The organism is Candidatus Nomurabacteria bacterium, from assembly GCA_016699085.1.
Taxonomy (GTDB): Bacteria; Patescibacteriota; Minisyncoccia; order Phycocordibacterales; family UBA9973; genus CAZLWF01.
In genome coordinates, this window is sequence record CP064958.1 from 115,343 (window position 1) to 173,013 (window position 57,671).

At 39.3% G+C, this 57,671-nt stretch carries 55 protein-coding genes and 2 rRNA genes (1 of these 57 cut by a window edge); 4 read left to right on the forward strand and 53 right to left on the reverse strand.

Going from position 1 to position 57,671, the window contains the following annotated elements:
• From IPF86_00580 to IPF86_00635, 12 genes are all read right to left on the reverse strand, one after another.
• Nucleotides 1-192 carry the beginning of a twin-arginine translocase subunit TatC gene (locus IPF86_00580; GenBank protein QQR50404.1) on the reverse strand. The gene continues 543 nt to the left of window position 1, outside the view, so only the first 192 of its 735 coding nucleotides appear in the window; its start codon is at nucleotides 190-192; its stop codon lies beyond the left edge, outside the window.
• 4 nt (nucleotides 193-196) lie between these two features.
• On the reverse strand, nucleotides 197-1,063 hold the full coding sequence (locus tag IPF86_00585) for a glucosaminidase domain-containing protein (protein QQR50405.1): 867 nt from the start codon (nucleotides 1,061-1,063) through the stop codon (nucleotides 197-199).
• A 6-nt stretch (nucleotides 1,064-1,069) separates the two neighbouring features.
• Nucleotides 1,070-3,919 (reverse strand): hypothetical protein, encoded by a 2,850-nt coding sequence (locus IPF86_00590; GenBank protein QQR50406.1) that lies wholly within the window; start codon nucleotides 3,917-3,919, stop codon nucleotides 1,070-1,072.
• Between the two features lie 4 nt (nucleotides 3,920-3,923).
• Nucleotides 3,924-4,637 (reverse strand): twin-arginine translocation signal domain-containing protein, encoded by a 714-nt coding sequence (locus tag IPF86_00595; protein ID QQR50407.1) that lies wholly within the window; start codon nucleotides 4,635-4,637, stop codon nucleotides 3,924-3,926.
• A gap of 73 nt (nucleotides 4,638-4,710) precedes the next feature.
• Nucleotides 4,711-5,592 carry a M48 family metallopeptidase gene (locus IPF86_00600; GenBank protein QQR50408.1) on the reverse strand — a complete coding sequence of 294 codons (882 nt, stop codon included), beginning with the start codon at nucleotides 5,590-5,592 and terminating at the stop codon, nucleotides 4,711-4,713.
• 69 nt (nucleotides 5,593-5,661) lie between these two features.
• A complete protein-coding gene (locus IPF86_00605) occupies nucleotides 5,662-5,865 on the reverse strand; it encodes a hypothetical protein (protein ID QQR50409.1) in 204 nt (67 codons plus the stop codon).
• Nucleotides 5,866-5,884: 19 nt separating this feature from the next.
• A complete protein-coding gene (locus tag IPF86_00610; protein ID QQR50410.1) occupies nucleotides 5,885-7,066 on the reverse strand; it encodes a hypothetical protein in 1,182 nt (393 codons plus the stop codon).
• A 38-nt stretch (nucleotides 7,067-7,104) separates the two neighbouring features.
• Complete coding sequence (locus IPF86_00615) at nucleotides 7,105-7,602, reverse strand: hypothetical protein (GenBank protein QQR50411.1); 498 nt, start codon at nucleotides 7,600-7,602, stop codon at nucleotides 7,105-7,107.
• A gap of 2 nt (nucleotides 7,603-7,604) precedes the next feature.
• On the reverse strand, nucleotides 7,605-8,192 hold the full coding sequence (locus tag IPF86_00620) for a hypothetical protein (protein QQR50412.1): 588 nt from the start codon (nucleotides 8,190-8,192) through the stop codon (nucleotides 7,605-7,607).
• 153 nt (nucleotides 8,193-8,345) lie between these two features.
• Nucleotides 8,346-9,092 (reverse strand): slipin family protein, encoded by a 747-nt coding sequence (locus IPF86_00625; GenBank protein QQR50413.1) that lies wholly within the window; start codon nucleotides 9,090-9,092, stop codon nucleotides 8,346-8,348.
• Nucleotides 9,093-9,132: 40 nt separating this feature from the next.
• Nucleotides 9,133-9,693: a hypothetical protein gene (locus tag IPF86_00630; protein ID QQR50414.1), complete on the reverse strand. Its 561-nt coding sequence runs from the start codon at nucleotides 9,691-9,693 to the stop codon at nucleotides 9,133-9,135.
• A 35-nt stretch (nucleotides 9,694-9,728) separates the two neighbouring features.
• Nucleotides 9,729-10,286: a LemA family protein gene (locus tag IPF86_00635; GenBank protein ID QQR50415.1), complete on the reverse strand. Its 558-nt coding sequence runs from the start codon at nucleotides 10,284-10,286 to the stop codon at nucleotides 9,729-9,731.
• Between the two features lie 124 nt (nucleotides 10,287-10,410).
• Here IPF86_00635 and IPF86_00640 point away from each other — a divergent pair, with 124 nt between their 5' ends.
• A complete protein-coding gene (locus IPF86_00640) occupies nucleotides 10,411-10,824 on the forward strand; it encodes a hypothetical protein (GenBank protein ID QQR50416.1) in 414 nt (137 codons plus the stop codon).
• Between the two features lie 48 nt (nucleotides 10,825-10,872).
• Here the strand turns inward: IPF86_00640 and secF are convergent, their stop codons facing one another.
• The 20 genes from secF to IPF86_00740 form a co-directional block, all read right to left on the reverse strand.
• Nucleotides 10,873-11,796 carry a protein translocase subunit SecF gene (secF, locus tag IPF86_00645; GenBank protein ID QQR50417.1) on the reverse strand — a complete coding sequence of 308 codons (924 nt, stop codon included), beginning with the start codon at nucleotides 11,794-11,796 and terminating at the stop codon, nucleotides 10,873-10,875.
• A gap of 12 nt (nucleotides 11,797-11,808) precedes the next feature.
• Nucleotides 11,809-13,227 carry a protein translocase subunit SecD gene (secD, locus tag IPF86_00650; GenBank protein ID QQR50418.1) on the reverse strand — a complete coding sequence of 473 codons (1,419 nt, stop codon included), beginning with the start codon at nucleotides 13,225-13,227 and terminating at the stop codon, nucleotides 11,809-11,811.
• Between the two features lie 42 nt (nucleotides 13,228-13,269).
• Nucleotides 13,270-13,581: a hypothetical protein gene (locus IPF86_00655; GenBank protein QQR50419.1), complete on the reverse strand. Its 312-nt coding sequence runs from the start codon at nucleotides 13,579-13,581 to the stop codon at nucleotides 13,270-13,272.
• 5 nt (nucleotides 13,582-13,586) lie between these two features.
• Nucleotides 13,587-14,312 (reverse strand): thioredoxin domain-containing protein, encoded by a 726-nt coding sequence (locus tag IPF86_00660; protein QQR50420.1) that lies wholly within the window; start codon nucleotides 14,310-14,312, stop codon nucleotides 13,587-13,589.
• A gap of 58 nt (nucleotides 14,313-14,370) precedes the next feature.
• A complete protein-coding gene (locus IPF86_00665) occupies nucleotides 14,371-14,958 on the reverse strand; it encodes a phosphatase PAP2 family protein (GenBank protein ID QQR50421.1) in 588 nt (195 codons plus the stop codon).
• On the reverse strand, nucleotides 14,942-15,766 hold the full coding sequence (locus IPF86_00670) for a bifunctional 5,10-methylenetetrahydrofolate dehydrogenase/5,10-methenyltetrahydrofolate cyclohydrolase (protein QQR50422.1): 825 nt from the start codon (nucleotides 15,764-15,766) through the stop codon (nucleotides 14,942-14,944). The genes IPF86_00665 and IPF86_00670 overlap by 17 nt, the downstream gene beginning before the upstream one ends.
• A complete protein-coding gene (locus tag IPF86_00675) occupies nucleotides 15,766-16,671 on the reverse strand; it encodes an NAD-dependent epimerase/dehydratase family protein (protein ID QQR50423.1) in 906 nt (301 codons plus the stop codon). Before IPF86_00675 ends, IPF86_00670 begins: the two co-directional genes overlap by 1 nt.
• 35 nt (nucleotides 16,672-16,706) lie before the next feature.
• Nucleotides 16,707-17,831 carry a rod shape-determining protein RodA gene (gene rodA / locus IPF86_00680; GenBank protein QQR50424.1) on the reverse strand — a complete coding sequence of 375 codons (1,125 nt, stop codon included), beginning with the start codon at nucleotides 17,829-17,831 and terminating at the stop codon, nucleotides 16,707-16,709.
• Nucleotides 17,832-17,836: 5 nt separating this feature from the next.
• The gene (locus tag IPF86_00685; GenBank protein QQR50425.1) at nucleotides 17,837-18,616 is read right to left on the reverse strand and encodes a hypothetical protein; all 780 of its coding nucleotides are present in this window, start codon (nucleotides 18,614-18,616) and stop codon (nucleotides 17,837-17,839) included.
• 97 nt (nucleotides 18,617-18,713) lie between these two features.
• Nucleotides 18,714-19,091 carry a hypothetical protein gene (locus tag IPF86_00690; GenBank protein QQR50426.1) on the reverse strand — a complete coding sequence of 126 codons (378 nt, stop codon included), beginning with the start codon at nucleotides 19,089-19,091 and terminating at the stop codon, nucleotides 18,714-18,716.
• A 67-nt stretch (nucleotides 19,092-19,158) separates the two neighbouring features.
• Nucleotides 19,159-19,264 (reverse strand): 5S ribosomal RNA (gene rrf / locus IPF86_00695).
• A gap of 152 nt (nucleotides 19,265-19,416) precedes the next feature.
• Nucleotides 19,417-23,443 (reverse strand): 23S ribosomal RNA (locus tag IPF86_00700).
• Between the two features lie 410 nt (nucleotides 23,444-23,853).
• The gene (locus IPF86_00705) at nucleotides 23,854-24,693 is read right to left on the reverse strand and encodes a hypothetical protein (GenBank protein QQR50427.1); all 840 of its coding nucleotides are present in this window, start codon (nucleotides 24,691-24,693) and stop codon (nucleotides 23,854-23,856) included.
• Between the two features lie 100 nt (nucleotides 24,694-24,793).
• Nucleotides 24,794-25,483, reverse strand: a complete 690-nt coding sequence (locus IPF86_00710; protein ID QQR50428.1) for a hypothetical protein — start codon at nucleotides 25,481-25,483, stop codon at nucleotides 24,794-24,796.
• Between the two features lie 114 nt (nucleotides 25,484-25,597).
• Nucleotides 25,598-26,269 carry a hypothetical protein gene (locus IPF86_00715; GenBank protein ID QQR50429.1) on the reverse strand — a complete coding sequence of 224 codons (672 nt, stop codon included), beginning with the start codon at nucleotides 26,267-26,269 and terminating at the stop codon, nucleotides 25,598-25,600.
• Nucleotides 26,270-26,359: 90 nt separating this feature from the next.
• Nucleotides 26,360-26,977 (reverse strand): hypothetical protein, encoded by a 618-nt coding sequence (locus IPF86_00720; protein ID QQR50430.1) that lies wholly within the window; start codon nucleotides 26,975-26,977, stop codon nucleotides 26,360-26,362.
• A gap of 103 nt (nucleotides 26,978-27,080) precedes the next feature.
• Nucleotides 27,081-27,473, reverse strand: coding sequence for a 50S ribosomal protein L7/L12 (gene rplL, locus IPF86_00725; protein ID QQR50431.1), 393 nt, complete (start codon nucleotides 27,471-27,473; stop codon nucleotides 27,081-27,083).
• A gap of 11 nt (nucleotides 27,474-27,484) precedes the next feature.
• Nucleotides 27,485-27,973, reverse strand: coding sequence for a 50S ribosomal protein L10 (locus tag IPF86_00730; protein QQR50432.1), 489 nt, complete (start codon nucleotides 27,971-27,973; stop codon nucleotides 27,485-27,487).
• Between the two features lie 183 nt (nucleotides 27,974-28,156).
• Complete coding sequence (locus tag IPF86_00735) at nucleotides 28,157-28,312, reverse strand: hypothetical protein (protein ID QQR50433.1); 156 nt, start codon at nucleotides 28,310-28,312, stop codon at nucleotides 28,157-28,159.
• A gap of 6 nt (nucleotides 28,313-28,318) precedes the next feature.
• The gene (locus IPF86_00740; protein QQR50434.1) at nucleotides 28,319-29,887 is read right to left on the reverse strand and encodes an efflux RND transporter periplasmic adaptor subunit; all 1,569 of its coding nucleotides are present in this window, start codon (nucleotides 29,885-29,887) and stop codon (nucleotides 28,319-28,321) included.
• Nucleotides 29,888-29,959: 72 nt separating this feature from the next.
• Here IPF86_00740 and IPF86_00745 point away from each other — a divergent pair, with 72 nt between their 5' ends.
• Nucleotides 29,960-31,237, forward strand: a complete 1,278-nt coding sequence (locus IPF86_00745) for an exopolysaccharide biosynthesis polyprenyl glycosylphosphotransferase (GenBank protein ID QQR50435.1) — start codon at nucleotides 29,960-29,962, stop codon at nucleotides 31,235-31,237.
• On the opposite strand, the gene IPF86_00750 is transcribed toward IPF86_00745, so the two are convergent.
• Genes IPF86_00750 through IPF86_00760 form a run of 3 tightly spaced genes read right to left on the reverse strand, consistent with a single transcriptional unit; the run spans nucleotide 31,234 to nucleotide 35,341 of the window.
• A complete protein-coding gene (locus IPF86_00750; protein ID QQR50693.1) occupies nucleotides 31,234-33,183 on the reverse strand; it encodes an N-acetylneuraminate synthase family protein in 1,950 nt (649 codons plus the stop codon). The genes IPF86_00745 and IPF86_00750 overlap by 4 nt on opposite strands.
• A gap of 30 nt (nucleotides 33,184-33,213) precedes the next feature.
• A complete protein-coding gene (locus tag IPF86_00755) occupies nucleotides 33,214-33,963 on the reverse strand; it encodes an acylneuraminate cytidylyltransferase family protein (GenBank protein QQR50436.1) in 750 nt (249 codons plus the stop codon).
• Complete coding sequence (locus IPF86_00760) at nucleotides 33,956-35,341, reverse strand: CDP-glycerol glycerophosphotransferase family protein (protein QQR50437.1); 1,386 nt, start codon at nucleotides 35,339-35,341, stop codon at nucleotides 33,956-33,958. The genes IPF86_00755 and IPF86_00760 overlap by 8 nt, the downstream gene beginning before the upstream one ends.
• A gap of 80 nt (nucleotides 35,342-35,421) precedes the next feature.
• Between IPF86_00760 and IPF86_00765 the strand changes: the two genes are divergently transcribed.
• The gene (locus tag IPF86_00765) at nucleotides 35,422-36,405 is read left to right on the forward strand and encodes a hypothetical protein (GenBank protein QQR50438.1); all 984 of its coding nucleotides are present in this window, start codon (nucleotides 35,422-35,424) and stop codon (nucleotides 36,403-36,405) included.
• Between the two features lie 45 nt (nucleotides 36,406-36,450).
• Here the strand turns inward: IPF86_00765 and IPF86_00770 are convergent, their stop codons facing one another.
• Both IPF86_00770 and IPF86_00775 read right to left on the reverse strand, forming a co-directional pair.
• Entirely contained in the window at nucleotides 36,451-37,203 is a 753-nt protein-coding gene (locus IPF86_00770) for a methyltransferase domain-containing protein (protein QQR50439.1), read from the reverse strand.
• Between the two features lie 7 nt (nucleotides 37,204-37,210).
• Nucleotides 37,211-38,059, reverse strand: a complete 849-nt coding sequence (locus IPF86_00775; protein ID QQR50440.1) for a sulfotransferase — start codon at nucleotides 38,057-38,059, stop codon at nucleotides 37,211-37,213.
• 65 nt (nucleotides 38,060-38,124) lie between these two features.
• Between IPF86_00775 and IPF86_00780 the strand changes: the two genes are divergently transcribed.
• On the forward strand, nucleotides 38,125-39,000 hold the full coding sequence (locus tag IPF86_00780) for a hypothetical protein (GenBank protein QQR50441.1): 876 nt from the start codon (nucleotides 38,125-38,127) through the stop codon (nucleotides 38,998-39,000).
• Nucleotides 39,001-39,004: 4 nt separating this feature from the next.
• Here the strand turns inward: IPF86_00780 and IPF86_00785 are convergent, their stop codons facing one another.
• The 16 genes from IPF86_00785 to IPF86_00860 form a co-directional block, all read right to left on the reverse strand.
• Nucleotides 39,005-40,429 carry an oligosaccharide flippase family protein gene (locus tag IPF86_00785; GenBank protein QQR50442.1) on the reverse strand — a complete coding sequence of 475 codons (1,425 nt, stop codon included), beginning with the start codon at nucleotides 40,427-40,429 and terminating at the stop codon, nucleotides 39,005-39,007.
• Entirely contained in the window at nucleotides 40,426-41,571 is a 1,146-nt protein-coding gene (locus tag IPF86_00790) for a glycosyltransferase (GenBank protein ID QQR50443.1), read from the reverse strand. The genes IPF86_00785 and IPF86_00790 overlap by 4 nt, the downstream gene beginning before the upstream one ends.
• A 1-nt stretch (nucleotide 41,572) precedes the next feature.
• Nucleotides 41,573-42,373 (reverse strand): glycosyltransferase family 2 protein, encoded by an 801-nt coding sequence (locus IPF86_00795; protein ID QQR50444.1) that lies wholly within the window; start codon nucleotides 42,371-42,373, stop codon nucleotides 41,573-41,575.
• 5 nt (nucleotides 42,374-42,378) lie between these two features.
• A complete protein-coding gene (locus IPF86_00800) occupies nucleotides 42,379-42,930 on the reverse strand; it encodes a class I SAM-dependent methyltransferase (protein QQR50445.1) in 552 nt (183 codons plus the stop codon).
• On the reverse strand, nucleotides 42,927-43,700 hold the full coding sequence (locus tag IPF86_00805; protein ID QQR50446.1) for a polysaccharide deacetylase family protein: 774 nt from the start codon (nucleotides 43,698-43,700) through the stop codon (nucleotides 42,927-42,929). The genes IPF86_00800 and IPF86_00805 overlap by 4 nt, the downstream gene beginning before the upstream one ends.
• A complete protein-coding gene (locus IPF86_00810) occupies nucleotides 43,697-44,263 on the reverse strand; it encodes a hypothetical protein (protein QQR50447.1) in 567 nt (188 codons plus the stop codon). Before IPF86_00810 ends, IPF86_00805 begins: the two co-directional genes overlap by 4 nt.
• Complete coding sequence (locus IPF86_00815; GenBank protein QQR50448.1) at nucleotides 44,260-44,994, reverse strand: class I SAM-dependent methyltransferase; 735 nt, start codon at nucleotides 44,992-44,994, stop codon at nucleotides 44,260-44,262. The genes IPF86_00810 and IPF86_00815 overlap by 4 nt, the downstream gene beginning before the upstream one ends.
• A complete protein-coding gene (locus IPF86_00820) occupies nucleotides 44,984-45,622 on the reverse strand; it encodes a class I SAM-dependent methyltransferase (protein ID QQR50449.1) in 639 nt (212 codons plus the stop codon). The genes IPF86_00815 and IPF86_00820 overlap by 11 nt, the downstream gene beginning before the upstream one ends.
• Nucleotides 45,619-46,674, reverse strand: a complete 1,056-nt coding sequence (locus IPF86_00825; GenBank protein QQR50450.1) for a glycosyltransferase family 4 protein — start codon at nucleotides 46,672-46,674, stop codon at nucleotides 45,619-45,621. The genes IPF86_00820 and IPF86_00825 overlap by 4 nt, the downstream gene beginning before the upstream one ends.
• The gene (locus IPF86_00830) at nucleotides 46,671-47,768 is read right to left on the reverse strand and encodes a glycosyltransferase family 4 protein (GenBank protein ID QQR50451.1); all 1,098 of its coding nucleotides are present in this window, start codon (nucleotides 47,766-47,768) and stop codon (nucleotides 46,671-46,673) included. Before IPF86_00830 ends, IPF86_00825 begins: the two co-directional genes overlap by 4 nt.
• Nucleotides 47,765-48,763, reverse strand: a complete 999-nt coding sequence (locus tag IPF86_00835) for a hypothetical protein (protein ID QQR50452.1) — start codon at nucleotides 48,761-48,763, stop codon at nucleotides 47,765-47,767. The genes IPF86_00830 and IPF86_00835 overlap by 4 nt, the downstream gene beginning before the upstream one ends.
• A gap of 46 nt (nucleotides 48,764-48,809) precedes the next feature.
• Nucleotides 48,810-49,970 (reverse strand): glycosyltransferase family 4 protein, encoded by a 1,161-nt coding sequence (locus IPF86_00840; GenBank protein ID QQR50453.1) that lies wholly within the window; start codon nucleotides 49,968-49,970, stop codon nucleotides 48,810-48,812.
• A complete protein-coding gene (locus IPF86_00845) occupies nucleotides 49,954-51,072 on the reverse strand; it encodes a glycosyltransferase (protein ID QQR50454.1) in 1,119 nt (372 codons plus the stop codon). Before IPF86_00845 ends, IPF86_00840 begins: the two co-directional genes overlap by 17 nt.
• A 17-nt stretch (nucleotides 51,073-51,089) precedes the next feature.
• Nucleotides 51,090-53,180 carry an O-antigen ligase family protein gene (locus tag IPF86_00850; GenBank protein QQR50455.1) on the reverse strand — a complete coding sequence of 697 codons (2,091 nt, stop codon included), beginning with the start codon at nucleotides 53,178-53,180 and terminating at the stop codon, nucleotides 51,090-51,092.
• 21 nt (nucleotides 53,181-53,201) lie between these two features.
• Nucleotides 53,202-55,277, reverse strand: coding sequence for an O-antigen ligase family protein (locus IPF86_00855; protein QQR50456.1), 2,076 nt, complete (start codon nucleotides 55,275-55,277; stop codon nucleotides 53,202-53,204).
• Between the two features lie 108 nt (nucleotides 55,278-55,385).
• Nucleotides 55,386-57,380, reverse strand: a complete 1,995-nt coding sequence (locus IPF86_00860) for a peptidoglycan-binding protein (GenBank protein ID QQR50457.1) — start codon at nucleotides 57,378-57,380, stop codon at nucleotides 55,386-55,388.
• Nucleotides 57,381-57,671: the final 291 nt, after the last annotated feature.

The following is a 57,671-nucleotide window of genomic DNA, read 5'->3' on the forward strand; positions in this document are numbered from 1 at the left end:
AAAGGGTGCCGTAGTAACTATCAGCACATCTTTTATTGCAAGATGCTTAATAAATAACTTTATGAGCGGACTTGTAGTAAAAAATCCAATGATAAATACAAGTGCAAAAATTCTTAAGAGAGATAGGAGTCGCCACTGTAATTCATTAAAATAATTACTATATTGATGGAGATATTGATGCAAGCCATCCATAATATTATGGTAATTTCTTCTTAGGCTTCGGCTTTACCATATTAATACTAGGATCTTGTACAGGTGCGATGGGTATTACTTCTATTGAACTTGTGGGTAGTTCTGGTTCAGGCACTGGGGTCGATTCGTCTGGTTCTGGCTCAACAATTGGCACGACTGGTGCTTCTTTTGGTACTTCAGAGTTTGTCACAGGCGAGTCAGATGGCTCATCATGAGAAATAGGTGGGCTTACAATATTGACACGATGATCATTAAGCCAATCTGCAACTGCATCGACACCATCACTCCATGATGGATAGGTTCTCGTATCCACTCCATTATTACCGACATTACCAGGGTTATTGGTTTTAGCCCCAATACCAAGAGTGCCAAAAACAGAATCAAGTTCTATGAGTGCCATCATCAATCGGACATCAATATTGTATTTTACACCTGAATCAAAAATCATTTGCCCAGTAAGCGGACTTTCAACAGCAGTAAATCTGACATACTGCTCAATTTCTTCTGCTGAACTCATGGTGCCCATTTTTTCTAGGATACTCTGAATCTTTTTTTCATGATCAGGATCTACTGCATACGAAGTAATATCATATTCAAGCAAACATTTTGTAGCATCTGTTATCGTCGTAGGATTAAACGCAGCTTCAATACCCTTCTTTACTACATCAGCTTCTGAAAAGGGAGTATTCACTGCCGTCTCTTCAATACTAGAGAGTAATTTTAATTTGGAAACTGTATTTTGCACATCAAGAATTTCAGCATCTACTGCCACAATCCTCTCCAAATCACCTGACTGGAAAGCCTGATCTTTCGCAAGGGTCAAGCCATTTAATCTATTCGTCAATAATTGTATTAAATAATCTATATTCATAAATAATTAAAAGAAAAGAAGCATTCGCCACATTTCAGCTCCAGTATGACGCATTACGTACAAATATTTCAATCCGTCTGTGGTCTCTATTATTTCCATTCTATTACCAATAATTGCTGTGGAATGACCATATGGAATTGTTCCTAAAGATTTTACTTCATTTGTAGAAAAATTATATGCATAGATTCTACCTGTAGCATTTTTAGTAAAATAAATAGTATTTTCTCCATCATATGCATACATAGACCCCGTCGTAAGAGTTTCTGCTTGTGGTGAAAAGAAATACCCATACGTCCACCGGGAAGTGGTTATGTCATAAATATCAGCTGTATTAGAGGCACCACCTCTCGGTAAAAAAATATATTTACCTTTCGTTGCACTATCACTATTTCCCCAAACCCACAATAATTGCATTCCGGCACCTCTTGCTGGAATACCCAAGATCGCATACGTAGAAGTTGTGTCTGTCAGAGTAAGTGCTGCTGTGGTAAGTGCGGTTGCAGTATTTGAAGTAATGGTTGCCTCCTGACCAAGCGCTGTTCCTCCTGTAATACGCAACCTCTTACCGGCCCACATATTTGTAGTCCAGTTTTTTGTGGTTGTCTCTGTGACTGGTGTTGTTGTACCACCAGCTGTTATTAAACCCCAACTATCTGCTATTTCATAATGGGTAGTACTATCAGGAGTAAAAGATTGAGTAGCATAAGTAAGAGTGGTACTAGTATTTGAAACAACAGAAATAATACCACTTGCAAAACCTGTGCCTGCTTCTATTCGAAGCTTATATCCTGCCCAGCAGTTGGTCACCCAACTCTTTGATGAATCAACGAGTGTCGTGGTCGACCCCCCTGACGCATGTCCCCAGTTTTGCATATTTGCAGGTTTAAACTGATTGTCAGTGCCAAAAACTTTTGAATCATAAATTGCGTATCTTGAAGTTCCATTCACACCCGCTACAATAGTCGCCACCGTTAATGTAGTAGCAGTGTTCGCAGTAATCCATCGTGTCTGACTAGTAGGTGCAGTACCAGCAACTGATAGATGTACCAACTTTCCAACATGTTCATTTGTTGTCCATGCTTTTGATGCATCTACAATTAACGTCGTTGACTGAGAACTATTTGCAGCCATACTTGCAGTTGCAGTAGTAGCTACATCAAAAGTAGTTGTACTTCCAGCACCTAATATAGTATGGGCTGTATTATAAGCTGCTTCAGAGCACCCAGCGAAAGTCACTGAGTCTCCTGTTTTAAACCAGTTCGCTGTGGGTGTTGTAATCAGACAAGTTACCCCTACTGAAGTTATTTCAATAGTACAACCAGATCCTGTGCCACCCGTAGTCGCCTTACCTGTACCAGTAGTAAATCCAGTAACCGTGCCAGAAGCAACAAGCTCTATCGCAGTAACAACACCAGTAGAACCTGAAAAAGTAGTAGCTGTAACAATAACACGGGCACCTGTGCCTCCTACTGAGCACGTCAAAATATCTCCGACTAAATATCCTGTCCCACCTGCTGTAGGTGTTGAGTTTACTGCTGTCACACCAGCTGCAATTCTTGCACCACTTGTCACACCAAGTGCATCCCAACCATTCATCTTTACCGATATATTTGTTGTAACTCCGTAATCAAAATTTTGACCTTGCATCCAGAAATCATTTTCAGGTGAATATGCGTACATTGCACCAGCCGCACCTCCTGCTAGAAACATTTTGTCATAATCGCCCCACACTTCATAAAGAGAAGTTGCGTCTGGATTTGTATCCCATGGTTTAACTACAGTAAACACCGTCGCTGTATTACAGACAATCCTTCGGTGTTGCCCCATTCCTGTGCCCCCAGTGATACGAATACGATAATTAACATATCTATCTACTGTCATTGTTTGTGTGGAATCAGTCAAAGTTCTCGCAGCGCCAGCCGTAGCAGTAGAAGAAACAAATGCTGTACCTGTTTTTGCCAATCGTTCAACGGAACAATCAGTACCTAGTGCTGCTTGTATTAAACCTTGATTACAAGTCTTTGTTTGCCAAGAATCATGTAAAATATCGTAATATTGTAGAGTAAAAAATGGTGCCGATGCCGCAGACGACAAAACATAAATCCCTCCAGTGGTTGTTGTAAAATACGAAGTATAATCTGGTGTGACATCCCAAGTAGATACGGTGTATGTGTGGGATAAAATTTGGAAATGTGCCTGAGAACCAGCAGTGGTAACAGGAAGCGCATAAGGTGCTACCGCTACGAAGGGTTGGTTGTTCCAAGATTCGTGTGGTTGTAAGTTTACATCATATATATAGAGAGTGGTTGCATCATTATATAAAATCTTCTTATATTGTGTCGCATCTGTACCGAACGTAATACCTACAAGATAGCCTGACCATTGATTAAATTTCCACTTTTTAGTGGAATCAGCCAAAGTTGAAGTAGTAGTACCCGTAATCACACCTGCATCGTGAATGGTCTCACTGGTATACGTGAGTACTTTTTCTTGACCAGCACCTGTGCCGGTTAATATTTTTAATGTTTTACCATTGAGAGTGGGCCCACGAAGCCCCGCTATTTGAATAGTTGTTGCTGTCGCACTGAGTACCCGACCATGATAGCCACGGAAACCAGTATAGCGTGCAGACAAAGTGGTTACAGGAGTAGTGTTTGGCGTTGAGAGTTGTTGCCAAGTATCAGCATAGGTATCATATCTATACAGTGTGGCAGTAGAAATATAATACAGGAATCGAGCAGATCCATCATCAGATGTAGCAAGCCCTGAAAGTGCAGCAGTGTTGGTGGGGGCAAAACGACACCACTCCCAGACTGGTAAATCAACCTGTGCTTTTAAATTATTGGTGACTGCCATATAACTATGAAAAAACTAAATTACTTCTAATTCCATTTGCTGAGGCATTTCTTGCTGTATCAATATACAGATAACGTCCATCAACGCCTCCTAATGCCACGAGATTGGTTGCTGATGTAAGTGTCGAGACAGTAGTTACCGTTGTTACGGTTCCCACAGTAGTGACAGTACCAAGTGTAAGTGAAGCCGAAATTGCATCAAGGGTGATTTTTTGTCTTTGTGCTGTATCAACGACTGCCAACGAGTCTACTTGTTTTACCAATCTACGCAGAAGCATTGCACTATCATCAGTTGCGGGATTTACTTGGGTGCTTGTAGTGTCTTTTACCGTAACACTGCTCGTTCCTCCAGTGGAAGCAGTAAGTAGGTTATTACTCCCATCAAAGGTAAGGTTTGCTGTTTTTGCTTGAATGAGAGCGAGGGTAGTCTCAGTGGCAGGATCGATCCGTACATTAGAGATATTTTTTACTCCAACAACACTTGAAGATGGAGTACTTCCCATGATCAACGCCTCGGCTTTTTTAGGCAACAATTGTGACGCTACCAAACCGACACCGGCAATGCCGGCAACTTTTAGAAAATTTCTTTTACCGTTATCAGTCTCTAATGAATGTTTATTATTTCCATTTCGCGCACTACCTGAGCCTGGTTTTACAATACTACTTAATGTATTTCTAGAAATTAATTTGAAGGAATATTTGATTGGAATGATATACATAGATTCGTAAATTTATTATATGTTATATTTTATCTTTTGCAATCACGAAAATGAGTCAGAAAAATTTCCTGTGCTATTTATTGAGCAACGCTTTCACGCGATCCTCCATCGGCGGATGTGTCATCCAGAGTTTTGCAAAACTGCTGGTCTTACCTTTTGGATCTGCAACGTAGAGATGAGCTATAGCGTTGGATTGACGTGCCATGGGTGTACTGTACTGACTGATCTTGGTCAGTGCATTTGCCAAACCTTCAGGATAGCGTGTCAAAAGTGCACCGGATGCATCTGCTAAATATTCACGTTTCCTTGATATCGCAAGCTGTATGAGCGTAGCAAAAATCGGTGCAAGGATTGCGAGCACAATACCAATAATCATAAAAAAGTTTCCCCCACCTTCCCTATCTCTACCACGACCGCCAAATAGTTGTGCCCGCAAAAACATATCCGCAACGATAGAAATAAATCCCGCTAGTACAACAGCAACCGTCGCGACCAAAATATCACGATTGCCAACATGTGAGAGCTCATGCGCAATCACCCCTTCTAACTCACTTCGATCTAGTATTGCCAAGATGCCTGTCGTTACCGCTATTGCTGCATGCTCTTTATTGCGACCAGTAGCAAATGCATTGGGCGCAGGATCGTTGATGACATAGAGCTTGGGTTTCGGCAGGCCGGCAGTAATAGAGAGATTCTCAACAATACTATGAAGCTCTCGGTATACGCTTGGATCAGCTGGTTTAGCACCTGCAAGTTTAATCGCAATCTTATCTGAGTACCAATAGCCAATAATATTCATGACAATACTAAAGAAAAAGAAAGCGTAGAGGATCGTAGGATTCTGGTAGACTTGTGCAAACACAAAACCAATACCGACCACGAGCACAAGGAAAACACTCATGAGGAGCCAGGTCTTCGTGACATTTTTGGATTGTTGGGTATAGAGCGTTGCCATGTAGGTATTTTAGCAAATTTTAGACACATTTGCGCTAAAAATAAAACTACCCTTTTTGGGGGTAGTTTTTTACTGTTTAGCAGCGAGTATAAATAGCTTCTGCCGGAATTCATCGGGAGAAAGCTTTTCTTGTCTAAATTCATCTTTAAGTGTTTGGTACTCTGGAGTATCCTTTGCTTTACGAACAAGACTCCAAATTGACAATTCACCGCTAGATTTTTTTAAAACTTGAAGCTTCTGCTTTTTTTCGGTGTTATTATTTGTCGTTTCCATTTGATTTTATAATAGCACTCTAAGCAACAGCTGTCAATATATGACGCTCCTTTAAGGATATACGATTCTTGTATGCCTTAGCAAAAGTGATATTTTTATCTACGATTACTGAACTAATTTTATGTGCCCTAGCAATATTACCTAGAGGGATTTTTTCATCAATCGTGTCTTGTGATAACTCATGTTTCCCTGCCCAAATTTCAAGTAGCTTTAAATGTTCATCGTATTTAGGATCATCGGCTATATTAAACAATTGATGTGCATCACGGGATCGCACTAATGTAGCTAACTCATCAATTGAAAAATCAGCTTCAACCTCATGTAAATAGTCCAAGATGAGCGTGTCTGTAATTTCTATTTCTTTTAATTTTTCTATATTTTGGTCCAAAAAATATACCCCGAAGTAGCCATATTTTTCATGAAGTGCATTGAGTAATTGTATTCTTTTTTCGATAATTGCTTCCTGGTTTGCTTCAATAAATGCTTCATTAGCATTTTTAAATGCATGAGCTTGGCTGTATATATCCAAAGAATCAATATATTCTTGATGAGCATATTCGCTTGCGTGACGTTCATTTGGATCGATTACCCCACGTTTTACCTGAACCAATATTACTTCTAATATTTCATTTGAGAAAGGTTCAGAAATTATCTGAACAAGATCTATTTTATGTTTTACATCGAGAGTATTATTTGTTCCTATAATACTATCCATCCCTTTATATTGCTCATTCCCATTAAATGATGAATTCATTTCCTCAACTACTTCTGCAACCTTCTCAACACCGAGCATCATCCCTTCTATATATTGCTGGACGTTTCTTGTGGCTTCGGGTTCTATTTCATCTTTTTTATTTTTATTCTTTTCTTCAACAAAATATCTTGTATAGTCTGAAACAAAACGAGGAAGATTATTAAGCTTATTATTCACCACCAGCTCAAGTATACGATTTTGGAATACAACCTCTGGCAGATACAAAGTTCGACGGTCTGGGTCATCATTTTTTGTAAATTTTCGAATAGTTTCTATCGTTCTTGCATCTAGACCATTCACATGAATTGCAGCAATTTTTCTAAAAAATGCTTCTTGTTCTTCAATCTTTAGTCCTGGCACAATGCTTAAATCATTTATATTTTCTTGTCGATATTCAGTCTGACTGTTTTTTTTCTTATCTTTCCCAACAAATAGTGAAAATTCCATATCTATATTATACCATACTAATAAGTATTTAGCAAAATCTACTGAAATACAACTGGAATTTTGATTGACTTGTCATGCTCAGGTAATCCGGATGCATTGTCAGCTCGAATCACAATATAGCCAGGACCAGGTGCAATGCCAATAAGGTCAAGGGCGGAAGTAAACGTTACAGGTCCTATTGTCATCCATTCTGTTATCGCCATCCCATGTGTTTGTTTTAGGATATTCCCTGCTGTGTCTTCTATCGTAATGCCAATATTGCCTTCAAAGAAATAAGCACCTTGCACTGTCGCTAATAGGATCACCTCCCCACCAATACTGTCGCCTGGTTTAATAGAGCTAAACACGAGATCATCTTTATTTCCCGAAACCTCAAGTGGTACGGGTTGATAATCAGGTTCATCAGTATTACCTATGGTCTGGGTCTCACCATCTGGCCCCACAGGAGCTCGCACGGGAACATTTTTGACTATAAACAAGAGCGCCAGGAGTAGGATAATAACAACTACAAGAATAATCAGATTCTTTGTCTTCATCTTTATTGGAATTTAACTGAAGCTAAATCGATAAATGCAGCCGTTGTTGCATTAACTTTGTTCTTGACTGTTATAACAATTGCGCCACCAGAAGTATTTTGGAGGATGAATGTTGTACTACCAGGCTGTACTGCTGAGTAACATTTTGTATATAAATTATTACCAAAGACGGCAGGACCATCCACTGTAACAGCACCCGGAACTGCACAAGCTGTCTCTGGTGTAATGCCTTTTGCGTAGCTAATTACATCGACTTCATCGAGACCACCAGAATTGTAACCACGGACTGCGTACGTACCCTTTGGACTTGCTTGTTCAACAACAGTTGAAGCGAGTGGATACTGGAATGAAAAATCAGCCGACATAAATGTCTGAGTTACATTTGTAGGAGTAGGTGTTGTATTATTTGTATTCTCGTTATTTTCTGTATTTTGTGGCAAAACACTATTGTTATCATCAATAACAGGAGAGCCTATATATCCATCATCACTTTTACGACCAAAATCACCGATGGCAAATATACCAATGGCAACAATAGCCAAAATAACGATTATGAGTAATGCTTTACCTGTAGGTTGTTTATTTTCCATATAATTTTAAATTATGACTAATGACTTAAGTATACGCCTATTTAGTGTGATTGTCGCCTGTTTACAATATCTCACAATAGATAGCTACGATTAATTACAATTCAAATTATTTCGGAATGTTTTTAATTAAATAATTATTTTTCATAAAGTAAGTTACTTCTTAATAAATCCTTCGAGAGCTTTCAATGTTTCTACAGGCACCATGTAGACGACCGTATTTGATTGGTCAGATGACATATCATTGATCGACTGAAGGGTGCGCAAATGAAGCGCCCCAGGAGCAGACGCTAGCATTTCAGCAGCTTTGGCCATATTGGCAGACGCTGCTAACTCTCCTTCAGATGTGATAATCACTGCTCGCTTCTCGCGTTCAGCTTCAGCTTGTTTGCCGATCGTGCGTTCCATTTCAAGCGGCAAGCTCACGTCTTTGAGTTCAACATTTTGGACTTTGAGCCCCCAAGCATCAGTCTCTTTATCCACTGTCTCACGTATTCGATCCGCGATCTGATCTCGTTCGGCCAAAAGCTCATCGAGTGTTACTGACCCGACAATGTTACGCATTGTAGTCTGTGCATACTGTGAAATCGCATGCTGGAAATTTTCAACTTCGATCACCGCTTTGGCTGCGTCGCTCACTTTGTAGTAAATAACAGCATTTACTTTGACAGATACATTATCCCGAGTGATGGCATTCTGATCTGGCACATCAACAGCTTTGATACGAATATCAACTTTTTGAAATGATTGAAATATCGGAATGATGAGGCGCCACCCAGGATTCATGAGCCCACTATAGCGACCCAAAGTAAAGCGCACGCCGCGCTGGTATTGATTGATCTGCTTGATACTAGCGATCAAAATAAAGAAGACAACAAGTAAAAGGATGTAGATAAGTGTCATAAAATTTAATTAATTTCTACTAGAGTTACATTTCTAAATACTACGAAGATGCAATATCTATCGTCAAAATCTTGGCTTCACCATATGTTTTGCCAGCATCACTTTCTCCAACTAGACGATAATTATACGTTGTGCCTGCCGTAATACCATAGATTATCTCACTAATATTGCCTTCAGCGGTATTTTGAGTTTTGCGCGGTGTTGACTGGATGGCGCCTTTAATACCATTACTATCAACAGTCCAGTATTCGAACCAACTCACCACATATGCACCGTTTGCTTTAAATGTGCCATTAACGATCACTTTCGCAGGAGGTGTATCAGTACATGGTGCTGCACCTGCTACCGGTAGCCCACAACCATAGCCGCTATAGGTGTATGACAGTGTAGTAATAGTTGGTTTCTTTACTTGGGAAGTCGGTGCAGTAGGATTTTGAGTGCCTGTAGTATCTTCTGTTGTATTTACAATTTCTGCTGGGACTGTCGCATTAACATTGTCAACTATATTTTTAGATTTACACATAACCCCAATACTTATCCCAATAAGCAGAATAAATACGCCTAATATCCCAACAATAATTTTCTGTTTAGTGTCTGTCATATAAAATAGATGTTTTAATTAATAAAAAATAATTTTTAAAATTTCACTTCCACCGTCTGCTGTGCAACATCGTTATCAGGCAAATCAAAGAATTCCATTTTCTTGAATGAAAACATGTTGGCAACAATATTACTTGGCACAGATTCAATCTTGATATTGAGATCTCGGACATTAGTATTATAAAATCTCCGAGCGGCTTGAATTTTGTTTTCAGTATCAGAGAGCTCACGCTGAAGTTCAAGGAAGTTTACATTAGCCTTGAGATCTGGATACGCTTCGGCAATACCAAAGAGTCCGGTCACCGCACCAGCAAGCATTGCTTCGCCTTTAGCGTGTTCTCCAACAGTTTTAGCGCCCATCGCAGCAGCGCGAGCTTGAGTGACTTTTTCAAATGCACTGGATTCGTGGGCAGCATAACCTTTAACCGTGCTCACGAGGTTAGGGATAAGATCATAGCGGCGCTTGAGTTGAACTTCGATATCTGCCCAAGCTTCTTTAGTACGATTGCGTAATGTAACAAAACTGTTGTACATGACAACCAAACTCACAACAAGTAGTGCAATGATTATTAATATAATAATTCCTGTAGACATAGTAGTAGTAAAAAGTGAATAGTAAATTGAGGACCAGACGACATTGTAAGTATAGCAAAGAATCAAGGATTATTCCCTGTTTGACTTTATTTATTTTTTGTTCTAAAGTAATAAAAACATACAAATGGAAGAATATACACTGAGCATACATGACGTAAGAGAATTCGCTGCTGGAGGGCTACGAAAAACTATCCCCCAGCTTGTTGGGTCGATTACTGAGACTCTAGACAAGATCAGGCTATATACCGAAAAAAAAGATATTAACCTAAAGGATCTTTTCAAAGGTATAGAGAAAGCAGACCGGAATTGCGGAAAAATAATAGCTTTTGTAACATATGCTGAGAACGAAAAATTATATGGTATAACCAATGCAAGGAAGGTCGAAATACATACTTTACTTACTACAGTTTGTGACTTGTATACACAATTTCTAAAGTATATTCAAATAAAAACTGAAACCAACAAAGAAATATTAGATGTTATGTTGCCTCAAACCTCCCAAAATATTGCAACGGTAAGAATAATGTTAGATATTTAAAAAAAATTAAAAAACCACATATGAATGTGGTTTTTCTTTTTGATAGATTTAATTTTTCCCAATCCTTTCTCGGCGCTTTCGGGAATAATTTTCCCAGGTAACCAAGAGTGGTGAAGCCAAGAATATACTCGAGTACGTTCCGAAAAACATTCCCGCTGTAAGCATAATAGCAAAATAGCGAGTTGATGAAGGTCCAAAAAAGACAAGCGCCAAAAGGACAAGAATAACAGTAAGCGACGTACTGATAGATCGAGTAAATGTCTGCCTGATACTTGTTCCAACAATATGCTCAAATGACTCATTATCCTTATGCTCTTTACTCAAGTTTAGATTTTCTCGAATACGATCAAAGACTACGATAGTATCTGAGACTGAAAGTCCTAAAATTGTGAGTACAGCTACGATAATAAGTGTATCAACTTCAATGCCTTGATAGTGGGCAACAATAGCAAAAATACCAGTCGGAATAAGGACATCATGAAGCAAAGTCGCAATAGCGATCAAACCATATTTCCATGACTGGATAGGTTTTGAAACTTTACGAAAAGCATACGTGATGAAAAACACAATACCAAGCGAGACTAATATTATTGAGACGATTGACTTGTGCTTGAGCTCTTTGCCGACTGAAGGGCCAATAGAATTAAATGAGATTTCAGCGAGCTTGCCACTGCTTGCTTTTGATAATGTGGCCAAGAGTTCTTGGTGTTCAGGCTCTGACAGGCTTCGAGTTTTAATAATAAGACCGGTTTCTTCTGTTGGTTGAAGCAGTGCCTCAATATCACTAGCACGCAAGGCTTCCTGCAACACAACGACATCTGGTCGATCGGCACTGTATAGCACCTCAGTAATTGATCCGCCACGGAAATCAATACCGAAATTAAGCTTGAAAATAAAAAGTGAGATGATTGATGCAATCACCAAAAGAATCGAGAAGCCTATGAAGAAATTTTTGTGTTTAATAATAAACATAATATGTAATGATTATGAATGAGTAGTTTTTCTTGCAGACGTAATCCCCGAACCAAATAAGAATCCAGAAAGTTTGGTGGTCTTTGTAATATTTAGTGCATACAAAAACAATCGTGTAAATGAAATAGCTGATAGTAATGACACCAATACGCCGAGTCCAAATGTAAGCGCAAACCCTTTGACGAGTGATGTACCAAACCAAAAGAGAATAATCGCTGTAATTATGCTTGAAAGATTTGAATCACGAATCGAAAACCATGCACGAGAGAAACCCACTTTAATTGCTTCATCTAGTGATCGTCCATGAAGACGGATTTCTTCTTTGATTCTTTCAAAAATAAGCACATTGGCATCCACTGCAATACCGATTGATATGACAAACCCAGCAATACCAGCCGCAGACAACGTCACTGGCAAGAGCTTGAAGATTGCAAGCATGATTGAAATATAGAGTAGAAGTGCAATTACAGAAATCACACCCGGCAATCGATACCAGAATATGAGAAAGAGTGCGATAGCCAGAAAACCAATAACACCCGCTCGAACTCCATCTGCTGCTGCCTCGGCACCAAGTGTCGCACCAATAGTTTGTGTAGAAATAAGTTCAATAGGTACAGGCAATGCACCAGAATTCAATCGGCCAACTAATTGCTTGGCTTCTTGTGGGGTGAAATTGCCACTGATTTGAGCCTGACCATTTGGGATAGCTTCTTGAACTGTTGGTGCAGACAATAGTGCCCCATCCAAGAATATTGCAACAGTTTTACCAACATTATCAGCGGTGATTTGTGCAAATAATTCTGTGCCTTTTTCATCAAACTGCAGCGAAACAATCGGCACTTGTGTTGTTGGATTAAATTCTAGTGTTGCGTGTTTCAAATACCGACCTGTGAGTTCGGTTGCAATAAATTGGCTATCTGTTAGCTCATCGGAAGAAGCAACTGGAATCTTTATCTCTCCGTTTACTGCTTGACTTGGATCAATTTCAACTGACGTTGTACCACCTTCTGGATTTTCAACTTTAAATTCCAAAAGTGGTGTCTGTCCGATAAGTTCGATTGCTTGATGAATATCGGTAACTCCTGGCAAGTCAATCAAGAGGCGCTCTTCGCCTTGGTTAGCAAAATTACCTTCTTGGACTTGAACAACAGGTTCAGAGACACCAAAGAGATTCACTCGTCGCTCTATGACATCACGAAGTGCATCCATGGAGTCTTTGACATCTGCAGATTCTAATTGTGATATGTCTGCGCGATAGACTAGGTGTGATCCACCTGAGAGATCAAGACCTAACTTGAAAGGATAGTTGATAAACCATGACGGGACACCAATAGAACGATTTTCTTTAGCGATCGTGGAACCATACACGAAATACCCGACAAGGATGCCGGCTAATAAAACGAGTATAGCGATAATGCGTGTTTTCCACATAATTTACTGCCCTATTCTAGCGATTTATAGGAAAAATGCAACCTAGTTCTCTTTTTTGTCTTGAGGAAAATGGTCACGAATGTCTGTAATGGAGACAGGCACTGTCTGACTTGCAGGATTATCAACACCTAGTAACGGAAAGACATCAACTTGCAATTGAGAAGGATATTTCGAGGCAACAATACCTTTTTCAAGATTACCAGCAGAAGTACCATCTGAATTCGTAATTTTGTAGACTACTATCTCACCGACCTGTATGGCATTGAAATATTCAACATCTACTATTTCATACGGACGACCATGTTTATTTATTTTGCTATTTAAAGAATCCAATGGATTTTTTCGATTTTCCATATAAATTATTTTTCTACTTTTGTAATAGCGTCGATGAATGCTGCCAAAGGTTGTGCTCCATTAATGAGCGTTGTTCCTATGATAACTGATGGTGTTCCATTGATACCAAAACTTTGACCTTCAATATAATCTGCCTGAATGCTAGCTTTATACGCATCTATATTTGCATCAACAGCAGCAGATACTTTACTTTGGTCAATGCCAGAAATCCCTTGAGTAACATCTTCAATACTTGTCCTATCTCCAAATCCTTCACCACCTTCCTCATCTTGCATTGCATACATCGCTTCGCGCCAAGTAAAATATTGCTCAGGGTAAAGTTCCCACACTGCCCGATCAAATAAGGCAGCTTCTATCGAGTCGGGACCCAAGAATACAAAGTCTTTAAACACAATTTTCATTTTACCTGTATCGACATAATCACGCTTGAGTGTTGGCAATACTTCTGTTTCAGTTTTTTTACAAAATGGACATTGATAATCACTCCAGTAGACCATCGTTATGGGTGCATTTGATACACCAATAAATGGATCCTCTCTTACTTCGACATTTTTAATATCAACCTCTTGGAGAGTCGGTTCTGCAGGGTTTGGTTTTGGTGTCGCTGTTTTTGGAGTACCATTTATGCCAGTAAAATAAATAGTGAGCGATATCATAACTCCAGCAATAAGAATTGATGCAGGAATCGATAGCTTCATTTTTGATTTTTCATTTGATAGTTGTTCTTCCATACATATATATTACAGTTAATAGTTTAACTTTGGTAGTATACCACAGTGTATAAAGGATCTATTTTAATCCACCAAAAGCAACCATGTGCTTTATTTTCGGCCGTAAAAAATAATATACACTATAGGCAATACTGCCACCGAGCACATACCCTGCGAGTATATCGATCGGATAATGAATACCAGAAGCTATACGTGCAAGACCAATCAATAATGCTCCTAGCATAAAAAGATACCCGATTGGTTTATGGTAGATATACAATGCAACTGCAAGTCCCGCAAAAATGGTTGCATGACCCGAAGGAAATGAGTCATGGATCCCGGATATGGTGATAAGAGTCTGCAGGGTTGTATCTGTGATAAATGGCCTCGCCTCGCCAAAAATAACTTTAAGCAGCATCACAATACCCCACGACAAAAGACCAGTGCATATAATACTGCCTATTTCAATCATTTTTCTACGTATGGCATACCATGTCAGTGGAGCTGCGTCGCGATCTTTATGCACGAGTATAAACAGGAAAATACCTAAGCAAAAAACAAATGGGAATAAATCTGCAAAAAATATTATAGTCGTATCAAGCGACGTATATCTAAAACTAAACGCATGGATATAGGCAAATACTATATTATTAATTTCCGCGATCATATGTTGCTGCTAAAAGTAAATTACGAAATAAAATCGCAATAGTTATAGGACCTATACCCCCTGGAACTGGTGTAAAAATACCTGCCAAAGAACTGCAAGCTTCATCAATGTCCCCTTGAATGATACCACCTTCTTCACTTGTACCTGCATCAAGCAGTATGACTCCTTGTTTAATCATGTCTGGCTTGATCAGTGAAGGACTGCCGGCACCTGAAATAATAATGTCTGCGTTTCGTATTGTGTCGTTAAAATCTAAACTATCACGAGTAAGAATTGTAGGACTAAGACCTTTTGATTCTAACCAGTACGAGATCGGTAACCCAACTAATTTCCCTTTGCCTATAATAACAATCTTTTTGTCTACAAGATCCACGTGCTCCTGATTGAAAATTTCTGCAACCGCTCCAACAACAGGTGGCAAGTACGACTGTACACCTTTGCGTAGATTTTCAAGTCCGTGTGAAGATAAAACATCTACGTCTTGCTCGACTGGCACGTTCTCCAACACCTTACTAGTATCAATATGTTCTGGTAGTGGCAGTTGGACAATAATACCTGTAGCATGAGTATGAGTTTGGATAGCCTCAATAAGCATGTCAGTTGTTGTGGCCTGTGGTAATTTAATAACGTTAGTATGAACACCAATAGCCGACCCAAATTTTTCTTTATACTTAATAAAAATATCAATAACTGAATTTTCCCCTACATAAAAAATGACGAGTTCTGGGCGTACAGAAAAAGCTTTGACTTCTTCGATAAGTGCAAGTTTGATGGTATCTCGTATTTGCTTGCCATCGATTCTGCGCATTATATGCTTTGCAATAATACTGCTATTGCTTTTTCTAGCTCCTCCTTTGGTTCCCAGCCCAAAAGCTCTTTTGCAAGTGTTATATCTGCACAGCTGTCTTTGGCTTCTGGTCGAGCTGGTAATGATGTCGTATCGCCGCCAAAAATCTTTGCTAGTGCTTGTATCGAGATACTTTGACCACCGCCAACATTTATCACTTCCCCTTTCCCAACATTAACAGAATCCATAGCGAGCAGATTAGCTCGAACAACATCATAGACATGAGTAAAATCTCTGGTTTGAGTTCCATCACCTATAATCGGTAGTGGTTGGCCTTCTTTGGTTAGCTTGGCAAATTTGGCAATGACACCTGCGTAAGATCCATTTGGATCTTGGCGTGGGCCATAAATATTGAAGTAACGAAGTGAGACTGTTTGTAAGCCATAGATGGAACTAAAGATGCGACAATATAATTCACCAACATACTTCTGAATTCCATATGGATGTAATGGTTTAGCTTCAAAACTTTCCTTCATCTTTGGAGCCTGCTGTTCACCATATGCTGAACTCGATGCAGAGTAAATAACTCGACGGACACCTGCCTTATGAGCAGCGTGAAGCACAGTGAGTGTGCCAGTGATGTTAGCATGGTTGGTTTCCAATGGATGTTCAATAGACAATGGCACTCGCGGCAATGCTGCAGTATGAAATATTGTATCAATGCCTGTAAAGATAGCCTCAAGTGAAGGCCCGTCAGTAATATCAGCCAAATGAAATATTGCATCTTTATTGCAATTTTCCTTTTTACCTGTACTTAAATTATCAACAATGTGGACTTCATGTCCATTAGCCAATAATGCATCAACAATATGAGAACCGATAAATCCGGCACCGCCTGTTACTAATACCTTTTTTGGTGTATTCATATTACCCAGATAATACCAGATGAACTACCAATAACCTATGTAGAATAACCTAAAAACTCCCTCCCAACATCATTGCGATGGACCGATCTAGAATAGCCTCGCATGCTCATCAAAATACCGAGTGCAGCAAATGAACCAAGTAAATGCGACCCACCATAGCTCATAAATGGAAGTGTTATACCTGTGACTGGCATAAGCCCAATATTCATACCAACATTAATGACAAAATGACTAAAGAAAAAGATAGCGACACCCATGCCATAGAGTATTTCAAAATTGGAATGTCCAACAAGTGCGATTTTCAATATTCGCCAAATCACTATACCGTACAGTGTGAAAAGAATAATCACACCAACAAATCCCCATTCTTCAGCAAATGCAGCAAAAATAAAATCAGTCTGGTACTCTGGCAAAAATTGTAAACGTGACTGTGTGCCATAGCCAACACCTTTGCCAAAAATTTTACCTGAACCAACAGCAATGGTAGATTGATACGCGTTATAGCCTGAGCCATGAATATCAGCAAGTGGATGGATAAAGTTCACGATGCGATCTCGTTGATACTGTTGGAAAACAAAGAGCCACAATCCAAGGAAAACTATTAGTCCGCCGCCAAGCACCAAGAGAAGATGCTTCTTTGAAATTCCAGAGACTAGTATCATGCCAAACCAAATCAGAAAGATAATGATCGCACTACCAAAGTCAGGTTGTAAAAACACAAGCAAGAATGGTACGAGCGCATAGATGCCAGAAATAAAAATATGTTTAAAATGCGCTATCTCCACATGCCGACGCGAGAAATATTTTGCCAAAAGAAGAATGACAATAACTTTCATAAAATCAGTCGGCTGAAATGAGAAACCGCCAAAATCAAACCAACTTTGAGCGCCATTGACGACACGACCTACAATAAAAAGTGTTGTGAGTATGGCTAAGAAAAAAATAAAGAGGAGTACTAAGACTTTTGTATTTTTTAAAATCCGCACATCAATAGCTGAAAGCGTAAAAAAAATAATAATTGAAATCAATATCCATAAAAGCTGTTTATCAAAGAGTGATGTATCCCCTGTGAACGACCGCATCGTAATAAGCCCTGCGCCTAAAATCGGCATAAGGGCAATAAAAAGTACCCAATCAATTTTTCGAAAAAAAATGCGCATAGGGATTATATGAGCGGCACACTAAAAATATCGATAAGTGGACGAACGATGGTAAATGCTACTGGAGCAGGAAATGCGTGTGGCCAGGTAAAGAACACTGGCTCAGTCTCATTTGATGCTATGTTTTCTAGGTATGTTTTACTCGCCCCGACGAGCGTATTATCTTTATCATACAAAAGTGCAATAACATCAGTACGAGGCAAATCATAGAGCGATGTATTTTTGATATTTGCAGTAAGCTTGGGTTCAACGCCTTCGTTGGTAAGTACAATATCTAAAGGCACCAGATCAACATCGATCGCTCGTGGATCAACACGATACCAGACGAGGGGTGTTGTCCAAGCAAAGACGGTGTATTTGGGCGGACGTGTGCCAATATCAATAATAGGTTCAACGATAGTTGTCTCACGATTAGGTGGTAGTGTGATACTACCCTCACGTTTGACGATAAATTTATTGGCTTCGTCATAGAGTCTGAATTCATAGGTAGCCTTATAGAGTGCTGATGTACGGTTTTGATTCGTCACACTTGCAACAGCCGTATAGAGTGTCGTCGTCACAGGCACTGACCTCGCCCAGACAATAGTCGGTGGTGTTTGGAGATTGGTACACTGTATAGCGCAACTACCTCCACAATCAGCGCCTTCTTCGGTGCCATTTTGTTTACCATCAAAACACGTCCCTGGCTTAGTAACCTTAGGTACAATAATAAGTGCTGCAACGATAAGTCCTGCTGCAGCCAAGAGTGCTAAAACAAAAAGTTGCCTTCTGAGTCTCCAATTCATGAAGTAAGTATATAGTATTAGGCTGGAAGTATAAAGTAAGAAGTATGAAAAAATAAAAAACGGAAATAGTTAGTTTCCGTTTTAAAATAGTTCAATATTATAGATATAAGTCTTGCAGTAAAATCCTAAAATGGGTTTCTTCACCGTTTGAAAGAGCAGAGTATTCTCTGATTCCCAAGGTTCTTATTGATGACCATCCTTCTCTAAGAAATTTTACTTCAAGCTGGCAGGGAAAAAGTTTTTCGATTTTCTTCACCGCATCTTTAATTACAACACTTTCCTCTTGATACCAGCCATATGGAGATTCATTTTTCCATTTAAGTCGTCCCAATTCATGGTCACTTTTCCCATCTGTATAAATTAAGACTCTATCGGGGATAATATCATTTTTATGAGTTTCAGATGTATGATCTTGAACCCAAGCAATTTTTATTTGGTTTGCCATCAGTGCTTTTGTTTGAATAGAATATAGCATATTTATTAATAAAAGTCAAGTAAAATAACCTTACAGAATAAGGTTATTTTTGAGTTTGAATACTTTGTTCTGGCGACTACCTACTTTTGCCCGAAGACTATCATCGGCTCAACGAGGCTTAACTTCTCTGTTCGGAATGGGAAGAGGTGTGACCCTCGCGACAAGTCACCAAAACAAAACATTCAAATGTATTTCGCTTCCAAAAAGTATATTTAAAAATGCTCTGTGAGGTACAACGGTACCGAACAAAGAAAATTTCTAGCAAGAAATTTTTGTGCATTTTTAAATATACTTTTTGAATATATTATATGTGATTTCCACATTTCCTAATAGGAATCGAATAATTAGTACGTCTCGGCTCAACGCATTACTGCGCGTACACCTAACGCCTATCAACGTGATCATCTCTCACGATTCTCAAACGATTCCTCATCTTGAAGATGGCTTCCCTCTTAGATGCTTTCAGAGGTTATCCATGCCTGACATAGCTACCCTGCGTTGCCTTTGGCAAGACAGCAGGTACACCAGAGGTCAGTTCACTCCGGTCCTCTCGTACTAGGAGCAACACTTCTCAAGAATCAACGAGTGCAGTAGATAGGAGACCAACCTGTCTCACGACGGTTTGAACCCAGCTCGCGTACCTTTTTAATTAGCGAACAGCTAAACCCTTGGCAGCTTCTCCACCGCCAGGATAAGGTGAGCCGACATCGCTGTCGTTGTATTCTGGGGAGAAATAAATTTTACTTCTCCCCAGAAGCTTCTATCACTAGAAGGATCGGACTATATCTTCTTCCTCTTTCATATAAATATGAGTAGGAGATTGGCGTGTAGTCTCTGAGGGTTCCACGTGAGATGGCCGGCTTCGCCTATCTCATGTGGCCTTCCCTGCTGATTGTCTTATCAATGACGATAAGAGTTCCAGCATATAGCCAATTATTTTATTTTCCTCACCGCGCTATCTACAACGCGATGAGGAAACGCTAATGACATTACTGTCATGGCACCCCGATATGTTAAGGTGCCGAACTGCGCCGTCGATATGAACTCTTAGGCGCAACTAGCCTGTTATCCCCGGAGTAGCTTCTATCCGTTAATCTTCGGCCGCATCTAATGCGGACCATCGGTTCACTATGTTCTACTTTCGTACCTGCTCGGGATGTACCCCTTACAGTCAAGCTAGCTTGTGCCATTACACTATCGGCACGGTTTCCATACGCGCCTAGCTAACCTTAATAAACTCCTCCGTTACTCTTTAGGAGGATACCGCCCCAGTAAAACTACCCACCAGATACTGTTTCTTTGCGTTTTTGCCGCAAGGATTAGAATATGCCACATGAAAGAGTGGTATTGCACTGTCGACTCCACAGAAACCGAGATCTCTGCTTCAAAGTCTCCCACTTATGCTACGCAGCCACAAAACATACTCAATACCAAGTTGTAGTAAAGCTTCCGGGGTCTTTTCGTCTATCTGCACTTAACCGGCATCTTCACCGGTATTGTATTTTCACCGAGCTATTCCCCGAGACAGTTCTCCAGTCATTACACCATTCGTGCGCGTCGGAACTTACCCGACAAGGTACTTCGCTACCTTAGGACCGTTATAGTTACGGCCGACATTCACGAGGGCTTATATCAGTCAGCTCTTCACAGCCTTGCGGCTATGAAGAACCGCCGATATTTGACCTTCTCGCATTGGTCAGGTGTCACCCCCTATACATCCTCTTACGAGTTCGCAGGGAGCTGTGTTTTTGATAAACAGTTGCCAGAGATACTTTCGCTGCGCCCCTTCCTACTTTAGTCTCAATAATTTTAGAATCATTGGAGGCTAAAGAGCATTCAACAATCTTACTCAATTGTAACTGTTACTTTTCTTTTAGGATCAGATAGGAAAGTTTTGCTCTTCAGAGCATTTTCTCTTTGAAAGAAAATTTCTTTTCCTTGCTTAACTATAACAGTATCAATTAAAGTATTGTTTTCATCATAAATCTCAACTTTTGGAGATGTATGATTTTTTTCGCCAATGAATTTTATTGTAATCATTGTTTCCTCCTTTGTTAATTTTTGAAAAAAAAATTGAGAACAAAGTAGGAAGGGGAAGCCTTATTCCAAAGTTACGGCTGCTTTTTTGCCGAGTTCCTTGGGGAACACTCACTCGTTCGTCTTGGTCTTCTCGACCTGATCACCTGTGTCGGTTTGCGGTACGGTTTCTATATCATTAAGCTTAGAAAATTTTCTTGGAAGCGTGCTTTGTCTCATTGACAGTGGCGAACCACCATCTTTCTACTAACCTTGCATGTGCCATCAAAGGCAATGTGCGGATTTTCCTACACACCACGCTCAGCTCCTAAACAGAAATCCAATAATCTGCGAGACATACTACCCTTCGTCCTCTCATCGCATAATACAGAAGTGCAGGAATATTAACCTGCTGTCCATCAGGTCCGGCTCTCGCCATCCCCTTAGGCCCGACTAACCCTTGGCTGATTGTCATAGCCAAGGAAACCTTGATCTTTCGACGGGAGGGACTCTCACCCTCCTTGCGGTTACTTGTGCCAACATTCTTACTTCGCAACGCTCCACCGTGGGTCACCCCTTCGGCTTCAACGCGGTTACGAATACTCTCCTACCACTCGCGAACTTCATAAAGGAGACAAGGTGCGTTTGTACACACCTTGCTCTAGAAAAGAAAATTGTATCGGGCACTTGCCTCATGTCGAGTGTCAACATGCGACTCGGCTGGAAGTATTTACCACCAATCAAAATACAATCTTCTTTCCAATCTTCCAAAGAACATGGAGTGAATGATCAAATGAATCATTCTTTCTTTAATTTTCAACAAAGAAATTTTTCTCCTTTATGAAGTTCACGAATCCTCAGTTTCGGTAGTATGCTTAGCCCCGATTATCTACGGCGCGAGATCTCTTGATGAGTGAGCTGTTACGCTTTCTTTAAATGATGGCTGCTTCTAAGCCAACATCCTCATTGTCTAAGAAATTTCACATCCTCGACTTGCACTTAGCATACATTTAGGGACCTTAAATTGAGATCTGGGCTGTTTCCCTTTTGACTAACGGAGCTTCGCCCCCGTAGTCTAACTGCCATATTTTTAACTCTTGGTATTCGGAGTTTGATAGATGTCGCGAGATTGCTCCCTGTCGAAATCTTCCAGTGCTCTACCCCCAAGAGGAACACATGACGCTAGCCCTAAAGCTATTTCGGAGAGAACCAGCTATTACCAAGTTCGATAAGCTTTTCACTCCAACCCACAAGTCATCCGAGAGTATTGTACGGCTCACCGGTTCGGACCTCCAGCGTGATTTCTCACACCTTCATCCTGCTCATGGGTAGCTCACCTGGCTTCGGGTCTCTAGTAGACTACCAATTACGCGCTATTAACACTTGGTTTCCCTGCAGCTCCACTCGTAAGAGTTTAGCTAAGCAGCATACTAGAACTCGTTGGCTCATTCTTCAATAGGCACGCCGTGACGGACTGCACACTATGTACATCAAATTTGTATTCTCTGTAATAAACAGGGTCTGATATCAAAACCCTGTCTTAATGAATTCAAAAAAAATCTATCCGTATATTTTAGGCACTCTCAGTAAATTGCTTCTACGTTTCAATACAATCGAAACATCCACAATTCGCCGATATACCTTAGAACACGCACGTTCTAAATGTACGAACCTTTTAAATTCATTACAGAAAATACAAAACGATCTACACAAAGTTCAGCCCGCTCCGACTCCTTGTAAGCATATGGTTTCAGGTCTATTTCACTGTCCTTATCGGACTACTTTTCACCTTTCCCTCGCGGTACTAGTTCACTATCGATCTCTACACGTATTTAGCCTTGGCAGTTAGTTCTGCCGGATTCCTCCAAGCTATTCATGTCTTGAAGTACTCAAGAATGACAATAAAAAAGATATACTAATTTCGCTTACCGGGCTATCACCGTCTGTGGCGTTGCTTTCCAACAACTTAAACTATTAGTACATTTTGTAACTTTCCACGTAATAAAACGTCATTGTCACCTTACAACCCCGACTTTATTTCTTGCGAAATAAAATTGGTTTGGGCTATTTCCATTTCGCTCGCCGCTACTTCGGAAATTTTGTCCTTGCGGACTTTGTTTTCTTTTCCTCCAGGTACTGAGATGTTTCACTTCCCTGGGTATACTCTCTATTCATAAAGAACAGAGTCATCGAGGTTTACTCGATGGGGTTCCCCCATTCGGAGATCTTCGGATCAAAAGTTGCTAGGCACTTCCCCGAAGCTTATCGCAGCCTGCTACGTCCTTCATCGCCATGTAGAGTCAAGGCATCCACCATATGCTCTTACTTTCCTATTAGGAAATGTAAAAACCACATATATGACACATACACACTGGTTCTCAACATGTATGTGTCGGCGTACTCGCTTACTGTATTGCTCCGACCGCTCGTAGTTGCAATAAGGTTGTACGTTTTCTGTTTCCAGCGATTGAAAAGACCCCTTCGAACTACCCAGGATGAGTAAGTCCGAAAAAATAATTTTGCTGTAACAGGATTGGATTATTAAAGGTTAACCGTACAGTCAATTTTTAGACTAAAAAAACCGCCTTTTGGCGGGTCAAACTAAAACAAAAGAGTTTTAGATACCCCGCTTTTGGTTGGTTAATTTAGTCATCTTCATATCAGTGGGGATAGTATATATGAAGCCAAAATGGAAGTCAAGTATAAGAAAAGCCCTTGTATTTCAAAGGGCTTTTAAGTCCAATATTTATTCTACAGTCACCATCATCCATGCAGAAACACTAGATTCATCCGGTAATAAATGAGGCGATCCAAGTTCAGCAAAGTCACCTGCTTCACACACTATGGGTTCAATACAAATATATGGAGATTGGTGATTATGTCTCCAAATTACCAGTTGTGAAGTCTTGCAACTTTCAAACATACCACCATACTTTACTTTTACTGACTTTCCTTTTAACAACACCTCAATTTCCGTATTTGGATTTGTTTTATTCCAAAGCGGGTAATGAGAATTTTCAATTTTTTCATCTTGAGGTCCTATGTGTAAGTACTCCGGCTTATTTCCAAATGTAATTCTCACAAATCTACCCTCTGTATTGAAATACGGATGCAACCCAAGCCCGATAGGAATTTCATCATGATTTCTTTTTCTGCGCACAATGATTACTTGTTGCAAGAATCCGTTTTCCAAAAAAATATAGTTGCTTACAAGCTTGAATGGATATGGGAAGTCTTTTTCAATTTCAGGTCCTTTATATTTGAAATGGTATTGAACATATGGAGTAGCTCCATTAGTTTTGACGTTGTAATACTTCTCAACATCACCAGGTTCTATTATCGAAGATTTTATTTTACCTGCAGAATCACGAACAAAACCATGCCGAGGTAATTCGTACGGATGACCATCTATTAGTTGACCCGAATTTGGAAAACAAATATGACTTCCGCCTCTGACTTTCAACTGGCCATCTTCTTTAATAATTTGCTGTGGTAAAAAAATGTGCTCTCCACTGACCTGGAAACTAGTAATATTGCCACCTACAGTATCTATACCAAGGCTGACATTGCCATGAGTGTGTATCATTATTTAGTTTTGTTTTTTTCACCTTACAATTTAAAAAACTTTTTGTCAATAAAACACAAAACTCCCCTTTCGGAGAGTTTTGGTATTTGAAAAATTGAAATTAGTGCATTGACGATGTTTCTGCACGAAGCTTCTCGATTGTCTTTGCAGCAGCATCTTTGCCGCCCAAGCCAAATGCGAGTCCACCTGCGATCGCAAGCATAGCGATCAAACCAGTGAAGAGTATCTGCATAAATTGTGCAGCGATACCAAGCTGTGACAATGCAATGATGAATGCAAATGTCCAAATTGCGTATTTCACGATACTACCCAAAAGTCGTGCTGAATGGATGTTCGCAGCGCGAGCAGAGCCTTCAACAATTTTGCGCATAGCATCAGCGATCACTGTTGCAACAATAAGAACGAATGCTGCAATGATAACGTTCGGCAAGTAGTTAAGGACTACTTCACGAAGGAAGCTGTTGACTTGCGTAAGGCCAATGATCTCAAGAGATGTCATCAAGAAGACAACAACGATGAACCATTTAACCAAGCCTCCCAAAAATGCACCAACATTGAGCCTAATACCAGCGCGAGCCAATACTTCATCAGCACCAGCGCTTTTGAAAAGAGAGTCAATCTTGATGGCTGCAATTACTTGTTCGATAGCATGTCCGATGACAGCACCGACAATCCAGCCAAGGATAAAAATAATAATCGCAACGATTAGGTTTGGAACGAAATTAATGAAACCCCACCAGAGATTCTGGAGAGACGCGCCAAATACCTCGCCCCATGTTTGTATTAACATAAATATCTATCTGCTTATGTGTTTAAAACAAAGCAGAACACTTGCTGAAAACAGCAAAATTATTAATAAAATAACTACTTAAAAAGTTTCGACCTTTCAAAAGTACTAACCTTATTATACCAATTCTACTGGAGAATGATATGGATAACCCACCTCTGGTTTTTTAGGACTTTGGGCTATTACATTTAAACTATTAACCAACGTTTCGTGCGGAAAATCAAGCACGTCAGCAATCAGCTTGTCATACATATTGAGACGGTAGACAAATTCTGGTGTATCAAATAATGCATACGAGAGTTCCCTGCCGAGCTCTGACTCGAGTGTATGTAATGATCGTTCGATGAGGTTACGCTTGAGGTTATCACCGACTATCATGACATCGAGTCTACTGTCACTGTCTTTGGTGAAGATACCGGCAATAACAAATAGTTTTATTTTACCGACACCTTTGAACCGACGCATAATTTCACTACGATCCATCGTATTTGAATCAACGAGCAAATTCCGGAGCGCCTCGAGATACGGCAATGTCGCATTGAGCTGCCAGCCAGAAACCTTTTTCTTTTTATGTTTACCAGAACTCAGATGGATTTCTTTAATAAATGTTTTTTTCTTAATAAAATCTGCAGCTGCCAGTACCGCAAGTTCACGGCGAGCAGCTGGTGGCGTACTTTTGCTCCGCTGCGCAACATCTTTTGCGTCATAGCATGTTTCACTATTCAAAAGGAAAAGTCGCATGACTTTTACACGAGTTTGGCTATTGAAGAGTTTGCCGAGAGTTTCCATAGATAGGCAAAAGTATACGCCAACATATTAGATATATCAAGCAAGAAAAAATGCCCCCAAATGAGAGAGCATTAAAATTCCAGTTCAAAACTACATGTATTTTTCTACAGCCGGAATAAAAAATTGCTGAGAAAAATATTTAAAAATAACAGCATCGTAAATCGAAGTGATGTTAAACGCAATTCCGGCATACAGAAGACGCACATGCTCTTCAACTTCATTACCTTTGTCTAATATCTCAATAAGTTTTGGATAATGATCCCTTCCAGAGATGACAAAAACATCGTTGTAATTTTTTGCTGCTGCACGGATAAGAGAAACACCACCAATATCAATCTTCTCAATAATTTTTTCATGAGTACTTCCATTTGCAACTTCTTCTTCAAAAGGATACAAGTCAACCACCACAAGGTCAATTCCGATAATCCTATGTTCTGCCATCTGCTCCCTGTCGCTTTCATTGCCTCGACGACTAAGTATGCCAGCGAAAACGAACGGGTGTAAAGTTTTTACTCTACCACCTAGGATTTCCGGGAATTTTGTAAGCTCTTCCACTTTTATAACTTTAATTCCAAGCCTCCAAATGTACTCAGCAGTTCCGCCGGTAGAAATTATATGCACACCTAATGCATGTAATCGACGCACAATTGGCTCTAGTCCTTCTTTGTTGTGGACTGAAATCAGGGCATATTGAATTTTTTTATTCATGTTAAGTTGTTTTAGAATTTGCACCACTCTACCACCTACCCACTACTTTGTCGAGCAAATAAAAAATCCCCGTACGGGGATTTTTTATTTGCTGTATTGTGTATTATTTCAATTCCACTTTTCCGCCAGCTTCCTCAATCTTTTTCTTGAGGTCTTCTGCTTCTGCTTTCTTCATGCCATCTTTAAGTGTTGCAGGAATATTGTCTACCATATCCTTAGCTTCTTTAAGTCCGAGACCAAGAGCTTCTTTGACAACTTTCATAACGCCGATCTTTGCCTCACCAGCTGCGGTAAGCACAACGGTGTATGAATCTTTCTCTTCTTCTGCTGCACCAGCTCCAGCACCTGCTGCTGGACCAGCAACAGCTGCTGCTGAAACACCGAACTTTGCTTCGAATACTTTTACTAATTCGTTGAGATCAAGGACTGACATAGCTTCGATACTTGCCACGATGTCTTTGAACTTTGCTGGAATTTCTACTTTTGTTTCTTCCATAATAATTTTTATTAAGCCTTTGCCTTGCTTATCTGATCGAGAGCGATCACCAAGCGTTGGATAGGCGAGTTGATAATATTGACGAACATACCACGGAGCGTATCAACACCCGGAATAGTTGCGATAGCCATCATTTCTTCTTTACTCTTGAAGACGTTTTCAAATACTCCACCTTCGATCGAAACAACTTCTTTGTGGGTTTTTTGAAATTCATATACTTCGCGAGCTGGTGCCAACATATCGCTACCATAGGCAACTGCAATTTCTCCTTCGAGATTTGGCAACGTACCTGTATAGCCATTGGTTTCAAGTGCGCGTTTGAGAAGCGTTTTCTTGGCAACTTTATAACCAATATCACTTTTTTGGAGTGTACGACGCATAGCATTTGCATCAAACACGGTAAGTTTATTGAATTTTACAAATACAATAGACCCAGTGCCCTGCAAAGCTTTCGTCAAACCATCCAATAATACTTCTTTCTTTTGTTTTGAAATAGCCATAAATAATGTGTTGTATAGCTAAAAATAAAAATCGACCACTTGGGCCATAGTGCAAACTTATACTATAAGTATGCTCCTCGGTCGGTTGGACAAATATGATTTGCCCGATTAAAGCTTTCGCTACCAACTGTCTACAGCGCTAGTGCTACTCTAGCAAAAATTCTTCTTTTGTCAATTTTGCTATTAGCGAGGTGAGATTGCCTGATCAAAAATCTGCTCTGTATTACTGGTATTATTCTTAGATTTTTCGTAGGCATTGATAATAAATAAGCATCCGATTCCCAAGAGAATCATGCCAATAAGTCCAAGGACCATTTTAAAAAAGTGGTATGTGAACATGTCGAATTATATAAGTGGTGGATTAGTAATGATTCGATCGCCACTTTGAAGTCCTGTAACAATCTCTACCAATGCACCATCAAAGTGTTCACCGATAGTCACCAATTGCTCAGTAGTTTTTTTACCTTTTTCATCTGTTGCTACGAGCACATAATACGCACCGTCTCTTTCGATTAGCGCACGCAAAGGGATAGCAAGCACAGCAACTTTTTTTGACGTAATGATTGTCATGTCAGCAGTGAGACCTGGACGAATGTTTTCACCTGGCTCAATGAGTTCAATAACAACTTTATAATTAACAACGCCTGAAATAAGTGTTGGAGCAATATCTACATCAGCGACAGTACCTAAAAGCTTCGTCTCTCCGTTTGATGCAAAAGCAAGTTCAACTGCCTCACCAGGAGCAATATCTAAAATATTTGCTTCATTAACATTGGCATCGACATACAGATTCGCCACGTCCTCAAGTGTTATCATGTTCTCAAATGGCTGCACGGGCGCACCTAGTTTTGCGTCAATTTTTGTAATGGTACCATCTGCCGGTGCAATTATTTCTGCGTCAGCTAGATCTGCTTGTGCTCGTTCTAACGCACCGACAGCAACCACGACTTGGGCATTAGCAACTTGTATATCACTTGCACTTGCTTGAGCTTTTTTAAGATCGAGTGCTGCCTGTTTTTCATTGACCGCACCTTCTTTACTACTTATAACCTGATCATGCGTTGAAAGTGCCAGCTGATATGCATTATAGTTGGTTGCATACGAGACACTTCTTGTATTAGGTACTTCGATAATCCACACTGCACCTGTTTTAAAATCAGTTGGAAATTGAATGAATAACCCTCGAGAGCCAAGCGGCACTGAACTCCCCGTACTTATAGCTACACTATAATTATTCTCAAGACCGCTGATTGAAAACGCACCACCAGAAGCTGAGCTTGAACTATAAACAGTGACTGTATAGCCACCAACTTCATCGCTCATATATGAACCTGTAATTGTTGGTGCCGTATCGGTCGTTGATCCTGTTGCTGGGACAGCTTCAAGATCAGAGCTATAAAGAGTACGCTTAGCATTTGCAACGAGCACATCTTGTGCAACCTTTGTATTCTCAAGATCATTAATCGCAGTTTGTAATACGGCTTCAGCTAATTTAATATCCTTATCTTGGTTAATCGAAAGCACCTTTGCATAGTTAGCTTTTGCTTCCAAGAGTCTCCCTTCGGCCTCCGTGACTGCAGCAGCTTCTTGTCCAGCTTCAAGTATTGCGAGCACTTGCCCTGCCTTGACCATATCGCCCACATTTGTTTTGATTTCTGAAATAATACCTTGTTTTTGGAAACTCAATGTTAGGTCTGTCGTACTCGTCACAGTACCACTAGTAAGTACAGTACGTTGCAAGTCTCTGGGTGTAATTATTTCTGTCGCAAGTGTCGTCTTTTTGCCGCCAGTTAGGAGTACTACTAGTACAACCACTATAACCACTACAATACCCCAAAATACCCGCTTCCTTGCATAAAGACGTTTAAAAAAGTCTATAGTTTTTGCCCGAAAGCCAGGCGGTTGCATATTCATGGGACCAGTATATAGTGTTTTTGTTGCGAACACAAAACCGAACTTCACGGTATACTAAAGATACTTACTCATATGAGAAAAATAATACTTTTTTTGGGAGATACAATCATGTTTGTTTTGGCTGGTTTCGCCATGCTCCTTTTGCGTTTTGGTATCCATGTCAGCAGTCCTATTATCGAAGCCCACATCCAGGCTTTCATAGCTCTCTATGTGCTATGGCAGATTATCCTCTATATCTGCAACCTGTATGATTTTGAATTCATCAAGCCATCATTTGAAAGCATTCGAAATCTACTGCTCGCTATAAGCATTAGTCTCGTGAGCGGGTTTTTACTTTTTTACTTTGTACATTTTCCTGTCACTCCAAAAACTAATCTACTGCTCTTGGCACTCTCGTATGGTGTACTACTATTTGCATGGCGAAATATTTACTTTTCTATTTTTGCTCATAATTTCAAGAAACATATCGCTTTTATTGGTAACGCACCACTTGCCAATACTCTCATAGAAGAAATCGGACGTCACCCACATTTGGGATATGCCTACGAAGGAACCTACGAGTCTGTAGCCGAACTTATTGCAACAGGTCGTACGATAGATATTGTTGTCTATGGAAAACAAATCGAAAGCTCGGAGCTTGCGCATTTGATTGCCAATCAATCACACGTACTTGATCTGAGGCAAGCATTTCAAAACATATTGCATCGCGTTCCTGTTGTACTTATGAACGATACGCTTGCGCTTCGTATTGTTGAAAATCGCGACACTGATCTTTATGAGTTTCTAGTACGCGGAATAGAAATAATTCTGGCACTTTGTATTCTCGTACTTACATCTCCATTATTACTCCTTGCTGCGATTGCAATACGAATAGAAGACTCGCGCAGTATTTTCTATAAACAAGAGCGCGTCGGACGACACGGCAAGCGATTTAGTATCATCAAACTGCAATCAATGTATACCAATGCTGAAAAAAACGGTGCACAATGGGCAACACACAATGATAGTCGCATCACGCCAGTTGGAAAAATTTTACGCATTACCCATATCGATGAGATCCCACAAATGTGGAATGTGCTCAAGGGGGACATAGCCTTAGTCGGTCCGCGACCGGAGAGACCAGAGTTTGTGGAGAAATTAGACAAAGAGATACCCTACTACTTCTTGCGCCATACAATCAAACCAGGCTTCACAGGCTGGGCGCAAATCAAATTTCGTTACGCAAGAAGTGTCATGGATTCACAAGAAAAATTTGAGTACGATTTATACTACGTCAAAAATAGAAATTTCTTCCTCGATATTGGCATTATCCTAAAAACAATCCAGATCGTTTTTACCCACGGGGTTTAGAGATATTTTTCTAATCGCTCAAGTGCTATCCAAAATCCTTCACCGCCGTTTTCATGACCTTGCCATATTTCTGGAATAAAAGAGCATGTAATACCTAGAGAATCTAAATTTTTTCGTAATTCATTAAAGTCAATTTCACCTTCTCCTACTTGTATCCCTTCTCCATTTACATCTTTTGCATCCACGACATGCAAATGAGCAGTATATTTTAAAATTTTCTTTGTAAATTCAGAGAAATCCCATCCGTAGGTATTGCAAGCCAATTTGGAATGTGAAGTATCAAAACAGATTCTGTACTTATACTTTTCACAAAAAGCAGCAATCTCATCTGGATCAAGGAAAAGATTGTGGTAGAGCTGTCCACCTAAAAGCCATGGGTACGGCGGCATTGTTTGAATGATAATTTCTACACCATCTTGATTAATGTTTGCGAGTCCATCTGCAATTCTTTCATACAATACTTGCCGTTCTTCTTTCGATAGTGGCTTGTCTTTTGTAAAACCACCGGCATTGACCACAATAAGTGGCTTGTTTGCTTTACTAAAATGTTTTTTTAGCTCATTCGTAATAGAAACAACTCTCTGCAGTTCAGCAATTGAGCGTCGCCAATATATTTCATCTGAAGAAGCGAGGTTAAGTAAATGATCATCAGCAAATGTCTCAGGACTATGGACGATGAGATCCATTGCAAGTGGTTTAGGAAAATGACTACTAATATCTTCAGTAAGATCGTTATAGCTTAAGTGAAATTCAAGCAAATCAGGATTAGTAAATTTATGCAATTCTTTATAATCATAGTAACGAACAGGAATGCCCCAAGGTCTATTGAATGTGTAGCTCCGTGGTTCAAAATTTTTATCAAGTAAATCATTAAGATAAAAAAAATCTCCTTGACGCAAGCTGCGACGAGCTTTACGATTGATAAGTTTCTCTTTCTGGTCTGGTTGAAGCCCTCGGCCAGGACTTTTTACTTCGATCATCTCCGGTGTAATCATGTCACCTTTTTTAATATCCCTTGTTGCAACCAAGCTTTTTGCCAAATTCGCTCTGTTCATTTTTTCCCCTTGGGTTAACTCTCTTTTTTTTGCTGTACCGAGTGATGCTTCCACTTGTCGAATTCCCTCAATCATTACCTTGAATTCATCTGGGGTGAGGCTAGCTTTATGGTCCGAACCTTCCATCGTACGATCAAAAGTTATATGCTTTTCAATTATTTTTGCGCCCCTTGCAACTGCAGCAATAGCAATGTTGATCCCCCGTTCGTGCCCGCTATACCCATACAATGCTGTTCCAAGTCTGCTCATATATTGCAAATTAATATCTTGGAAAGGTGCAGGGTAGGTTGAATTACAGTGTAGCAGTATGTATTTTGCATTAAGCCTTTTTAAAAGATTATTTACTGCAATGATCTCAGATTCTTGAGACATGCCAGTTGAACAAATGATTGGTTTTTTTGTTTTTACGATTTCTCTAATCAAATCATGATTTGTTAGATCGGCAGATGCTACTTTATACGTATGCATACCGTATGCTTCTAATTTCTTTAGGCTTTCCAAATCCCAGGGTGTGCAAAGTGGAAACATCCCAACCTCGCGTGCATAATCAAAAAGTTTAAACATTTGCTCATCTGCTAATTGGAATTTTGAAAGCAGATCAAGTGTGTACTGCGATGTTAAATTTTCTTTAATATCATTTGTTGTTCCCTTGTTAGCATAGAGTGACTCTATATCTCTCATCTGGAATTTCACACAATCAACCCCGGCTTCTTTGGCGGCATCAATCAATGCTTTGGCACGGTCGAAACTACCATTATGATTGAGTCCAATTTCTGCAATGACAAAAACGGGCTCGCCGAGCCCAACATATCGGTCACCAAATTTAATCTTCTTGGGTGAACCAAATACAAAACGTTTCAACCTATCTTTAAGTGAAGCCACAGAACGAATACTACTATTTTTTTAATTTTTGTAAACTAACTACGCAGCAAATTCTTCAGGCTTTGACAAAATAATCTGTTCAGCAAGTTTGATTTCATACACCGAATCAATATCTACGTCTCGCCACTTCTCAAAATAAAGCGGTATAATCTTGGTACCACTCATAGAATTTTTTTGAGTTATAACTCTAGGCCGAATAACATCAACATAACCTGAATGGCGTAAAACTTTTGGAAGGAGCTGGCGAGGCATATTAAATGCTTCAGGATATTGCGCAAATACTTCTGGAAAAACATTCGTAAGTAGTGGCTCCAAATATCCACCACTTTCTGTATACATTTTAAATGGCGTATGTAGCGGCTCACAAACAGATCGCACTGATTCTGCATCTGGATTATCTAAAAGTAATTGGACCCCTGTATCAATATCCTTGCCTTTTTTAAGTGGCGTTGTAGGTCGTAAATGTACCACAACATCTGGCATATACCCTTCACTGTCATATAAATGTTTGAGTGCATGAATGAAAACAGGTAAATCTGGAGTGAGATCTTCTGCTAATTCTTTAGGGCGTAGGAATGGAACTTCAACTCCATATGAACGCGCAATTTCAGCCATTTCCTCATCATCAGTTGAAATAATAATTCTCGTTAATAATTTACTTTCTTTGGCTGCCTTGATGGTGTAGTACATCAAGGGCTTGCCAGCACAAAGTGCAATACTTTTCTTTGGAATTGATTTCGATCCACCTCGAGCTAAAATTATTCCTAATATATGTTTGGGATTATCCATGCTGAGTCAATGATACAAGTAAATTTCCTAACCGCAAACTAGCTTTGCCGTCAAATGGGTCTACCATAAGTTGAAGTCCTGCATTGCGACCTTCTTGGTCAAGTAAAGGATTAGTTACATACCGATTGATAGCAAAGGCAAGCTCTGGATCATTTTTTACTACACATACTGCTCCAGTTTCGACTAAGGCTTCAAAGTGTGTGTAGGTATCGTAGAAGCGTTTTGCTGATTGCCAATATGTAATGTTAGATAAATTAAGGTCATAATCGATACAGATAACTGGCTTACCAAGCGCAATCGCATCAATGGCAAATGTCGACGCACCAGTAATAATTATATCTGAGTGAAAAATAGTATTTATAAGGTGTGCTGTCTCATGTATGTCTATTTCTTTGCCCGCTTGATCTTTGCCGACATGAAGCGCAACAGTATCTGGAGTCACATGAGGAAGTGATTTAATTGCTTCAAGCGGACTTAAAAAACGTGGATGTGCTCGAAAAAAGAACTGAATATTATCTGGAATTTTTTTCTCTACAACTAATTTATTAAGTACAGGAGCAACTGCACCTTCGTGTGGAAATAGAAAATCCCCCATCGCACCATAGGTTATAATTTTTTTGTTTTGATCGATACCTAATTTCTGAAGAAATATTTCTCTCGGAACAATTAGTGATTGATAGTTTTTATAAATATCATAGTGAGGCAAACCCACAATGTGGATATGCTCTTTTGGTAATCCAAATTTCTGAATAGCAAATGCCATGTCAGATAGGTACTGATTCTGGACAATAAGTTCATCGGGCACCATTCGTATCAATCCATGGCTCGTAAAGTTATCCCAGCTTCTCGGCATGCCGATGAGTGGAATTTTTCTTTTTTTAGCAACAATGGCGATCCAGACATCAAACTCGCGATTGGTCAGTGATGTTGCAAATACATGGGTGGGTTTGTAGGTATCAAAAAGTACATCGAGCTCTATAGGAGATGGCTGTAAGAGATACAGATATCGGATGAATTTTTTCCAAAACGAAATATTACCAAATATCTTTGTGTAAATTATTTTAAGCGTTGTAGAAATAAAACTCGCATCACTTCTCGTATAAGCAAACATTTTCTCCCATGTGTTTGTATGAGTATCAATACCATTGAGTGCCATCCAGTCAATCAGTCGACGAAAATATCCAAGTGGCCTGTAATTCACTGCTACAACTATAGTATCTGGACTTTGAAACAAAGCTTGATACGTTTCAAGTTTTTCTGGTTTTACAAGAAGAATAATTTTGCCTTTGTAATTATCTCGAAATGTTTTCCAAAAATCAGTAAAGAAAATATTTCGTGCAATAAAGGTCTCAGGAAGAGTGATAAATATTGTCTGCATATCGTAACTATAGCATACAGGAATTTATTGACAATATATAATATTTATGCTAATATACTTTCAAACAAAATTGAAAAAAAATGAAAAAAGTTCTCTTGGTTACAAAAGATCTCATGCCGTTCAAATTATTATTTGAGACCTATTGTTGGATTAAAGATAATACGGATTTTATTGTTGCGATTGTCGCAGAAGGCAAATCTGCTGAAGAATGGAGAGAGAAAAATGTTCCCCTACTGACTGAGGGAGATATCTCTACGGAACAGGTTTATGCAATTATGGCAGCCATGAAACCCGACTGTGTCGTGACAGGACTCTCGAGCCCAAATAATCTCGAGGATAGTATTGGTTTGATTGCTAATACTACTCACACAAAACTTGCTGTTATTTCTGACACTTGGGGAGCAATCTCAAGGGTCGACAAAGCTCAACCTGATTTCATATTTGCTATGGATGCATTTGATGCAGGGTTGTGTGCAGCAAAATTTCCTGATGCTCATATATCCGTAATAGGCGACATCACGAGAAAAATAACACCGCCCGAGGACGTATCGAGAGTTTGCGACAAAATACAAAGAACAGGAAAAAATTTGATCCTAATCACAGGACAAAATCCGGGGTATACTGACGATATAATCCGAATCATCCGTGACTCTGTTGCAATGGAACCACAAAATTGTGCAGTTGTCGTTCGTCTCCATCCAAAATTCAAAGGACTTCCTGAAGAAAAACCTCTGCGAGATTTGATTGAGACATTTCCTCCCGGAACAGTAGTAGAAATTGACGGCAGCACAGATGAAATTGCAAGCTGCGCAAGAATCGTAGTTAGTGTTTTTAAAACTGTGCTACGTGTTGGCTCAATAGCACATCGGACAGCAATATCTGTTGTAACACCAAAAACTGTTGCTGGCATGAAAAAATCAACTGGACTTTCTCAGTACCCCCTCGCAATGATGGGTAATTGTCTCGAAATTTCCAAACCGACATTACTGTCAAAAATTCCAAGGCATGATGCATATGTACCTAAAGAATTTAACCCAGCAGTCGTGCTGGAAATATTCAAATAAAAATTAAATTTAAAACATCAAAAACCAACGTCTAACGTTGGTTTTTTATTTTCGTTTAAGAACAACAAAAAAGGTTTCAGTTAGCCAGTTTTTGTAGCGTTCTTCAGAAAAAAGAACTTTTAATATTGCGTAGCGTACCTGGTGGTGCCATTCTACTCGTGGCACATGGTAACCAACAGCGGCAACCTCAAAGCCATGCTTGGCTGCATTATAGAAAAGGAAATTCTCAGCATCTGATGTATTGAAGTACCACTTATGCCGATCTTGTGATTTCTCGGGGGGGATACCGTAGCTCGCAGGACCAGCTGTACCTTTGAGCATTGGTTTTAGGAGTTTTCGCCAGCAATTCGGAAGCGATATGATAAGGTATTTTTCTGTTACCCGAGCAAGGTCAGCAAATGAACTATGAATATCGTTAACATGCTCAAGTGTATCGAGACAGAGCACAGTCTGGAATGATTGATTAGGAAACGGTATTGTTGTCTTTTCCCAATCCCAAACTGTATTGTTGAAATTATTCTTATCGATAAGTGTACATGGCAAGCCCAAAATTTTCTCTGCGCGATCATCACGACTACCCACATCAAGCACATTTTCATGCACGTATTCCATGAATTCATCGTAAATCAAATTGTATCGCTGTAATGATCTCGGTACATAGCGAGTTTTAATTTCTTTGAAAGGAAAATTTTCTTTCGTTTTTACAACTTCGTTAAAAGCATCTTTGTCATACTCACCTTTGAAGTACAGCCCCCCGCCGGCATACCGATTACTAATTGTTTTTGTAAGGTTATCCATATAAGTATTAAATCTTTAAAGATTCTAATTTTTCATACACTATCTCTGTCTCCTTCTCCAAGGGATACATAGTAGCCAATGCTTCAAATTCTTTGCTTGATCGATTAAACTCAGGTTTGATCAAATTTTTCAGTGTTGTAATATCACCTGCCCCTATAAAAGCAACGAGCTTTGTAAGTACTTTATCTTGGGCACTAGGATTCACAAGATCATCATAGGCAATCAACATACTTTCATGAGTTGCTAGATGATAGAGCAAATTTTTATTGCTTGCAGTCCAATGTTCTAAGAGCGAAGTAAATGTTGCAGCGCCTGCACCCCAGCTTCGCATGATTGACTGCGCACCAACGAGCGGATGACGATAGACGCCAATCACTTTAGTGTTTTTCGGCATATAATGTTTCCAAAAATAAAAAAATATTGGCAATGACTTAAACCCGAATCGCTTCTGACTGTGACCAAGATGAAGCAGAAGCTTAATCATCGATCTCCGGGTAAATGCCCGACTCACTTGATGGAAAAAAGTATCAGCCCGAAGTATGCCTGCGTCATTGTATAAATCATTGCGGTTATACTGTCCAGCTTCACGCATCAGTTTACGGTTTAGAGCAAACATCTGATTATGCTCAAAAAAGCCGTTGTGATTGCGAGCATCGCCCGCTTTGAGTTCCTGATCTCGTCCAAAATACACACCACATTGAGAGACGAGATTAGATACGAGACTCGTACCATTACGCTGGAAGCCAATCACCACAAAGGCATCACCTGAAATTTTTTGAAATTGCTCAAGCTTACCTTCAGACGCAAAAAGCGTGCGCCAGACTGGCCGGAGCATCTTTTGGTAGATAGGTTTCATATACATCACACTTTAGCATATGACTATCTTTTTGAAAATGTGTCTCACCTGCTATACTTTGCTATATGCGATTTAAACTTTTTTTAGTGCATGTATTTTACAAAATCAAAACGTGGTGGCCGCTTTGGTTCTACGTTGTTAACTACAAGGCAAGAAAGAAATTCAATACTCATAAACCTGATCTTTCATCGCTTGGGAAGCGAATACACGACGAACTAAAACATGAAGGTATTGCCACGACCACACTCGATGAACTTTTCCCTGGCGAACATATGCTTGATACCCTACTGACCTATAAAAATTCCCTAGATCTGAACAATGTTTCTACGCATTGGAAAAAAGAGTACCTCAAAAACTACTGGGATAAACTGCCTGTATTTGATGCAGCAAATCCGTTTGTACAATTTATTCTGTCGGAAAAGATTATCTCAATAGTTACTAGCTATATGTCTATGTGGACGAAGCTCGGCTACTATGATTTATCTCTAACGCTCCCTGTCGGCAAAGGTGCAGATCCAATTCGTGCTCAAAGGTGGCATCGGGATCCTGATGAAAAAAGATTGCTCAAAGTTTTCATATATCTTTCTGACGTTGATGAAACAGCCGGACCGTTTACTTATATCAAAAAATCTACCTATGGCAACAAATATGGAAGCTTATTTCCTCAAAAAAGCCCTGCAGGCATATACCCCGACGAACATAGATTACTTACTAAGATCAATCAAGATGACATCAAAGAAATGACTGCTCCTAAAGGCACCGTCATATTTTGTGATACGAGCGGCTTTCACAAAGGCGGCTATGCAACCGAGAAAGAACGGCTTATGTTCACTGGATTTTATTCAGCACCCTCATATCATGAAGCAAGATACTATACCCTTCCTCCGTCATTTGACTCCAAACAATTCAGCCCTGAAGTATCATTTGCTTTAGGTAAATAAAACTTTAGTCAGATACTTCATCTACAAGCACTGGCTGCCCAACTAATCTGCGAGTAAATGCAAATTTATTTGTCAGTGGAGACAGCTTCTTTTTGACGATTGCAAGAATTGTTTTATCATCTTCATCAAATGAAAAGAAGTTGGCAACATGAATCTTAAATCCAGGCATATCATGGGCCAATACTTTGTAGCGTAGCAAGCTAAATAACGTAATCGTAAGCACTAATTCTACTGAGGGTCCATATACACCAAAAACTAATATTGCAATAGGACAAAGTGCAAGAATGAGAACTGTTTTAATTGCAGTAGCTATAAATAAATCTTTTTGAGCTCCGATAGCTTGGAACAGTGCAGTAAACACGACCGCAAATGCACTCGACATAACTGCCAAGAGCATAATAAAGTAAAGCGGAAGCACCGGAATATACTTGGGCAACAAGAGCTTTAATAGCAGTGGACCAAAGCTTATCGCCAGTAGCCCCGTCACCACAAAGAAAATTAATTGATATTTTATTGCTTTATGTGCAATTCGATATAAATGTTTCGGCTCGTGTTTATACCTCGACAGTACAGGTAAAATAGCAGTTGAAACATTAAAGAGCGACTGGGTGTGATTATACAAACCAAGAGCGAGTGAGAACAGACCTACTGCATCAGGTCCAAGAAATACTCTAATAATCCAGAGACGCGCACTTTGCCCAAAGGTAGTTGCATAACTTGTAAGCATAGCAAAAAATGACTGACCTTTAATATATGAGAATATGTTCACATGCGTACGAGCAATATTCCATTTTTTTATAACTCGTAAGTACATTGGAATAATTATGGGGTACTGCACGAGTGAAGCCAATATAATGCTATACGCCACTGAAACTGGGCCATGTTGTTTCAATATTAAAAAAAATAAGATAAGGAGCAAGCATTTTGCTGTTTCTTCAACAATACCAGCTACGACTTTATGTTTAAAATGGTACGTTGCTGCGAGTATAGTATTGGCAGTTTGTCGAAGTGGTGAGAGCAAAAAACCAAATGCCAGTATGCGCATAATTTGACGTGATACATCCCCCACATGCACAATCGGTATATACGATAAACCAATAATCACAATAAAGGCTACAATCGATAGGAGCATTTGAATACGAAAAAAGCTACGCGTGATAGCTCGGGCATGTGAGGTATCATTGTTCGCAATCGCTTTTGAAATATCGACAATCACCACCTGTTGCACACCAGGCAGGAAGAAAAAATTAAATATCGCAATAGTAGCAAGTGCAAGCTCAAGCAAACCATACTCAGAAATACTCATGTGCTTCAAAATAAGGAAGGTTGAAGCAAAACCGACAAATTTAGATGCGATCGTGCCAAATGTCGTCCAAGCCAAACCCTTGCCAACAACAGCTATAACAGTATTTTTATTTTCTCCATTCATAGTGTAGTACCATCAATAAAAGTAAGTATTCGTTTTGCTCTTTTCTTCCATGTCCATTCTTGCACCCGTAGGTATGCTCCACTACTCCGCTTTTGAGCTTCATCTGGAGATTGTAACACGGTACGTATCATCGTGGCACAAGCTTGAGCATCATCAGGTGTAAAGAAAAAAGCAGTACTTTCATCAATTAATTCCAAAATAGAAGGCAGCCGAGACGCAACAATAGGCACCCGGCTTGCCATATACTCAAAAAGTTTCATTGGTGAGGTATAGTATTTTGAAATTGCCTCTTTCCCGCTATTTGGCAATACCAAGACATCTGCAGCTTTCTGCCATAATGCAATTTCTGCATGAGGTTTAAATCCAATGACATGTAAATTTTCAACTCCAGCATGTGCAGCATTGAATATTGTAATATCACTTTCCGTTCCACCAATAATATATACCGCCGTATCTGGTGGAAGCATAGCGACAGCCTCAGCTAATACATCAACACCCTTCCATGTATAGAGATGCCCTGTGTAGACAACCACATATGTAGAAGTAATACCTAGCACCTGTCTTGCCTTTGCTTTTGATTGTGCTATATCGAACATACTCAATTCAACTGCATTTGGTTCGTAAAAAATTTTTTCTTTTGCAATTGCAAAGTTGCTTACTAATGCTTCACATTTCCAATGTGTATGGGAAATAATACCAGCCATGCGATCAAAAATACGCTGATACCAGGCTTTTTTCTTTTCCGGAAAATCATGAAGCTCATAGAACACATTTTTAAAAAAGAAACTTATAAAGTAAAGTGGTAAACTTTCATTTGAGTATACGATTGATCTTTGGTTCGAATAAAAAAGCATATACAAGAGAGCTGAAATCGAAAACACAATGAAAGAAACCCTAAAAGCAACATATTTTATTATTGGGATAGAAAAAAGATCTATTGTTGGCAAGTATATAATTTCAAATTTTTCTTGCAATTGATAGTATGAAAAAGGATCCTGTTTGAAACGCCCTAGTCGTCTCGGGACAAGCAATGTAACCTTCATGCCTTCGTGAGCAAAACTTTCAGCGCTTTTCGCCGCAAAAAGCGCTGCGGCTTTCTCGCTTGGAAATCGTCCGTGAAAAATAAGGTACATTTTTTTCATACTATACAGTAAAAATTTTCTTTGTTAATACTTTTGCGATATATATTTGTGAGTATATTCTATATAGCTCATACCGTAATGGTACCAGGTATCTAGCTTTATACCTTAATCGAAGATAAAACATTCGTAGAAAAATTTTTAAAATCATAAAAAAAGGTACGAGCCATGCAGTGTATAATGCTTTTGAAAGCGAAGGTGGTTTCCAATCGTAAGCAATAATTCCCAAGCGATGATGCACTTTTTCTTTGTACACTCTAAATGCAAGTTGGACATCAAGTGGCACTAGCCACGGACTCGATAAGGTACCAATTATTTCTTTCGTCGGGTCAAAGTGTATCTTCTCGTGTACTCTTTTTGCAAAACGAGCACCTGTGCTTTTTCTAAAAAGCCTGACTTGATACAGCGGGCGAATCGATTTATACCAAACTGTGAGATCGGGTGACGTAAGCACATATGGCACGTTATAAAATGACGGACCACTAGCATTCTCTACTGCTTTTTCTATTTCATATGCTAATGCTTCTGTCATGACTTCATCCGAATCAAGATAAAAAAACCAATCAGTTACTGCATGGTCAAGTAAATTATTTCTTTCAGACGAGAAATCATCTATTGGCTTACCTACAGCAATTTGCGAAATAATCTTTGCTCCATATGCTTTAGCAATGGTAATGGTACTATCAGAGCTCCCGCCGTCAGCAATAATAATATCAGCAAAATTTTTTACACTTGCAAGCGAACGATCCAAGGTCGCCTCAGAATTTTTGGTTAGTATGCCTATTGTGCAGTTAATTTTTTTCATTTTTATTACTTATGAATTCTCAAGATAATCCATTTCACACCTTTGTAATTGCGGACATACCTACCTATTCTTGCCCTATGCAATATCTTTAACGCAAAAAAAAGAATAATGTTCCTCCATGAACGATAGAGTGACACAAGAAGCTCACCATCAGAGGCAAGTGCCTGACGAGCGATACTAACTACATGCTGCCAGGAAACATAGTAAAGAATTTCTCCTAAAACTACAATATCGAATTTCTCGCCATCAGGAATCGGATTTTCATCTAAATTGCCGCATATAAATTGTCCTTTTGGATAAAGACTCTTTGCTTTATCGAGAGCGACTTGGGATATATCAATACCTGTATATTTAATACGGACATCATTAGCGAGTAATGCTGCTAGTCCACCATTACCGCAACCAAGATCAAGTACTCGAATTTCTGATTTTTCTATATGTTTTATGATTGTTGCTAACGCTTCCAAGTTTGGCTGTCCTTTTACTAAATAATCCCATTTGCCATTAGCAAACATAGCATCCCATTTTTCTTTTGGATATTCTAATTTAAATTTCATAGTATATGTCGAATACGGTAGTAAAGTGTAAGACCATGTGATAGATACGATTTAAAAATCGGTAGTGTTACCCCCTGATCGATACCAATACGAGGTAATGCAAAAATGTTCTCTTTTTGACTTACACCTTTTGGCCTGACCGCACACGCAGCTTCAAAACCTAAACTATTGAGTGAATCTTGTATTTGTTTTGTCCTTCGACCATATGGGTAAGAAAAATAACGACACATGTTTCCTGTTAGTTTCTGTATTTCGTATTTCGATTTTTCAATATCACCTATCGCCTCTTCATATGTCATCTGATCGAGATGTGGATGTGTATGCGTATGAGATCCGATTGTAATATGTGGTTGTTGAGACAAAAAAATAATATCATCTACCGATGGTCGCTCTGTCCCAGCAAAATATTCAGTAGAAAAAAGATCTGTCGTGAGGAAAAGCGCAGCTGAAAAAGAATACTTGCTGAGAATTGGCAGAGCATTTTCTCTTGTATCACGGTATATATCATCAAATGTAATGGCAACTGTTTGATGAGAAAAATTTTTTTCACCTTTACTATAGGAAACTATATCCTCAAGCGGTACAACAGAAAAATGTTTAGCTAAATACGCCATTTGCTGTTCGAATGACTCCTTGCTTATAGCATGTTTCCAGGAGGGATTATCTCCAACAGAATGGTACATCAAAATACCAACAAATGGCCTATGGACAAATATTTGAGCTAAAAAACTTAGCACAGATAAAAGTAACGTTTTAGGGGTGTTCTTCATATCAAAATTTTTGCTTCATTGCTGGTTGTAACGATCACGCGAGTACCCATTTTTGATTTGAGCATAGGCATTGCTGTAGCATAATTCGCTATCATGTTTTTCCACCAAATACCTCGACCTTCTACAGAAAGTGCTCTGCGTGGCTTTATAAGTCGGGTAGCATCTCTTGCTTTAATAATTGATATCGGTTCATCAATCACAAGCAACGTATCAGGTACCGGGAGTAAAGAAACATATAATTTCAAAATCTTGTGGGGTACCTGATGTTCAAATAAGGATAAAATATTTTGATATAAACCTTCATCAATTATACCCCCTCTCCTTTTTTTTGCCTTCATATATCGACCACCTCGATCAAAAATACACACACGGATTTTATGAAAAACATACCGCAAGCTTGTAATTGCAATCAGCACTGTTATGACCGCAACTAGTGGATAGCGCACTATAAACATGAGTCCATATTTCCATTTTTCCTTATATGAAAGCCGGATTAGGTTTGGATTATCTTTAACTAACGCAGACTTGCCTGCTCCAGGTAAGCCATAAAGTTCGTACATCATAATTTCTCAAACAAAATCGCATACGATTCTGCAAATAGGGCTGTTATTGGTCCTAAAGCTTTGCAGCCTAACATTTTCGCAACCAATCGATTTATCTGTGCGCTCTTTAATAAAGGAAACGCAAAGGTAACTCCGGTAATTTTAATAACCTTACAACCATTTGCCTCAAAATGGTCTCGGAGTTTCCATGGGGAAATTTGGGTGCTATGAAAATCTGCAGTCGTACGTCCTAAAAGTCGTGCACGGCGATAATGTGGCATTTTAGTAACAACATAGCCAATACCACCAGGGGCGAGCAAAGCCGCACATTTTTTTGCCACTCTATCTTTGTCAGCAATATATTCAATAATTCTTGATGCAAAGAGGAGATCAAATTTTTTTGAAGGAGTAAATATAAGCAAATCTTCTTCTATGAATGTAAATGAGGCATTATCTGAAAATCGTTTTCTGGATAGCGCTAGCATTTCTCGCGAAATATCAAGCAAGGTAAACTCAGCCCGTGGAAATTCCTTTAAAAGTTCGGCAGTCCACGTGCCTGCACCAGGTCCAATCTCAAGAATTTGATTTGCATCTGGCATTATAGGAAAAAGTACACGATGTAATGCTCGCTTAGTCATTGCATATTGAGCCTTACGGAGCGGACTAGAAAACCAGCGTTCGTGCTCATATGAATCTTGATACACAGTACCTATGACGGTATTGTAAAAATTTTTTACTTCATTATTTCTCATTTTTTTTGCAACAAAATAGATAATGACTCGGATCATCAGCGTCGACAGTAACACTTTCTATTGTTAAACCAGCATATGTAATATCTTTTTTAATCCGCGCAATACTATATCCTTTTTTACCAAGTTCCCAATAATGTTCACCATTAAATGTATGCTTCTTCCAAAAGAAAGGTAACTTCCAGAAAAGCGTTAGGTGTGGCAAAAGCGGCAACTTACATTTTAATAAAAAAACTCCTCCTGCATGTGGTAACCCTATAACAACATACGAACGTGTCACTCGCGCAAGCTCAGCAATTGCTACCAGGGATTCATCGTATGGCAAATGCTCTAATACTTCCGAACAAAGAACTGTATCGAATGATGCATCTGGTGCAGGAATTTTTTGCACAGATCCTACATAGGTCGGCGAAAGCTCTGGATCAATATCAAGTGTTGAAACATCATAGCCATATATGCGTAAAAGTTTTGTCACTGTACCATCACCCGGACCTACTTCGAGCACGTTCGTAGGCTCTGTTGCCATAACAGCGTGCAGCTGTCGCCAGTAATTAATCCACCTATCTTTTCTTACGTAGTTCTTGAAATCGTAGTGTTCTTTATCTACTTGGATTCGCGCATCAAATGTCATGTAAGTAAGTGGGTTATGGTAGCGATCAGGCTTTGAAGTCCGTGATTTTTTTTAATAAAAGGCGGCAGTATAGCAAGGGCATGTGTACTATATGTCTTATATTCTGTTATTATATTTTCGATTTTTAGAGCCAGTGAGTCAGTATCTCTAAATATCCCTTCTGTATAGCCAGACTGGACAAGAACCTCTACCCCGGCAGGATTAGTAACAAGAACAGGAACCCCCATAGCAAGCGCTTCAAGCAAGGCTTTATCGAGACTTCCTGTATCACTCATAGTAACAAAAAGATGTGAATTCTGTAAGTAACGAGGAATAGCATCGTGTGCCTTACCGCCAGCAAATGTAATAGCGTTCGGTGGATTAACAAAGCTTGCTTTCTCTTCTAGAAACTTTTTACATTTTATATCATTTGCCGTAATAGCTTCTCCAACAAACACCAGGCCAACCCGAATCCCCTTTTTTGTCACTTCAATTATTGCATCAATTATTCTATCGTTACGTTTAATAGATGACAAACGTCCAACAACTAAGATTTTAAATGATTCAGTAGATTGATAGGATAAAGGTTCAAGTGCTGGAGAAAAAAGTGTCATGTCGATACCGTGACCAACAATTTTCACTTTCTTACTTTTTATACGAAAGCTTTCGGTTGATGCTGTAAAAATAATGTTAACGAGGAAGGTAGCTAGTCGGAGTTTCAGATCTACACTTTTGTGTGTATACCAAAGAGAAATTTTTTTTCCAAGGAGAAACCAAACCTTCCATCCCAAAATCACATACACTGGATTCATGTGGACAAAAACAGTATCATACTCTTTTCTGTATTGCCAAATATATTTATAAAAACGTCGCAGGTAGTGGAATTTAGAAATAGAATCTTCTTTGCCGAGAGACAAAACTTGTACATTCTTTGGCAAATCGAAAGTGCCTTTTTTGAGACAAATCACCGTCACTTTTTCATATGTTTTTGCAAATTCTAAAATCCATGCATGGAAAAAACCAAGCGACGGATCTGTACTATCTACTACCTGAGTAATAATAAGAAGTTTCATAGAAGTTTTTTAAATGCGTCTTGGTATGCTTGCATATACGCTTCAGTATCAAGAACATTAAGTGAAGCCCGGACATCTGAACGATTAAACGCAGAATCATACAAAACATTGGCAAGTCTTTCTGTTATCATATCTTGATCTCCAACATTTACCTTATACCCATTAACACCGTCTTCAATAATTTCTTCAACACAACCGACCGTCGTTGCAACAACTGGCGTGCCAGAAGCAATTGATTCAACTACAGTCATTCCCCAGCTCTCATAGTTTGATGTAAGTAAAAAGACATCCGCAAATTGATACCATGGCCTTAGATCATTCACCCAAGGTAGAAGAATAACTTTATTTTCGATGTGCAAGCTGGTGACCAAATTCTTTATTACACTCTCTTGACTTCCTCTACCAATAAGAACAAGAAATACACTAGAATGTAGCTTTACAAATGCTTCTAGTCCAAGTGGAATATTTTTCTGCTTCTCGAATCGTGATGCCATAAGGACCACCTTTGCTTTTTCAGGAATTTCTTTTGGTCGTGGTAATTGCATGACTTCTGAAAAATAACCAATATCTGTTGCAATAGGGAGAGTCGTAATCTTCTCTGGACTGATAGCTAGTTGTGTCACGAGATACTTTGTAATTTGTTCAGAAACAGATCGGATTCCTGTTGCTTTTGGGAGGATATAGTTGGCAATTCTTGCTTGCCAAACATGTCGAATTGATTCTTGTTTAAATTCTGGAGTAAAAAAATTAATATGGATTTGAAGCTGTAGTGGCACAGCAAAACGTTTGGCGACAAAATATGCCAAAAAACCAATTTCAAAAGGATCTTGCGAAGTAATCACAGTATCTCTTTTTGGTTTATCTTGTATAATATTCTTAATTTGTCTATAAGCTTCAAGTAGTGCTCTCACTTTATTTTTTGCAAAAATCGGGTATATACTAACATTTGCTATCTGAGATTTTTCACGCTTCGTCTTTGTGAAAGCAATAATATGGTACTCATCAAAAAGTTTCCCATAGGAAAGTATCCGCTCGCGCACTTTGGAGCTTTCATCAAATAGTCCTTCTTCAACGCCTAGAGAAATTATTTTCATACTATTGATAAATATTTTTTTACTATGTCTACTTCTGTATGTACATACAAAATACTCTGAGCTTTTTGTTTATACGTATCATAATTCTCTATTAAATTTTGCAGACCTTCTTCTATTGAAGCTTGATTTGTTGGATCAATAAAAACACCACAGGCATGGAAGCGCTCATGAAGACCTGTTTCTTTGGTTAAAATAAATGGCTTACCATACTCTAAACCTTCAAGAACGAGGTTGGGACTTACCTCTGAAAATGACACGACAGCAGTAGCATATATATTTTTCATAAGGTGAGGTAATTTTTGGTGAGTAAAAGGTGTAGTATAGAGTTCTACATGTATACCTTTTTTTTGTACATTTGCCACAACGGTTTCTAACATTTTATTATTTTTAAGTGGTATATTTCTGTTTGATGCTAAGAGCATAAAGTTTCCTTCGGGATTTTGAGCAGATTTCGGCTCAAAAACATTTTCAATGACAACTATTTTCTCTTGTGACACACTGTATGTTTTTTCAATAATAGCACCATACCATGAGGTATTAACGACGACATACTTTGCATTTCGAAGTACGAAGGCTGTCATTTTTATAAGCATACTCTCTTTGAAAGAAAGAGTTTGTATGTTTGTATAGAAAGTTTTAAGCGATAGTGGATTCCCAGTGCGATTTACATATGCTTCCCATGTTGAGTCACCACCTACACGAACGACAAATGGTATCCCAGTAATAGAAGATACCAGAGCAGCCGGAAACCCAACACTTGTAGCATCAAAACATACTATGCTTGTAGCACCATGACACTTCATAAGTAGCCTAAAGAAAAAGATAACGTAGCGCAATAGTGTCGGCAATCTTTTCTCAATTTTCCACTGCACAAGCCTCACAGGAATCCCTTGAGCTTCTAAACCTTTGTAAAGCATGGAAGCATATTTTGCTGGACCACCAATATTAGGAGGGAAAAGCCCTGTGGCAATTACAATAGAGGCTTTTTTCTGCATAGGATTAGAGTAGCCTTTTTTATTGAACATCGCAAATACATACTTGTTACAGTAGGTTGCTCATTTTTTGTGTAACTGCATCCCAATCAAATTTCTTTATAACGAGTTCTTTGGCATTTATAATAATTTTTTGCTTAAGTTTTATATCTTCATATAAACGAACTGCTTTAGCGATTGATGCAGGATTTTCTGAATCGCAAAAAATGCCAGTTTCCCTATCAGTGAGGAAGTCTGGTATACCACCAACAGGTGTGCCAACAACAGGAATACCTGCTGCCATGGCTTCCAGGAACGAATTTCCAAGCCCCTCAGATAATGAGGGTCTCACAAAAATATCTGAGGCTTTCAAATACAGCGGCAATAGTTCATGTGAAATAAAGCCAACAAAAATAACTCTATCTTCCAACTTTAGGTTTGTAACTTTAGACTTTAGACTTTTCTCAAGCTTCCCTTGACCAGCAACAACTAATTTATATTGTTTTGGCAAGAATACCAATGCTTCAACAATATCTTTTACGCCATTTTTCTTTACTAATCGCGAAGCTGTCATAATAAATATATCTTCTGGCTGCTTACCTAATTTTTTTTGTAGCCCAACTATTTCCTCTTCTGGAATATCTTTACTAAAATGCTCTATCGTAACTCCATTTGGAATTACTACAGGTTCATTTGAGTAACCCATATCTTTAGCGAATGTTGCCAGATAGTTTGAAATTACTTGTATCGTATCAGCCCTGCGGAAAATTTCGACAAATAATGGATAGACTAAAAATGCTCGTCGTTTTATATATGCAATTGGATCACCTTCTTGTAGTGTCAAAAGAAATAGAATTTTTGGATAACGCCATTTAAAAAAGAGTGCTGCAAAACCGGCATAGCTTGCCATGATTGACCACGTGTGTGTATAGCCGTATTCTCTATGAAGTTTTGTTGCTTTTACTAATGCTAAAAATGGATAGATATGTTTTATGATTGTTCGCAATATTTTTTGCAAAATCCCACTGCCACCACAATACGGACCAACGCCATAGATAGTCACATTACCTACCTGCATATTTCGATCATGTTCCGTTCGAAGCGTTACCATATCAAAAGAGGCATCAGGTATACGATCAGTAATTTCTTTGACCGCAACCTCTGCTCCGCCGATAAATCGAGGGAAGTATACCAATGAAAAAATAAGTATCCGTTTAGACTTTTCTTGCATATGATTTTAAAATAGATACATAGAGTGCAAATACTTCTCTACTCATGATTTCTCCAGTATATTGCATACCACGCTCTTTAGCCTTTATTCCTTTTTGATGCCGAAAATCATCATTTGAAATAAGCTCAATAAGCGCAAGTGCTATATCTTCAGATGTCACCTGCGCAGGCAAAAGCGCACCTACAGTTGCATCAATTGCCTCACTCATACCACCGACATTATTTGCAATAACAGGTATACTAAGTTGCAAAGCTTCTAAAATTACCATTGGGAAACCCTCCCAATCAGATACAAGGACTAAAATATCACCTTCTGATAACTCAGCCAATGCTTTAGCTCTATCTAGAGTCTCAGTAATATATATACTTTTTTCTACATGCAGTGCTAGTATTTGTGTATTGAGCTTTGATTTTTTTGGTCCATTACCGAGCAATCGCACTTCTACCTTTGCCTGCAAAGCTTGAGGCAAACGGGCGAAAGCAGCAATCAGGAGATCCTGACGTTTTGGTTCTGCAAACCTTCCTAAAAACACAATTCGCAATTTCTTGTTTTCATGCTTTCGGGTAATATTGCTTGGGATGGTTACGCCATTATGAATAACATTAATCTTTTCCTTTTTGGCAATGGCGTACGACAATGCAATCTGCTGATCAAACACTGATACGCATATGATTTTTTTGCAAAAGTATGCCGCAATCTTTTCTGCAACAATGGCAATAATTTTTTTAGGCAATGATACACCATTGATGAATCCCCAACCATGGGCTGTATATACCACAGGATATCTATTCAATAGCCCTATGCGCCCAATAAATCCTGAAAATGAGCTATGTAGTGAGACGATATCGGGCTTAAATTCTAGTACAGCGTTTCGATATACAAAAAGTGCTCGGAGAATAAGTATCGGATTAAGTGTCTTTTGAATAAATCGATTTGGGATAAATGAAAATCCAAATGCTTTTGTTTCATCTGCAAGCCATCCACTAGTAGATGCCATTACAATAACTTCATCCCCATTTTTTTTATGTGCTGAAAGAAGTTCCCAAATGACGCTCTGGGCACCTCCGCATTCCGATTTTGTAATAAAATAAAATATTCGCATAGATTGGGATATGCGACCTAAAACGGAATAGTGTACACGAAACCAGGAATTTCATTTTGCGCCTTCACTAACGCCGTGTTGAAAAGATCGTCTTGGTTGCTGATTAAATATAAATTAAGCAATAACGAGCGAGTTTCCGACACAGCAGGCTGGAGAATAATAGCTTTGTTGACCAGATCAATTGCTTCATTAAATTTACTTGCTCCAACATATGTTTCAGCAAGCGTTAGATAGCCAAATACATTTGATGGTGAAAGTGCGAGTAATTTTTTTCCATACACCTCTGCAAGTGCATTTGCTTCAGCATCTTTGGCCTTGCTAATTTCATAAATCAAATTATTAATACGTGCAATTACAAATGGATTTTGATAGTTATCTGGATCTTTTGCTTCTATGGATTGCAGAACTTTGACTTGAGCCTTGAGGTCAGTGATAGCGCGTTTTTCTCCATCTTCTGCAGACATAATAATTGAGAAGTTATTGGCATATGACTGGTATAGTGCATCAGCAAATTGAGCCGTTGTTCGCGAAACTCCGACTGGTGACATGTGAGTAACATGCTCTAACCTGTTTACCCTCGTCGTAGGATCCGAGGTAACTAATTTTGACAATGCATGGAGTTTTGCAATCGGTAAAATTACTATCCATATAAGCACGCCAACATATAGCAATTTTATTCCTACACTAAGTGCGATTTGTTTCGGTGGCAATATGACACCTTTCTCTTCTAAAGTCTGTTCAGACGTATCTTGTGTATTTTTATATATTCCTACGTATATACATGCGAGCACAACAATCCATATAACTGCAGTGGCCGGTGTATCAAAAAGAAAAAGATTTTGAAAAAAGTAGGCAATAAGTGCAGCAATACCAAAGAGTACAAATAATGGTGTCTGTCTCATTTTCCAAGAATATCGCACCAGTACAACAAGCGGAAAGAAGAAAAGACAAAGATATAATACCAGTGCAGGCATACCGGCAACTGCTCCCCATTCCAACACTTGATTGTGTGGTTTATCTACCCATGGCTCAATAAGTGGGCTTGAGAAAAGCGCTGTATCAAAATATTTTTCAAATGCAATAAAATAGTTTTCTGGACCAAAACCGAACAAGGGTCTATCATGCATTGCTTGCAATGAAACTTTTGCATACGCCAAACGATTACCACCTGTCGTCTCAATAAAATATTTATTTAATGCTGTATTTGTTTGAAATGTTTTTACAATGCCAATTGTAGAGACAACAATCGCCATAAGCATAACCACCACAATGCTATACCGCACCCATTTCTTTCCTTTTACAAATGTCACCCACATTCCTGCTGCAATCAGTCCGACGAGCATACCGAGCACTGCAGCACGAGCCTCACCCAAAAAAAGAGCTGGTTGATGGAGTATCTCTCCGATTGAGACTCTACCTAACCAAATGTTAAAGTTAAATAATGTTGGACTTACGGCAATCACAATACTTGTGATTGCATAGAAAATTCGCTTTGCTTTTGATGAAGTTGTAAACAGTAGATATATGTTAGCCAAAAGTGCAATGATTAAATATCCACCTAAAAATGATGAGTTGCCGAGGGTTGCACCTGAGGTGTCGGCAGCAATTTCGAGTGATTTAATACCCAAACCAGATGTACCTACATAGGTTTGTAGTGCCATTAAAAGTCCCGTACTACCTACAAGGACTAGCAATCTACGGAAATTTTCGATTGATGGAAAAACTGATCGAATAAGGATGAAGAAAAGATACAAGTGGATATAGAAAATAACACCAAGTCCACGCATATAGTATGACCAAAATGAGGTAACAGGACTGGTACCGAAAATTGCCGAAAGAATTATCCACCCCAAAAAACCAATAAAGATCCAATCAATAATTCCAATTTTGTAGCGATAGCGTTCATCCTTGATAATAACACGTAGGTATATCCACAACAGAAATGCAGTAAGTGTGAGCCCTTCAAAGATATATACTTTAATCGCACCAATGCCGACATATGGACCTGGAGTCGTTAAGACAAAAAGTGGTACAAGGAAAATGGTTATTTCAATAATTCGCTTTAAAACTTTTCCTAGTAGATTAATTTTTTTTGCAGAGATTTTCATGGGTCGTAATGACAAATAACTTTACTTACTGACACTATTGTCATTAAATAGTAGCCCCGTATCAGCCAATGCTTGAGCTTGGGCTTCTTTTAATAACGTTTCATTCTTTGTAAGTACTGCTAAATTAATAATAATCTGGTGTGATTCTGGAATTAATCTATCAATTGCCAATCCCTTTTGAAAAGATACCAATGCATTTTCATAATCACCTTCGTAGATATATCTTTGCCCTAGCAACCAATAACCTTGCGGCATTGTTGGAGATATGGCAATAGTTTTATCAGCAGCATTTTGCATTTCAGTAAGCGCATCCGAATCTAATTTATTTAAAATTGCAATTTTTAAACTTGCAATACGCCCAAGCGCAAGTGTCGCCTGCGTGTTTATCGGATGTATAAGGAAACTATCATTAAGCACTTTTGCCATTGCATCAAGATCAGTAATAATAATATCTTTCTGCGGCTCGGCTAATACTACAATCTCATCTATGTGCGCCTGATATAGCTGGCTATACGTATCTACTCGTTCTGCTATAAATATGCCACTACCAAATGGAGATATGGATTCAACTCGAGCATAGGACAGCTGTCTATCTTCGATTGGCATTTGTGATTCAACAAATGCATGCTTGAGCTTGCTCATTTCAGGAATCATAATAACGAGCGTGACTACAACAAGCACAACGCCGCATACAGCACGACTTATAAAATTAATATTTGTAACAGGCTTTGTTTCGATTCCTAGATTTACACTTCTTAAACTACCTTCAGAAGAAATGACCCAGGCCATAACTGCAAATAGTAACAAGTAGCTCGTTGGTGTATCAAATACAAATACATTACTTATAAGTGCAGTAAAAAGAAAACCATTGATGCTTGCAAAAAACCAACGATGCTTAGTCAAGCGGTAAACTCTAAATGATCCCCACGCAATACAGCCAAGCATAAACATATAAGCAATACCCCCAATTATACCTGTCGTCGAGAGCCATTCCATATAAGCGTTGTGGGGTTTATCACTCCACTGCTCTTTATTATATGCTGCAAGCATCATGTCTGGATTGAAATATTTCTCATAGGTATATCGATATGTTTCAGGCCCGCTACCTAGGACAGGATGGTCCTGGATACCTTGAAGCGCAATATCCCAATAGATAAAACGACTACCAGTAGCTTCTTGGATGAATGCTTGATGTATATATGTCTGTGGCAGCACAAGGAGTATAAGAGACACCAGAAATCCAACTATGGTACAAAAAAGAATAATACGTCCTGACCATTTTTTTATCGTACGCTGTGATGTTGACCAGATAATGCCCCACACTATGAGCAAGCCTCCAATAAGCGCAATAACATCGGCACGAGCATTTCCAAGCACGTCAACTACTCGGGTAATGGAGCCATGAAATATCGCAAAATTAACAAGCGTTGGATTAACAAGTATGGTAGCCCCAACAATACCGAACACGATTCGACTCGTCCGGGTCGTTGCCGTGGCAAAAAGATATATAGCAATGAATAATGCTTCAGCAAGATACGTACCAGTAAATGAAGAGTTACCAATAAGTCCGCCGCCTGAACTATTTTCCAAAACTTGACTTGTAATGATTCCAAATCCGCTCGGACCAAGAATAACCGAGAGACTCACAATGACTGCAGCCCCAGTAATTGGATAAAGCAAAAAACGTCTGATCTTTTTTGGATCTTTGAGTGCTACCCCAATTGCAATAGCCCCAAGTGCTACAAGCAGTATAAAAAAAGTACCAGTTCCCCGTTCCGGATGTCCAAGCCATGACAGTACCCTATCTACACTACCAAGCATTGCCACTACCAAAACAATAAGGAATGCAACAATACCCCACGTCATTCTCGTATACAATAGATTCTTGAGCGTTGCCCATGGCACAGCAAACAATACAAGCGCTATCGTACAAGCACTACCGATGGCTATAATAAATGTCTTCGAATTTATATAATTGAACCATATCCCAGAAAATACAACAGTAGATCCAAAAAATAATGTACAGGCAATAATATACGGCAAAACAGGCAAAAGCATACTTGTGCATTTTTGCTGAAAAATTTCTATAGTTTTCATATTGCCTTATAGTAACATATAATTTTGCCTTCCTAAAAACACAAAAACCACCCCCGAGGGGGTGGTTTTTGTTATCTTTAGCAATTGCTTGCTTTGGATGCCTCTCGCTTAGTTAGCGTTTTGGTAGTTCGTAGTGAACGCCGCATTCGTTGGACCAAGGTTGAAGTTGTATAGACCAGTGAATGTACCAGCCGCAGCTATATCAGTTGAATCCCAGTTGATGCTTGAAAGGTAAGCACGGTAGAGACCAGCTGTATTAGTAACACCATCAGTAACACTTACAGTAAGAGTGAAGTTTTCACTTGTACCGCTGTTAATAACGAAGTTACCATTTGATGAGAGTGAAGGACTGTATGGTCCTGTATCCACTACAACACCAGAAACTTGAGCGTTTGATACTGTAACTCCAGACTTATCAACACCAAAGATTACTTTCTCGCCTGATGTACCAGCAAGTGTTGGCATGTAGATTGTACTGCCGAATGCTGTTACCTTGAAAGCGATAGTAAATGTTTGGATGTCATCATTTGCAGATGTACCTGGTGTAAGACTTGCTGTTGCAGAGATTGGATCAACCATGATGCCCTTATCGTAGAATGCTACAGATTCACCTGTTGCAGAACCGATAAGTTTAGTAGCACCAATAGTATTACCAGTTGCATCAGTAATGTCATATCCAGCAACCCCACCAGCAATCGTTGCACTCATGGTTGAACCTGCAACAAATGCAGTTGTACCAGGAAGTGGAAGGATGTCAGCAGAGACGATGAAGTCAGCTGATGAACCATTCGTGATTGTCTGATTAAGATTCTTGAATGTGTACGCTGTTGATGTACCAGTTGCTTGAACAGTTGTTGAGTCAAGAACTACTCCACTTGCGTTTTGAAGGTAGAGAGTACTTGCCATCAAATTCAATGCTACACCTGATGTGATCGTAACTGGGATCTTATCAATTTGTAGATTTGAACCAACTGCCTTGAAGTTAGCCTTCAAGAGCTGTACTTTGTTTGTGTTTGAAGTTGCATCAACGTCTTTAACGTGTGCCTTCATGTCATCTGTTGCGCGTGAAATAGCAACTTCAACACTGTTTGCTGATGCTGCACTTGCAAAGCTAAATGAACATGCACTTGTTGAAGAACAGTTCGTAGGATTGTAGGTTAGTGAAGCGCCTGTTCCATCCGTAAAGCGGATGTTAGAAACGATCACTCTCCATGTGTTTCCACCAGAAACTGTGTTTGCACTATCGATTACTGGAAGTGCTGAAACGCCGACGTAGAAGTTTGACTTCTGGCCTGCAAGAATCTTAGCACCACTAAGAGTTATTGTCTTAGAGTAAACGTAGTTTGTGTACGCAGAGTTAGTGTCTTGACTGAATTCAGACGCAAGCGCTGAACCAACCTTTGTGCCTTCTTCCCAGAATGAAACATTTGAGAAGTATTTATCCATCTTTGTGTCTGTACCAGTACCACTAGTCATCACGAATTGAAGACTAAGTGAGGTAAGAGTCACATCAGAGCCACCAGAAGCAGCCTTAAGCTGGATACCAGCAACTTGATGATCAGCATCACCTACGCCGACAAGTTCACTAGCGTAACCGCCAATCAACGTATCGCTTTCGATGCTACCAACACCAGTTGGATTGCTTACAACACTACCGCTACATGATGCACCGGTTGTAACGCTGTAAAGCTGTCCAGGCATTGTACAGCCAGGAACACTTGATACACCGCCTGTACATGGAGCTCCAGTAGTTGAACTATAGAGAGCACCAGCCATACAGCCAGGAACACTTGATGGTGTACCACCCAAAGTATTGATTGATGAAGCAGTCATAGGACCAACAACACCATCAGCACTTAGAGCGTGAGCACCTTGATACCAAACAACAGCTGCTTTGGTCATAGGACCAAAAGCACCATCAACAGTAAGTGCTGGAGCATAACCAGCAACATTGAGTGCTGCTTGAAGATCCATCACTTCTTGTCCACTTGAACCTACAACGAGGTTCGGAGGAACACTAACTTCTGCGCGAGCTACGTTTACAACTATGAAAGCTGCAAGAACGAAAGCTGTTGCAAAAGCGAATTTTGTAAATTTTTGCATAATTTTTATCGTTTATAATTGCCGCATCACATTTCTCTTTATCAGAAATGTCGCTAGCTTTTGATGCACATTACTAATGTTTTAGTTTCGACAAAACTAGGTGTGCATATCACTCGTAATAATCCTCGAAAAGAATTATCCGAGAAGTATTCAGGCACTTAATTAAGGTGTCTGAATCGTGATCTCCCCATTGGATAAGTGGGAGTATCGTGCTGCCTTGTCGACAGGGCATACTAAATGAGCCGACAAGAAAATAAAAGGCCGAAATAGGAAAAACCTATCTCGCATATT

Bases quoted from the DNA above. Each gene is read 5' to 3' on its own strand.
- IPF86_00810 (QQR50447.1), bottom strand. From the start codon at position 44,263: ATGATGTACGAACTTTATGGCTTACCTGGAGCAGGCAAGTCTGCGTTA.
- secF (QQR50417.1), bottom strand. From the start codon at position 11,796: ATGTTTATTATTAAACACAAAAATTTCTTCATAGGCTTCTCGATTCTT.
- IPF86_00840 (QQR50453.1), bottom strand. From the start codon at position 49,970: ATGCAAGAAAAGTCTAAACGGATACTTATTTTTTCATTGGTATACTTC.
- IPF86_00745 (QQR50435.1), top strand. From the start codon at position 29,960: ATGAGAAAAATAATACTTTTTTTGGGAGATACAATCATGTTTGTTTTG.
- IPF86_00735 (QQR50433.1), bottom strand. From the start codon at position 28,312: ATGTTCACATACCACTTTTTTAAAATGGTCCTTGGACTTATTGGCATG.
- IPF86_00585 (QQR50405.1), bottom strand. From the start codon at position 1,063: ATGAATATAGATTATTTAATACAATTATTGACGAATAGATTAAATGGC.
- IPF86_00595 (QQR50407.1), bottom strand. From the start codon at position 4,637: ATGTATATCATTCCAATCAAATATTCCTTCAAATTAATTTCTAGAAAT.
- IPF86_00705 (QQR50427.1), bottom strand. From the start codon at position 24,693: ATGATACACACTCATGGCAATGTCAGCCTTGGTATAGATACTGTAGGT.
- IPF86_00860 (QQR50457.1), bottom strand. From the start codon at position 57,380: ATGCAAAAATTTACAAAATTCGCTTTTGCAACAGCTTTCGTTCTTGCA.
- IPF86_00615 (QQR50411.1), bottom strand. From the start codon at position 7,602: ATGAAGACAAAGAATCTGATTATTCTTGTAGTTGTTATTATCCTACTC.
- IPF86_00850 (QQR50455.1), bottom strand. From the start codon at position 53,180: ATGAAAATCTCTGCAAAAAAAATTAATCTACTAGGAAAAGTTTTAAAG.
- IPF86_00785 (QQR50442.1), bottom strand. From the start codon at position 40,429: ATGAATGGAGAAAATAAAAATACTGTTATAGCTGTTGTTGGCAAGGGT.
- IPF86_00625 (QQR50413.1), bottom strand. From the start codon at position 9,092: ATGACACTTATCTACATCCTTTTACTTGTTGTCTTCTTTATTTTGATC.
- IPF86_00755 (QQR50436.1), bottom strand. From the start codon at position 33,963: ATGGATAATCCCAAACATATATTAGGAATAATTTTAGCTCGAGGTGGA.
- IPF86_00630 (QQR50414.1), bottom strand. From the start codon at position 9,693: ATGACAGACACTAAACAGAAAATTATTGTTGGGATATTAGGCGTATTT.
- IPF86_00855 (QQR50456.1), bottom strand. From the start codon at position 55,277: ATGAAAACTATAGAAATTTTTCAGCAAAAATGCACAAGTATGCTTTTG.
- IPF86_00720 (QQR50430.1), bottom strand. From the start codon at position 26,977: ATGAATAAAAAAATTCAATATGCCCTGATTTCAGTCCACAACAAAGAA.
- IPF86_00665 (QQR50421.1), bottom strand. From the start codon at position 14,958: ATGATCGCGGAAATTAATAATATAGTATTTGCCTATATCCATGCGTTT.
- IPF86_00690 (QQR50426.1), bottom strand. From the start codon at position 19,091: ATGCTATATTCTATTCAAACAAAAGCACTGATGGCAAACCAAATAAAA.
- IPF86_00635 (QQR50415.1), bottom strand. From the start codon at position 10,286: ATGTCTACAGGAATTATTATATTAATAATCATTGCACTACTTGTTGTG.
- IPF86_00825 (QQR50450.1), bottom strand. From the start codon at position 46,674: ATGAAACTTCTTATTATTACTCAGGTAGTAGATAGTACAGATCCGTCG.
- IPF86_00610 (QQR50410.1), bottom strand. From the start codon at position 7,066: ATGGAATTTTCACTATTTGTTGGGAAAGATAAGAAAAAAAACAGTCAG.
- IPF86_00770 (QQR50439.1), bottom strand. From the start codon at position 37,203: ATGGATAACCTTACAAAAACAATTAGTAATCGGTATGCCGGCGGGGGG.
- IPF86_00715 (QQR50429.1), bottom strand. From the start codon at position 26,269: ATGGAAACTCTCGGCAAACTCTTCAATAGCCAAACTCGTGTAAAAGTC.
- rodA (QQR50424.1), bottom strand. From the start codon at position 17,831: ATGCGCATTTTTTTTCGAAAAATTGATTGGGTACTTTTTATTGCCCTT.
- IPF86_00620 (QQR50412.1), bottom strand. From the start codon at position 8,192: ATGGAAAATAAACAACCTACAGGTAAAGCATTACTCATAATCGTTATT.
- IPF86_00590 (QQR50406.1), bottom strand. From the start codon at position 3,919: ATGGCAGTCACCAATAATTTAAAAGCACAGGTTGATTTACCAGTCTGG.
- IPF86_00730 (QQR50432.1), bottom strand. From the start codon at position 27,973: ATGGCTATTTCAAAACAAAAGAAAGAAGTATTATTGGATGGTTTGACG.
- IPF86_00805 (QQR50446.1), bottom strand. From the start codon at position 43,700: ATGAAGAACACCCCTAAAACGTTACTTTTATCTGTGCTAAGTTTTTTA.
- IPF86_00765 (QQR50438.1), top strand. From the start codon at position 35,422: ATGAAAAAAGTTCTCTTGGTTACAAAAGATCTCATGCCGTTCAAATTA.
- IPF86_00740 (QQR50434.1), bottom strand. From the start codon at position 29,887: ATGAATATGCAACCGCCTGGCTTTCGGGCAAAAACTATAGACTTTTTT.
- IPF86_00685 (QQR50425.1), bottom strand. From the start codon at position 18,616: ATGAATTGGAGACTCAGAAGGCAACTTTTTGTTTTAGCACTCTTGGCT.
- IPF86_00600 (QQR50408.1), bottom strand. From the start codon at position 5,592: ATGGCAACGCTCTATACCCAACAATCCAAAAATGTCACGAAGACCTGG.
- IPF86_00790 (QQR50443.1), bottom strand. From the start codon at position 41,571: ATGAAAAAAATGTACCTTATTTTTCACGGACGATTTCCAAGCGAGAAA.
- IPF86_00835 (QQR50452.1), bottom strand. From the start codon at position 48,763: ATGCAGAAAAAAGCCTCTATTGTAATTGCCACAGGGCTTTTCCCTCCT.
- IPF86_00710 (QQR50428.1), bottom strand. From the start codon at position 25,483: ATGTTAATACAAACATGGGGCGAGGTATTTGGCGCGTCTCTCCAGAAT.
- IPF86_00660 (QQR50420.1), bottom strand. From the start codon at position 14,312: ATGGAAGAACAACTATCAAATGAAAAATCAAAAATGAAGCTATCGATT.
- IPF86_00815 (QQR50448.1), bottom strand. From the start codon at position 44,994: ATGAGAAATAATGAAGTAAAAAATTTTTACAATACCGTCATAGGTACT.
- IPF86_00800 (QQR50445.1), bottom strand. From the start codon at position 42,930: ATGAAATTTAAATTAGAATATCCAAAAGAAAAATGGGATGCTATGTTT.
- IPF86_00605 (QQR50409.1), bottom strand. From the start codon at position 5,865: ATGGAAACGACAAATAATAACACCGAAAAAAAGCAGAAGCTTCAAGTT.
- IPF86_00845 (QQR50454.1), bottom strand. From the start codon at position 51,072: ATGCGAATATTTTATTTTATTACAAAATCGGAATGCGGAGGTGCCCAG.
- IPF86_00655 (QQR50419.1), bottom strand. From the start codon at position 13,581: ATGGAAAATCGAAAAAATCCATTGGATTCTTTAAATAGCAAAATAAAT.
- IPF86_00820 (QQR50449.1), bottom strand. From the start codon at position 45,622: ATGACATTTGATGCGCGAATCCAAGTAGATAAAGAACACTACGATTTC.
- rplL (QQR50431.1), bottom strand. From the start codon at position 27,473: ATGGAAGAAACAAAAGTAGAAATTCCAGCAAAGTTCAAAGACATCGTG.
- IPF86_00670 (QQR50422.1), bottom strand. From the start codon at position 15,766: ATGCGCAGAATCGATGGCAAGCAAATACGAGATACCATCAAACTTGCA.
- IPF86_00675 (QQR50423.1), bottom strand. From the start codon at position 16,671: ATGAATACACCAAAAAAGGTATTAGTAACAGGCGGTGCCGGATTTATC.
- IPF86_00640 (QQR50416.1), top strand. From the start codon at position 10,411: ATGGAAGAATATACACTGAGCATACATGACGTAAGAGAATTCGCTGCT.
- secD (QQR50418.1), bottom strand. From the start codon at position 13,227: ATGTGGAAAACACGCATTATCGCTATACTCGTTTTATTAGCCGGCATC.
- IPF86_00780 (QQR50441.1), top strand. From the start codon at position 38,125: ATGCGATTTAAACTTTTTTTAGTGCATGTATTTTACAAAATCAAAACG.
- IPF86_00830 (QQR50451.1), bottom strand. From the start codon at position 47,768: ATGAAAATAATTTCTCTAGGCGTTGAAGAAGGACTATTTGATGAAAGC.
- IPF86_00775 (QQR50440.1), bottom strand. From the start codon at position 38,059: ATGAAACCTATCTACCAAAAGATGCTCCGGCCAGTCTGGCGCACGCTT.
- IPF86_00760 (QQR50437.1), bottom strand. From the start codon at position 35,341: ATGCAGACAATATTTATCACTCTTCCTGAGACCTTTATTGCACGAAAT.
- IPF86_00795 (QQR50444.1), bottom strand. From the start codon at position 42,373: ATGAAAAAAATTAACTGCACAATAGGCATACTAACCAAAAATTCTGAG.